Genomic DNA, 57671 nt, shown 5'->3' on the forward strand with positions numbered 1-57671 from the left:
CGCGGCACCCCGGTTTGTTCGTGTTTTTGGTGATGTTGTTCATCCTGACGGTGTTTGTCTGCCAGATGCTCGGTATCCTGCCCGCCGCCACGGCCGGCGGGCAGGATACCGAGCATCTGGCAGACAAACACCGTCAGGATGAACAACATCACCAAAAACACGAACAAACCGGGGTGCCGCGAGATGAAATCATCGGACGGCTCACCGCTCGATTCATACACCGTCGACGGCTCACCCAGCGGATTACCGCCGAGCACTACCAGCATCGCCGCGACGCCGTCGCTGATGCCTTTGCTGAAGTTGCCGGTCTTGAACGCGGGGGTGATGACTTGATGGATGATCACCGAACTCTGCGCATCGGTGAGCCGGTCCTCCAGACCATAACCGACTTCAATGCGCACCTTGCGCTCGTCACGGGCGACGATCAGCAGCGCGCCGTTGTTCTTGTCCTTCTGGCCGATGCCCCAGTGCCGGCCCAGCTGGACGCCATAATCTTCAATGGTGGTGCCTTGCAGATCCGGTACGGTGACCACAACCAATTGCTCGCCGGTCGCCTGCTCGTGGGCCTGCAACTGCTGGCTCAGTTGCGCGCGCACCGACGGCTCGAGCATCTGTGCTTCGTCCACCACCCGCCCGCTCAGCGCCGGGAACGTCAACTCGGCCCGGGCGCTGACGGCGAACAGCCACAGCATCAGCACCAGGCCCATCTTCAACACACGCATCTATTACCCCCACCGTCTGCTGTAGGAGCTGCCGCAGGCTGCGATCTTTTGATCTCGTTTTTACAAACCAACGTCAAAAGATCGCAGCCTTCGGCAGCTCCTACACAGGTTTGTTTTCAGAATTTGACCTGGGGTGCCTTATCGGCATCCGGCGTGGTGGCTTCGAAGGTTTCGCGGATCGGCAGGTCGCTGTACATCACGCTGTGCCAGAGACGACCGGGAAAGGTGCGGATTTCGGTGTTGTATTTCTGCACCGCCAGAATGAAATCGCGGCGCGCCACGGCGATGCGGTTCTCGGTGCCTTCGAGTTGCGATTGCAGGGCGAGGAAGTTCTGGTTGGCCTTCAGGTCCGGGTAACGCTCGGAGACCACCATCAAACGGCTCAACGCGCCGGTCAGTTGATCCTGCGCCTGCTGGAACTGTTTGAGTTTCTCGGGATTGTCGAGGGTGCTGGCATCGACCTGGATCGACGTAGCTTTCGCCCGAGCCTCGATCACCGCGGTCAAGGTTTCCTGCTCATGAGCGGCGTAACCCTTCACCGTTTCCACCAGGTTGGGGATCAGGTCGGCGCGGCGCTGATACTGGTTCTGCACCTGGCCCCATGCGGCTTTGGCCTGTTCGTCGAGGGTCGGGATATTGTTGATGCCGCACGCGGTCAACAGCGTGGCCAGCACCAGCAGTGTGGCGACCTGCAAGCGCGAGCGATTGGTTGGGCTTACATTCATCGCAGTGATGCTCCTTGGCACATTTCATTATAAAAACCGAGCGCGAAACATTCTCCGCCGGCTCTTGGGGCATAATCGGCCGCGCTGCTGGATTACGACGCGCCAATGGGCTAAAAAGTGCCCTGCGCGATCACGCTGCCGCCGTGTCGGCTGCCGTTTCTGGCTCTGCTTTTTTGAGCCTGTACCCGAACAACAATAGTCGCTCCCTAAATTTTGGCTGGCCGGCATTGCATTGCCGTTTGTGCCCTTGAGAAAAATATTCATGAAGAAGCTGTGTTTGCTGGGTCTGTTCGTCAGCCTGGCCAGTCATCAAGTATTGGCCGCCACGACCCCGGTACCCCTGGAAAACAAGGACGCGTTCATCAGCAACCTGATGAATCAAATGACCCTCGATGAAAAGATCGGCCAGTTGCGCCTGATCAGCATCGGCCCGGAAATGCCTCGCGAGCTGATCCGCAAAGAGATCGCGGCCGGCAACATCGGCGGCACCTTCAACTCGATAACCCGCCCGGAAAACCGTCCGATGCAGGACGCTGCCATGCGCAGCCGCCTGAAGATCCCGATGTTTTTTGCCTACGACGTGATCCACGGTCACCGGACGATTTTCCCGATTCCGCTGGCCCTCGCCTCGAGCTGGGACATGGATGCCATCGGCCAGTCCGGCCGTGTTGCCGCGAAAGAAGCCGCCGCCGACAGCCTCGACATCACCTTCGCGCCGATGGTCGACATCTCCCGCGACCCACGCTGGGGCCGCAGCTCCGAAGGTTTCGGTGAAGACACCTACCTGACCTCGCGCATCGCCGGCGTGATGGTTCGTGCCTATCAGGGCGCCACCCCGAGCGCCGCCGACAGCATCATGGCCAGCGTCAAGCACTTCGCCCTGTATGGCGCGGTTGAAGGCGGTCGCGACTACAACACCGTCGACATGAGCCCGGTGAAGATGTACCAGGATTATCTGCCGCCGTACCGCGCCGCGATTGATGCGGGTGCCGGTGGTGTGATGGTCGCGTTGAACTCGATCAACGGCATTCCGGCCACGGCCAACACCTGGCTGATGAACGACCTGTTGCGTCGTGACTGGGGCTTCAAGGGCCTGGCGGTCAGCGACCACGGCGCGATCTTCGAACTGATCAAACACGGCGTCGCCCGCGACGGTCGTGAAGCAGCGAAACTGGCGATCAAGGCCGGTATCGACATGAGCATGAACGACACCCTCTACGGCAAAGAGCTGCCGGGGCTGCTCAAGGCCGGCGAGATCGAACAGAAGGACATCGACAACGCGGTGCGTGAAGTGCTCGCCGCCAAGTACGACATGGGCCTGTTCAAGGATCCGTACCTGCGCATCGGCAAGGCTGAAGATGATCCGGTCGACACCTACGCCGAGAGCCGTCTGCACCGCGCCGAGGCCCGTGAAGTGGCGCGACGCAGCCTGGTATTGCTGAAGAACCAGAACGAAACCCTGCCGCTGAAGAAAGACGCAAAAGTCATGCTGGTCGGCCCATTGGCCAAAGCACCGATCGACATGATGGGCAGCTGGGCCGCAGCGGGTAAGCCGGCGCAATCGGTGACACTGTTCGATGGCATGAGCTCGGTGATCGGCAACAAGTCGAACCTGATCTACGCCCGTGGCGCCAACATCACCAGCGACAAGAAGGTCCTCGACTACCTGAACTTCCTCAACTTCGATGCGCCGGAAGTTGTCGATGACCCGCGCCCGGCCAAGGTGCTGATCGACGAAGCGGTAACAGCCGCCAAGGACGCTGACGTGATCGTCGCCGCCGTGGGCGAATCCCGTGGCATGTCCCACGAATCCTCCAGCCGCACCGATCTGAACATCCCGGAAAACCAGCGCGAGCTGATCCGTGCGTTGAAAGCCACCGGCAAACCGTTGGTGCTGGTGCTGATGAACGGCCGTCCGCTGACCATCCTCGAAGAGAACCAGTCGGCTGACGCGATTCTGGAAACCTGGTTCAGCGGCACCGAGGGCGGCAACGCTATCGCTGACGTGCTGTTCGGCGACTACAACCCGTCGGGCAAACTGCCGGTGACCTTCCCGCGCTCCGTGGGCCAGATCCCGACCTACTACAACCACCTGAGCATTGGCCGGCCGTTCACGCCGGGCAAACCGGGCAACTACACCTCGCAGTATTTCGATGACACCACAGGTCCCCTGTTCCCGTTCGGGTATGGCCTGAGCTACACCCAGTTCACCCTGAGCGACATGGCGCTGTCGTCGACCACCCTGAACGCCACCGGCAAGCTCGACGCCAGCGTCATGCTGAAAAATACCGGCAAGCGTGACGGCGAAACCGTGGTGCAGTTGTACATTCAGGACGTCACCGGTTCGATGATCCGCCCGGTGAAGGAACTGAAGAACTTCCAGAAAATCATGCTCAAGGCCGGCGAACAGAAAGTCGTGCACTTCACCATCACCGAGGATGACCTGAAGTTCTACAACGCCCAGCTCAAATACGCGGCAGAGCCGGGCAAGTTCAACGTGCAGATCGGCCTGGATTCGCAGGACGTGACGCAGCAGAGCTTCGAGTTGCTGTAACCGACAACGCAGTCCCCTTGTAGGAGTGAGCCTGCTCGCGATAGCGGTCATTCAGCTAATTCAATGCTGACTGACACACCGCTATCGCGAGCAGGCTCACTCCTACATTGGTTTTGCAGCGTTAATTTAACCGCGGCGGTCGAGGATATTGACCACCACCCGATCCACCCAGCCCCACACCCGCTGCTTGACCCGCCGCCACAACGGCCGGCGCTGCCACTCTTCCAGACTCACTTGCTGACTCAGCCCGAAGTCCTTCACAAAACTCGCCTCTACCGCTGCCGTCAACGCCGGATCCAGCGCCTCCAGATTCGCCTCCAGATTGAAGCGCAGGTTCCAGTGGTCGAAGTTGCACGAACCGATGCTCACCCAATCGTCCACCAGCACCATTTTCAAATGCAAAAAGCACGGCTGATATTCGAATATCTGCACCCCGGCCTTGAGCAGGCGCGGGTAGTAACGATGCCCGGCGTAGCGCACTGACGGGTGATCGGTGCGCGGCCCGGTCAGCAGCAACCGCACATCAACACCGCGCGCGGCAGCCTTGCGCAGGGAGCGGCGGATTTTCCACGTTGGCAGGAAATACGGCGTGGCCATCCAGATGCGTTTTTGCCCACTGTTCAAGGCGCGGAACAGCGACTGCAGAATGTCGCGGTGCTGGCGGGCGTCGGCATACGCCACGCGGCCCATGCCCTCGCCCTTGTCCGGCACGCGCGGTAACCGTGGCAGACCGAAATGTGCGGCCGGACGCCAGGCGCGGCGGTAGCGGTTAGCGATCCATTGGCGATCAAACAGTAATTGCCAGTCGATCACCAACGGCCCGCTGATCTCGACCATCACTTCGTGCCATTCGCTGCTGTCATGGCCCGGCGTCCAGAACTCATCGGTGACACCGGTGCCACCGACCACCGCCAGACATTGATCGACCAGCAGCAATTTGCGGTGATCGCGATAGAAATTGCCGACCCAGCGCCGCCAGTTCAGCCGATTATAGAAGCGCAGTTCCACCCCGGCGTGGGTCAGGCGCTGACGCAGATTGAAGGTGAACGCGAGGCTGCCGTAATCATCGAACAGACAGCGCACGCGCACGCCGCGCTCGGCCGCCAGCACCAGCGCCTGGACGATGGTTTCGGCACAGGCGCCGGCCTCGACCAGATACAGCTCGAGTTCGATCTGCTCCTTGGCAGCGGCGATCTGCTCAAGCATGCGCGGGAAGAATTGCGGGCCATCGATCAACAGCTCGAACCGATTACCGTCACGCCATGGGAACACTGCGCCGCGCATGTCAGCGCGCCGTGAAGATCAGCACCGCACCCACCGGCACCGACAGGCTGATGGCCGACAGATCGGCGAGTTTGCGCAGGCTTTCCAGCCCTGGCAGCAGATCGAAATCCTCGGCGTTGATCACCAGCGGCTCCAGCGTCACCACCTGAAAGCGGCGATCATCAAGGCGCGTTGCCAAGAGTTCGGCCGGGTATTCATGTTGCTTGCCGTGCAGGTTGACGGTCAGCGGCAGGCGCAATTCCAGTTGCGCGCCGGGGGCCAGATCGTTGATCGGGCGCAGGTCGATCTGGGTGGTAATGGTCGCTTCGGGGAATTGCTCGATCTGGAACAGCTCCTTGCGCATGCGCTCGTCGCGCAGCGGGATGCCGCTGTTGATCGAGTCCAGCTCAACCTCGACTTCGGCGCGACCGTTGGGATCGACCTTGCCGTGCAGCACCAGAAAACGCTGCACTTCGGAAATACTGGCGTTTTTCGTACTGACGAACGACAGCCGCGACGACTCGCCGTCCAGATACCAATTGGCCTGCGCCGGCAGCGCGAGGGTGGCCAGCAGCAGGCTGGACAGGGATGCAATGAGGGAGCGGTTGAACATTGAGGACTCGTGGGGGCGATAAACCTGCACGAACCTTAACTGGCCATGGGGTTATTGCAAACATCCAGAGCAAAAGATCGCAGCCTGCGGCAGCTCCTACAGGGGGAATACATTTCTAATGTGGGGGCGGGCTCGCACGGGGAAACGTACCGCCAGCCAATAGATATGCCTTCTGTCGAATCGTGACACCGCCGTTCTCACAGGGGAACAGTGCTTGATGTAGGAGCTGCCGCAGGCTGCGATCTTTTGGCTGTCAGGCCAATACCTGCTGCACATCGCCAATCGTCGCCGCCAGGCTATTCAAATGCAGGCTCAACACCCGCTCCACCGGCGCCTGATCCATCGGCCAGTGCAGCGCCATGCTGCCCACCAATTTGCCTTGCGCACGGATCGGTAGCGCCACCGCGCGAATCAGAAAGGGCAAACGCACCGGGTATTCCCAATAGCCTTCGGTACGCTGACCAAAGCCTTGATGCAAGGCCTGCTCGGTCACACGAAACAAACCTTCATCGCTCAACTGCTCACGCTCGGCGAGCCGCTCGACCTCATCACTTTCCAACTCGCCAAGACACGCCCGCCCCATCGCCGAATGAAACAGACTGGCGTGATGCCCGACGATCTGGCAGTTGTTCGGATAACGCTTGCGCAACACCTGCGGAATCGCGCTCTCCATCACCTCGACCCGTTCGCCATCGAAGCACGACAGATCCGCGACCAGCCCGGTGCGCTCGCACAGCTCCAGCAACATCGGCGCCGCGCTCTCCACCAAATGTCGCTTGAAGCGCTGCTGACGATCGCCAAACAGGCGCTTGGCACACAAGCGGTAACGGCGGTCACTGAGGCCGCGATAGATCCAGCCCTGTTCCTGCAACGTCGCCAGCATCCGCGACACCGTGGCTTTGGGCAGGCTGGTGAGGTAGTGCAATTCCTCCAGCCCCAGCGCCTGATGCTCGCCGAGCAATTCGACAATGGCCAGCGCCCGTTCCACCGAACGCACGCTGCCGGTATCCGCTTTGCTGCCCATGTGTTCGATCTCCCTGCGCGCAGATGGATGAGCACTTTTTGCAGCAAGATGCGGGCCGCTCAGGCTGATTGCAGGCATGGCGGCGGGCAGCGTTCGACCCAACGGGTCAGTTGTTCGTGGGCATACGCCAGTTGCAGCACCGCCCGGTCAGCCTGCGCCGGGCCGATGATTTGCAGGCCCATCGGCAGCCCCGCCGGGTTGAATCCGACTGGCACGCTGATGCTCGGCAACCCCGCCAACGTCGGCCCGATGACCACTTCCATCCAGCGGTGATAGGTGTCCATGGTCTGCCCGCCGACCACGCGCGGCCATGGCTGTTGTGCATCAAAAGGGAACACTTGCGCGGTCGGCAACAGCAGGAAATCGTAACGCTCGAACAATTCGCTCAGGGCGCGATACCACTCACTGCGATCGACCGAGGCTTTGTAGACATCGGCAGCGCTCAGGCGTAAACCGCCCTCGATTTCCCACTGTGCCTCAGGTTTGAGCATTTCGCGTTTGCGCGGATCGGCATACGCCGCGCCAAGGCTGCCCTGCACCAGAAAATGCCGGTGGGTCAGCCAGGTTTGCCATAAACGCTCCATGGAGAAATCCGGCTGGCACGCCTCGACCTGACAACCCAACGCAGTGAAATCCGCCAGCGCCGATTCGCACAGACTCAACACCCCGTCGTCCATCGGCAGATAGCCGTTGTAGTCGCCGAGCCAGCCAATGCGTACGTCGCTGAAATCCTTTGGCAGGCCTTCAGCAAAATGACCCGGCTCATCTTTCAGCGACAGTGGCACGCGGGGATCGTAGCCGGCCTGCGTCGACAGCAGGCGTGCGACGTCGGTGACGCTGCGGCCCATCGGCCCTTCGGTGGCCAGTTGCTGAACGAACACTTCCGGCGTCGGCCCGTGTGGTACGCGGCCTTGCGACGGGCGAAAACCGAAGACGTTGTTGAACGCCGCCGGGTTGCGCAACGAGCCCATCATGTCGCTGCCATCGGCCACCGGCAGCAGACGCAATGCCAGCGCCACCGCGGCGCCGCCGCTGCTGCCACCGGCAATCCGGCTTGCATCGTAGGCATTGGTAGTGGTGCCGAACACGCGGTTGTAGGTCTGCGAACCGAGGCCGAACTCCGGCACGTTGCTCTTGCCGATGATGATCGCGCCGCAGGCACGTACGCGCGCCACGCTGATCGCATCGTGCTGCGGCACCTGCTCGGCGAACAACGGCGAACCCATAGTAGTGCGCAGACCGTCAGTGGCCGCCAAGTCCTTGATCGCCTGCGGCATGCCGTGCATCCAGCCTTTGGACTGGCCGCGATCGAGTTGCCGGTCGCACTCATCGGCCTCACGTAAAACGTCCTCGGCCGGACGCAGCGAAACCAGCGCATTGACCTGTGGGTTGAAGCGTTCGATATGCGTCAGATAGGCCTGCATCACTTCACGGCACGACACCTGGCGCGCATGGATTGCCCGGGACAGCGCATCGGCGTCGAGGGCGACAATCGGATCAATCGCTAAAGGTTTCACGGTTTCACTCCCACATTCAGCGCAACGGATTTCTTCGCGCGCGGCGCCTCTTGCAGACAGTAAGTACCGAGCAAGGTCAGCAGGCAAGCGAACAACACATAGAAGGACGGCGCCACCGGCGTGTTCAAGACCTTGCTCAGCCAGGTGACGATCAGCGGTGCGAAGCCGCCGAACACCATCACCGCCACGTTGTAGGCGACAGACACGCCGGTGGAGCGCACTTCAATCGGAAACTGCTCGGCGAGTGCCGTCGGCGCCGGGCCGAAGAAACCGCCAATTGCACTGCACAGCAGCAGTTGCATCACCAGCAAGCGCTCGATCGACGGGGCCGCCGCGACCCACACATACAGCGGATAAATCATCACGAAAAACGCTAACGTGAACGCCATCAACACCGGCCGACGGCCAACACGATCCGACAGTGCGCCGGAGAACGGAATTACCACCGTCATCAACGCCACCGCGAGCATCTGCACCAGCAGCACCTGATCCAACGGCAAGCCGAGGTTGGTGTGAGCGAAGGTCGGCATGTTCACCAGCACCACGTAAAACGACACCGTCGCGCCGCTGGCCAAACCCATCGACACCAGCAGGCTGCGGCGGTGCTCGCGGATCACTTGCCACAGGCCCGGCGCTGCGCCTTTGGCTTTTTTACGTGCTTGAAGAAACTCTTCCGGTTCTTCCATGTGCTTGCGAATCCACAAGCCGACCGGGCCGATCAACAGACCGATCACGAATGGAATACGCCAGCCCCAGGTGTCCAGCGCCTCGGGTGAAAACACATGGGTAACCAGCGCCACCATGGCCGCGCCGGCAAACACCGCGAGGCATTGCCCGACCAGTTGCCACGAACCGTACAAACCTTTGCGATGAGCCGGCGCGCTCTCCACCAGAAACGCCGTGGCGCTGGCGTATTCGCCGCCGGTGGCGAAACCTTGCAGCATGCGCGCAACGACGATCAGCAGCGGCGCGCCCATGCCGATGGCGGCGTAGCTTGGCGCAAACGCGATCAGGGCGATCGACACGGTCATCAGGCGGATGATCAGCTGCATCGCCGCTTTGCGGCCTTTGCGGTCGGAATACATGCCGAGCAGGATGCCGCCGACCGGGCGCATGAAGAAACCGACGCCGAAGGTCGCCAGCGCCATCAACAGCGAGGCGTAGCCATCTTCGGAGGGAAAGAACTGCCGAGCGATGATGCTCGCCAGAAAGCCGTAAACGATGAAGTCATACCATTCCAGCGCGTTGCCGATAACCGCAGCGACCACTTGCCGGGTACGCGAAACACCTGTGCTCGAAACCTGCATGGCGGATTCTCCATAAAGCTGTTGGGTGATCACCCGGGCGCACGTGGGCCCGGGGTTCAGCGGCAGCAAAAAGTGAAGAAGTCAGGCCGGCTTGAGCCAGCTCTCGGTCAACGCGCCCCAATACGCTGCGCCCGTCAGCAGGATGTCGTCGTTAAAGTCGTAAGCCGGGTTGTGCACCATCGGCCGCGACACGCCGTTGCCGATGAACAGGTAGGCGCCGGGGCAACGCTGAAGCATCCAGGCGAAGTCTTCGCTGCCCATCAGTTTGGGAGTGTTGCCGTCGACGGCATCGGCGCCCACCAGCTCGACGCCGACCTGGCGGGCGAACTCGGTTTCGGCGGCGTGGTTGACCAGCACCGGATAGGCCGGGCGGTGTTCGATTGTCGAGGTACAGCCGAAGCTTTGCGCCTGGGTTTCGATGATGTTGCGCACGCGATTGAGGGTCTGCTCGCGCACATCGGCATTCAGCGCGCGCAGGCTCAGGCGCAGGATTGCCTGTTGCGGGATAACGTTGGCCGCCTCCCCCGCTTGCAGCGCGCCGACGGTGACCACCGCCGCCTGCTGCGCATCGATGTTGCGCGCGACCACCGTTTGCAATGCCATCACCACACTGGCGGCGGCGACCAGCGGATCGACCGTCAGGTGCGGCATCGAGCCGTGACCGCCGACGCCTTCGATGACCACGTTGAGCAAGTCCTGCGAAGCCATCATCGGCCCTTCGCGAAAACCCAAGTGCCCGGCAGGCAGGCCCGGCATGTTGTGCATACCGAACAATGCATCGCACGGAAAGCGTTCGAGCAGACCGTCGGCGAGCATCGCTTCGGCGCCGCCCTGACCTTCTTCCGCCGGTTGGAAAATCAGCGTGAGGGTGCCGTCGAACTGCCGTGTCGCCGCCAGATAACGCGCGGCACCGAGCAGCATCGCAGTATGCCCGTCGTGACCGCAGGCATGCATGCAGCCCTGATGTTTACTGCTGTAGGCGGCGCCGGTGTTTTCAATGATCGGCAAGGCATCCATGTCGGCGCGCAAGCCGAGTTTGCGCGAACTGCTGCCATTGCGCAGCACACCGACGACGCCGGTTCTGCCGATGCCGGTGTGGACTTCGTAGCCCCAGCTTTCGAGGGATTTGGCGACCAGCGCCGAGGTACGGTTTTCTTCAAAACCCAGTTCGGGGTGGGCGTGGATGTCCTGGCGGGTGGCGTGCAGGTCGCGGGCCACATCGTTGAGCCAGGCCAGAATATGCTGATGTCGGGGCATGACGGTTCTCCTCGCGCGGGTGTTCCCGGTCTTGTTGTTTGCAATGAATTCACGACACGTTGAAAGGCAGGTCGTGCTCACCGCCAGATAACCGCGAGACGCGCGCAAGGACAATCGAATGTGGTTCCACAGAGTGGAACCCCGCTTCCAGGATCAACATATCCCCTTGTAGGAGTGAGCCTGCTCGCGATGGCGGTGTCTCAGATAACAATTATGTTGACTGACACACCGCCATCGCGAGCAGGCTCACTCCTACAGGGACGATTGGGTGTGGTCAGGGATTGAGGCGGCAGCCCCGGCGTTCGCTTTGCCACTGGGCGCTGTTGCTGCGGCCCATGCCGCTGACGGTGATGGTTTTACTGGCGCTGTCATCGCTGAAGTCGCTGGTCGGCAGCCACTGTTTCACGTAGCCACGGCAGTATTCGGCATCGTTGTTCATCACGTAGCGGCACGAACAATACTCCTTGGCGGTGTAGGCACTGATGATGTCCGGGAAGGCCCACAGATCTTCGCGCTCGTAGACGACCCAGCCGAGCAGCAAAACCAGCAGTAACAGCAAAAAGCGCTTCATGGCCGCACCGCCTTCAGCACACGTTTGAGCAATTCGTTGTGGCGGTAGCTGCCTTCGCGATCATCGGCGTAACGCACGATCACCAGTTTCTCGCTGGGAATCACATACAACGCCTGCCCCCAGTGACCGAGAGCAGCGAAGGTGTCGGGCGGTGCGTCGGGCCACGAAGAGTCCGTGCCATCCGGTGCACGATTGAGCCACCACTGTCCGCCGGGCACGGCTTCGTCCTGATGGGCCTTGTAACCGGCGAACGGTTGCAGGTTGAACGCGAGCCAATCCTTGGGTAGCAACTGCTGGTCATCCCAACGCCCGTCGCGGGCCATCAACAGCCCGACTCGCGCCAGATCCCGTGCGGTGAGATAGGCGTAAGACGAAGCGACAAAAGTGCCCATCGCATCGGTTTCCCACACGGCGTGGCGGATGCCCAAAGGCTCAAACAGCGCTGTCCACGGATAGTCGGGATAGCGCTGCGGGCCGACGATGTTTTTCAATGCGGCGGCGAGCAGATTGCTGTCGCCGCTGGAGTAACGGAAGGCCTGCCCCGGCTCAGCGTAGCTGTCTTGCTCGGCAGTGAACGCGGCCATGTCGCGATGACCTCGGGTGTAGAGCATCGCCACCACCGAGGATTTCAGCGGCGCGTATTCGTAGTCTTCCTGCCAGTCGATGCCCGAAGCCCAGTGGAGCAAATCGGCGAATTTTATATCCGGGTGTTTTGCCAGTGGCGGGTAAAACTTTGCGGCCGGGTCTTCGAGTTTGAACAGGCCTTCGCTGTACGCCACACCGAGCACGGTGGCCATCAGGCTCTTGCTGATCGACCAGGTCAGGTGCGGGGTGTGTTCGGTGGTCGGGCCGGCGTAGCGTTCATAGATAATCTGGCCGTCGTGGATGATCAGCAGGGCATCGGTGCGGATGCCTTTGCGGGTTGCATCGTCGCGGGGCGGGAAGAGGTAACTGTCCAACGCCCCGGTATCGGTGATCGTCGTGCCGATTGGCCAATCGTTACCCGGCCATTGTTCGGCGTGGACGGTGAAGCTGATCAGCAGCAGGAACAGCGACAGGCCTTTGCACATGGGGAGGGCTCTGGGAATGAACCTGCTGAGACTAGTCTGGGTTTATGACAAGTATGCGGTGTTATTTAGATTGCTATCGCGAGCGGGCTCACTCCTACAGGGGATCGCATTTCAACTGACGAAACTCAATCAACTGTAGGCCTTCGCCTGCTCGCGATGAGACCCTTCAGCCCGCCGCCAAAGCCTTGGCCAACCGCTTGGCCCTAGCCCCCGCCGCCAACTGCATCACGCCTTGATCGCGTTGCCACATCTGCGCCCATTCTGCCGGCCCGTCAGCCAACGCCTGATCAACCTCAGCCTTGAGCGACTCAAACTGCACAAACAACCCAGCCAACAACACATGCCCGGCCGGATTGTTCGGCGGTTGCCGGCTCGCCTCCGCACACCCGGCCAACAGCGCCAGCAAACGCAATTGCAGCGCTTGCGGCCAGTCGCTGTCCTGTCCGACGCCATACAGCCACGCGGTCATCGCGCTCAGCACATAGACATCTTCCAGCGTGCGAAACGGTTTGACGTAAGCATCCCAACCATCCCCCGCCAACAACTCGCACAACGCGCCATCAAGCAGCAAGCGGCCATGACTGATGTCCGGCATCAACGGCAGCGCCGGCAGTTTTTCCACGGTCACGCCGGGTTCGCCGGGATAGACCACGGCCAGACTCAGGCGCGGCGTTTCACCGGGTTCTTCGCTGCGCGCAGCAATCAGCAGCCAGTCCGCCGCATCGCCGGCCGTGACGAAATCCTTGCGCCCACTCAAGCGTAAATCGGTGAGGCGCGTGTGCATGTCTGCCGGACGCAGACTGCGCTGTTCGGTCGCACACAACGCACCGAGGCTCAGCGGCGCGCTCGGCCAGAGCATGCGCAATGCCGCCTGATAACCGACCAGAAACGCCAGCCCCGGCGTCGCCATCCGCCGCCCGCCGGCGACCGCCAATTCGAACGGCGTGACGTTGCCCAACTGCTGCAACAACGTCGCAAAACCCTCGGCGAGGTCAGCGACGGCGGGCAATCGTTCACGGCTGTGCAGCAGATCTGGCCAGGGCATAGGAGGCTCCTTGTGGGCTGTCATATAAGCATCACCGAACGTTCATGGCGATGACACCGGGGCTACATAGCCTGACTTTGCACAACACGGCTGCATAAAGAAAGTCGATCGGCTGCAACCCACGACGGGTTAAAGGCCCGTACGGAGATTCACATGACTCAGATCGCCCGCATCAGCGACACCGGCAATGAACGCCGCCTGCAAGCCGAACGCCTGATCGGCGCCGAGGCCTTGCAGCAAGCCCAGGCCCTGCGATTCAACGTGTTCAGCGGCGAGTTCAACGCCAAACTGAAAGGCGCGGAACTGGGTCTGGACATGGATGATTATGATGTTCACTGCAGCCACATCGGCGTGCGTGATTTGAACACCGGCCGTCTGGTGGCGACCACGCGTCTGCTCGATCACACCGCCGCCAGCAGCCTCGGCAAGTTCTACAGCGAAGAAGAATTCAGCCTGCACGGCCTCGCGCATCTGCAAGGCCCGATCCTCGAAATCGGCCGCACCTGCGTCGACCCGGCGTACCGCAACGGTGGCACCATCGCGGTGTTGTGGGGCGAGTTGGCCGAAGTGCTGAATCAGGGCGGCTACAGCTATCTGATGGGTTGCGCGAGCATCCCGATGCAGGACGGCGGCATTCAGGCCCACGCGATCATGCAGCGTCTGCGCGAACGGTATCTGTGCACCGAACACTTGCGCGCCGAGCCGAAAAATCCGCTGCCGACGCTGGATATTCCGTCGAACGTGATCGCCGAAATGCCGCCGCTGCTCAAGGCTTACATGCGTCTGGGCGCGAAGATCTGCGGTGAGCCGTGCTGGGACGAAGACTTCCAGGTCGCCGACGTGTTTATCCTGCTCAAACGCGACGAACTCTGCCCGCGCTACGCCAAGCACTTCAAGGCGGCCGTGTGATGAGCCGGTTGCGGGTGTACGCGCGGATCGCGCGGGTGCTGCTGGTGGTGTCGCTGGGGTTGACCATGGCCAGCGTCTTCGGCGTGTTTGAACGCATCGGTCTGGCGCATTCGATGGAGCGGCGTCAGCGTTGGTCGCGCTTCTTCATGGCACGCCTGAGCAATGCCCTGCCCTTTCGCGTGACGGTTCATGGCGAGTTGCCGAAACAGCCGATGCTGTGGGTCAGCAATCATGTGTCGTGGACGGATATTCCGCTGCTCGGGATGCTCACGCCGCTGTCGTTTCTGTCCAAGGCCGAAGTGCGCACCTGGCCGGTGGCCGGTTGGCTCGCGGCGAAGGCCGGCAGCCTGTTCATCCGTCGCGGTTCGGGCGACAGCCAGTTGATCCGCAAGCAGATGACCCGTCACCTGCAAACCGCTCACCCGCTGCTGATGTTCCCGGAAGGCACCACCACCGATGGCCGCTCACTGCGTACCTTTCATGGTCGTTTGCTGGCGGCGGCGATTGATTCCGAGGTGATGCTGCAACCGGTGGCGATCCGTTATCTGCGCGATGGCGAAATCGATGGGCTGGCACCGTTCATTGGTGACGACGATCTGCTGTCGCACCTGATGCGCCTGTTCAGCAACGATTGCGGCGATGTTGAAGTGCACCTGCTCAAGCCGATTGCCTGTCAAGGGCGAGAGCGTGCTGCGCTGGCGTTTGAAGCGCAGCAGGCGGTACAGAAGGCGTTGTTTGGCGAGGTGGCGAAACCGGCCGAACCGCGTCGTGCAGGCGAATTGATTGCCGCCTGAAAACACAAATCCCCTGTAGGAGTGAGCCTGCTCGCGACAGCGGTGGGTCAGTCACATCGATGTTGCCTGATGTACCGCTATCGCGAGCAGGCTCACTCCCACATTAGATCTGCGATGTCTGGGGGGATTGTGCGAAGTCCTGAAGTTGTGGGTAAAACAAAGCGAAATCCTCACTCAACGGCTCATATAACCGCCGCAATTCCTGCATCGCCCCCGCCAGTTCCTCGGGCCGGCTCAACCGCCGCGAGATCCCGCGCAGCACCTGCTCCAGCACTTCAAACTGCTGATACGAACCCAACCAGTCATTGGCCACCATGTGCGGGGCGATCTTCGCCAGGCGGTCGGGCAACTGCCGTTCGTGGGTCAATACCCGATAAACGTCAGCGGTGAAAACCTCCAGCGGCTGCTCGGCATACAGCTTCCAGTCCCGCGCCAGGCAATGATCGAAAAACACATCGAGCACGATCCCGGCATAACGCCGCCGCGTCTCGGTAAACCGCCCCAAGGCGATGTCCACCAACGGATGGCGATCGGTAAATACGTCAATTCGGCGATGCAGTTGAATCGCCGCTTCCACCTCCGGCGCAAACTGCCCTTGCAGCCGGCCTTTGACGAAATCGCCATACAGACTGCCGAGCAGTTGCCCGGGGCGCTGGCCACCAAGGTGTAAATGTGCGAGATAGTTCATGGGCGCAGCTTAGCACTGCGGCCCATAAGCCATACACCCCTGTATCGTTATAACGCGATATACCAATTTATGCTGACGTCAGATCAAAATCATATTGGTGTATCGCGATCTAACGATTTATATTTCGCCACATCGCGATATAGCGTTGTACACATTGTGAGCACCTGCCATGAACCTCGACCTCGACGAAATAATAAAAGCCCTGGCGCACCCAGTACGGCGAGACATCCTCAACTGGCTGAAAGACCCGAAGAACGAATTTCCAGAACAGTTGCACAACCACGAGTACGGCATTTGCGCCGGACAGATCGATCAACGCTGCGGCCTGTCGCAGTCGACTGTTTCTGCGCACCTCGCAACGTTGCAACGCGCCGGTCTGATCAGCAGCCAGAAGGCCGGTCAGTGGCATTTTTTCAAACGTAACGAGGACGTGATCCAGGCGTTCCTCAGCACCCTCAGTAAAGAGCTCTGACCCTTAACGTCAGCCAGCCGACAAGGAAACACGCATGCCCCTCTCGCTACTCATCCTCGCCTTGAGCGCCTTCGCCATCGGCACCACCGAATTCGTCATCATGGGCCTGTTGCCCGATGTGGCGGCCGACCTCGGTGTGTCGATCCCCGGCGCCGGCTGGCTGGTGACCGGTTACGCCCTCGGCGTGGCAATCGGTGCACCGTTCATGGCAATGGCCACCGCCAAGTTGCCGCGTAAAGCAGCACTGGTCGCGTTGATGGGCATTTTTATTGTCGGCAACCTGCTCTGCGCCATCGCCAGCGATTACAACGTGCTGATGTTTGCCCGCGTGATCACCGCGCTGTGCCACGGTGCGTTCTTCGGTATCGGTTCGGTGGTGGCGGCCAATCTGGTGCCGGCCAACAAGCGTGCGTCGGCGGTGGCGTTGATGTTTACCGGCCTGACCTTGGCCAACGTCCTCGGTGTACCGCTGGGCACTGCGCTGGGTCAGCAATACGGCTGGCGCTCGACCTTCTGGGCGGTGACCGTCATTGGTGTGATTGCGCTGATCGGCCTGATCCGCTTCCTGCCGGCCAAGCGTGATGAAGAAAAACTCGACATGCGCGCCGAACTCGCCGCCCTTAAAGGTGCGGGGATCTGGCTGTCGCTGAGCATGACCGCACTGTTCGCCGCATCCGTCTTCACTCTGTTCACCTACGTCGCCCCGCTGCTCGGTGAAGTCACCGGCGTGTCGCCGCGTGGCGTGACCTGGACGCTGATGCTGATCGGCCTGGGCCTGACCGTCGGCAACATCATCGGCGGCAAGCTCGCCGACAAAGGCATGGCCGCCACGCTGATCGGCGTGTTCATTGCGATGGCCGTGGTTTCCACCGTGCTGACCTGGACCAGCGTCGCGCTGATCCCGACCGAAATCACCCTGTTCCTTTGGGCCACCGCGTGTTTTGCCGCCGTGCCGGCGCTGCAAGTCAACGTGGTGACCTTCGGCAAGGCTGCACCCAACCTGGTGTCGACCCTGAACATCGGCGCCTTCAACGTCGGCAATGCTCTTGGCGCCTGGGTTGGTGGCAGCGTCATCGCCCACGGCTACGGTCTGACCAGCGTGCCGCTCGCAGCCGCCGCCCTGGCCGTGCTCGCCCTGCTGGTGACCCTGATCACTTTCCGTCAGAACGGCAACGCCGATCTGGCCCCCGCTACTCACTGATTAACTTTTCACTTAAGAGGGTTGTAGACATGGCAACTATTTTTGATCCGATCAAACTCGGCGACGTCGAGCTGGCCAACCGCATCATCATGGCCCCACTGACCCGCTGCCGCGCCGACGAAGGCCGCGTACCGAACGCGCTGATGGCTGAATACTACGTACAGCGCGCGTCCGCTGGCCTGATCCTCAGCGAAGCCACTTCGGTAACGCCGATGGGCGTTGGCTACCCGGACACCCCGGGCATCTGGTCCAACGACCAAGTGCGCGGCTGGGCCAACGTGACCAAAGCGATTCACGGCGCGGGCGGCAAGATCTTCCTGCAACTGTGGCACGTCGGCCGGGTTTCCCACCCTTCGTACCTCAACGGTGAAGCACCGGTGGCACCGAGCGCCATCCAGCCGAAAGGTCACGTCAGCCTGGTGCGTCCACTGGCCGACTACCCGACTCCGCGTGCACTGGAAACCGCTGAAATCGCCGACATCGTCGATGCCTACCGCACCGGCGCCGAGAACGCCAAGGCCGCTGGTTTCGACGGCGTGGAAATCCACGGCGCCAACGGTTATCTGCTCGACCAGTTCCTGCAAAGCAGCACCAACCAGCGCACCGACAACTATGGTGGCTCGCTGGAAAACCGTGCGCGTCTGCTGCTGGAAGTGACTGACGCTGCGATCGAAGTCTGGGGCGCCGGCCGTGTCGGTGTGCACCTGGCACCGCGCGCTGACTCCCACGACATGGGTGACGACAACCTGGCGGAAACCTTCACTTACGTCGCACGTGAACTGGGCAAACGCGGCATCGCGTTCATCTGCTCCCGTGAGAAAGAAGGCGCCGACAGCCTCGGCCCGCAATTGAAAGAAGCGTTCGGTGGCCCGTACATTGCCAACGAAAAGTTCACCAAAGACAGCGCCAATGAATGGCTGGCCAGTGGCAAGGCTGACGCTGTGGCGTTTGGTGTGCCGTTTATTGCCAACCCGGATCTGCCGGCGCGCTTGAAGGCGGATGCGCCTTTGAATGATGCGCGTCCGGAGTTGTTCTACGGTAAAGGGCCGGTCGGTTATATCGACTACCCGGCGCTGTAATAGGCAACACACAGAAACGCAAAAGCCCCCGACTTGTGAGAGTTGGGGGCTTTTTTGTGTTCGCCTGAGAGTGATTGCGCGGCTTGTTACGTAGCCCCTCATCGGAACGCCGCCCGCCCAACCCTCTCCCGAGGGAGAGGGAGCTGATCTGTGTGCTATTCAAATCTGGAGTTTGGCCCTGATATCTCACGTCGGTGTAACTCGCAAGAACACCTCGCTCAGTCCCCTCTCCCTCTGGGAGAGGGCTAGGGTGAGGGCAAGCGGCTCACACTCATTCACACAGACGACACAAATTCCCTACAAAATGCCTAGCTCGCTACGTTTAAACTCCCCGCCGCAAACGTATGTAAAGGCAGGCCAATTGACATAAGCTGTGCCAATTACGCATTTTGTTTCATTTGCGCAGGCTGGGGCTCAGGCGCAGCATATCCAACCCTGTATCGACCCAACGCTCAGCCTCGGCATGCAGCTCAAAGCTGTCCGGCGCCAGAAGCCATCCATACAGCAGGCCATCGATGTAAGCGTGAATGCTGATGGCCGCGCGGGCAGTGTCGAGATCTTCCGGCAACTGGCCGCGATTCACCGCATTACGCAGGGTCAGCCCGATGCGCTCGTTGCAGTCGAGACTGGCCACCCGGCGCTGCTGGCGCAAATCGCACATTTCATCGGTGAACTCGCACTTATGAAACAGAATTTCGTTGATGCGGCGGGTCTTCGGGTCCAGCGCAACTTGATGAAACAAATGAATCAGCAATTTGCGCATGCAGCCCAGCGGGTCCAGTTCGTCTTCGCTCTCGCTGGCCTTGGCCAATTCATCCAGTGGCTCATGCAGGCTGTCGAGCATCGCCTGGACCAGGTCCGCTTTATTGCTGAAATGCCAGTAGATGGCACCACGGGTGACACCGGCCATTGTCGCGATATCGGCCAGCGTCGTACGAGCGACGCCCCTTTCATAAAAGGCTTTCTCCGCCGCTTCCAGAATCTGGCTACGGGTTTCTTGAGCTTCCTCTTTGGTACGACGGACCATGACAGTAAAACCTCAAACAGGATGTTTCAGGGATGGCTGAATATCCGCTGAATAAAGAGGGGGCGATCTCTCGCGGATCGGCTCCCCGGCCTACAATTTCAAACCTTGCAACGACTTTTGTAACGGGCTGGGTACGCGGCAAAGGTATTTACAAACAACCATGAACGTAAGTATATTACTTAGCAAGCTACTTATCCACCCGGTATCCTTTTTTTACCCTTACACACTTCTTGTGCGCTCTTTGCGCGCCTGACCCGAGGATCTTCATGCAATTCAAGCCAGCTGTTACCGCTCTGGTCACTGCCGTCGCCCTGGCATCGCTGCTCAGCGGATGTAAAAAGGAAGAAGCGGCACCGGCCGCTCCGCCCCCTCAGGTCGGCGTCGTCACCCTGCAACCACAAGCGTTTACCCTCACCTCCGAGCTGCCAGGTCGCACCAGTGCGTTCCGCATTGCTGAAGTGCGTCCGCAGGTCAACGGCATCATCCTCAAGCGTCTGTTCAAGGAAGGCGGCGATGTCAAAGCCGGCCAGCAGCTGTACCAGATCGATCCGTCGGTCTATGAAGCGACCCTGAAAAGCGCCGAAGCCAACCTGCGTTCGACCAAGTCGATCTCCGATCGCTACAAGCAACTGGTCGACGAGCAGGCCGTGAGCCGTCAGGAATACGACACCGCAGTGGCCAACCGCATGGAATCGGAAGCGTCGTTGCAGACCGCACAGATCAACGTGCGTTACACCAAGGTGTACGCGCCGATCTCCGGCCGCATCGGTCGTTCTTCGGTCACCGAAGGTGCACTGGTCAGCAATGGCCAGACCGACGCGATGGCAACGATCCAGCAACTGGACCCGATCTACGTCGACGTCACCCAGTCCTCGGTTGAATTGCTGGAACTGCGTCGTGAGCTGGAAAGCGGTCGCCTGCAGAAGTCCGGCGATACCGCCGCAGCGGTCAAACTGACGCTGGAAGACGGCAGCCAGTACAAGCTCGACGGTAAGCTGGAATTCTCCGAAGTCACGGTCGACCCGACTACCGGTTCCGTGACCTTGCGCGCGGTGTTCCCGAACCCGGATCACACCCTGCTGCCAGGCATGTTCGTCCGCGCCCAGTTGCAGGCCGGTGTCAACGCCGCCGCCATTCTGGCGCCGCAACAAGGCGTGACCCGTGACCTCAAAGGCACCCCGACCGCACTGGTCGTCGGCGCCGACAACAAGGTCGAACTGCGTCAGCTAAAGGCCAGCCGCACCGTTGGCAGCCAGTGGCTGATCGAAGACGGCTTGAAAGCGGGCGATCGCTTGATCACCGAAGGGCTGCAGTACGTGCGCCCGGGTGTTCAGGTCAACCCGTCCGAAGCCACCAATGTCGGCAACAAGAACCCGGCCCCCGCTCAGGCAGCTGACAAAGCCGCCGGCGGCAAAGGGGAGTAATTCATGTCAAAATTCTTCATCGACCGTCCGATTTTCGCCTGGGTAATTGCCCTGGTGATCATGTTGGTCGGGGCACTTTCGATCCTGAAACTGCCGATCAACCAGTACCCGAGCATTGCGCCGCCGGCCATTGCGATCTCCGTGACCTACCCGGGCGCTTCGGCGCAAACCGTGCAGGACACCGTGGTCCAGGTGATCGAGCAGCAGCTCAACGGTATCGACAACCTGCGTTATGTGTCCTCGGAAAGTAACTCCGACGGCAGCATGACCATCACCGCGACCTTCGAGCAAGGCACCAACTCCGACACCGCGCAGGTACAGGTTCAGAACAAACTGAACCTCGCTACCCCGCTGTTGCCGCAGGAAGTGCAGCAACAAGGTATCCGCGTGACCAAGGCAGTGAAAAACTTCCTCCTGGTTATCGGTGTGGTATCGCGTGACGGCAGCATGACCAAGGACGACCTGTCCAACTACATCGTGTCGAACATGCAGGATCCGATCTCGCGGACCGCCGGTGTCGGTGACTTCCAGGTCTTCGGTGCCCAGTACGCGATGCGCATCTGGCTCGACCCGGCCAAGTTGAACAAGTACAACTTGACCCCGGGCGATGTCAGCACCGCGATCTCGGCACAGAACGTCCAGGTGTCTTCCGGTCAACTCGGCGGCTTGCCGGCATTGCCGGGCCAGCAACTGAACGCGACGATCATCGGCAAGACCCGTCTGCAGACTGCCGAGCAGTTCAAGGCGATTCTGCTGAAGGTTAACCAGGACGGCTCGCAAGTGCGTGTCGGCGACGTCGCTGACGTCGGTCTGGGCGGTGAAAACTCGAGCATTTCTGCGCAGTTCAACGGCAGCCCGGCTTCTGGTCTGGCGGTAAAACTGGCCAACGGTGCCAACGCCCTCGACACCGCCAAAGCGCTGCGCAAGACGATTGACGACCTCAAGCCGTTCTTCCCGGAAGGCATGGAAGTGGTATTCCCGTACGACACCACCCCGGTGGTGACCGAGTCGATCAAAGGTGTGGTTGAAACCCTGGTCGAAGCGATCGTGCTGGTGTTCCTGGTGATGTTCCTGTTCCTGCAGAACTTCCGCGCCACCGTCATCACTACGATGACCGTGCCGGTGGTATTGCTCGGTACATTCGGCATCCTCGCGGCGTTCGGTTTCAGCATCAACACGCTGACCATGTTCGGTATGGTGCTGGCCATCGGTTTGCTGGTGGACGACGCCATCGTTGTGGTGGAAAACGTCGAGCGGGTGATGAGCGAAGAAGGCTTGTCACCGAAGGAAGCGACCAAGAAATCCATGGGCCAGATCCAGGGCGCACTGGTCGGTATCGCGCTGGTGCTGTCGGCGGTATTGCTGCCGATGGCGTTCTTCAGCGGTTCCACCGGTGTGATCTACAAGCAGTTCTCGATCACCATCGTGTCGGCCATGGCCCTGTCGGTACTGGTCGCGCTGATCTTCACCCCGGCGCTGTGCGCGACCATGCTCAAGGCGATTCCGAAAGGCGAGCATGGCACGCCGAAGAAGGGTTTCTTCGGCTGGTTCAACCGCAATTTCGACCGTGGTGTGCAGAGCTACGAGCGCGGTGTCGGCAACATGCTGTCGCGCAAAGCGCCGTACCTGCTGGCTTATCTGCTGATCGTGGTCGGCATGATCTGGCTGTTCACCCGCATCCCAACCGCGTTCCTGCCGGAAGAAGACCAAGGCGTACTGTTCGCCCAGGTGCAGACCCCGGCCGGTTCGAGTGCCGAGCGTACTCAGGTGGTGATCGACGAAATGCGCAGCTACCTGCTGGATAAAGAAGCAGGCGCAGTGTCCTCGGTGTTCACCGTGAACGGCTTCAACTTCGCCGGTCGCGGTCAGAGCTCTGGCCTGGCGTTCATCATGCTCAAGCCGTGGGACGAGCGTAACGCGGACAACAGCGTGTTTGCCCTGGCCCAACGTGCCCAGCAACACTTCTTCACTTTCCGCGATGCCATGGTGTTCGCGTTCGCCCCGCCTGCGGTACTGGAGTTGGGTAACGCCACCGGTTTCGACGTGTTCCTGCAAGACCGCGCCGGTATCGGTCACGACAAACTGATGGAAGCGCGTAACCAGTTCCTCGGCCTCGCCGCGCAGAGCAAGGTGCTCTATCAGGTGCGTCCGAACGGCCTGAACGATGAACCGCAATACCACCTGGAAATCGACGACGAGAAAGCCCAGGCCCTTGGCTTGAGCCTCACCGACATCAACAGCACGCTGTCGATCTCCTTTGGTAGTAGCTACGTCAACGACTTCATCGACCGTGGTCGCGTGAAGAAGGTTTACGTGCAAGGTCAGGCGGGTGCTCGCATGAGCCCTGAAGACTTGAAGAAATGGTACGTGCGCAACAACGCCGGGACCATGGTGCCGTTCTCCGCCTTCGCCAAAGGCGAGTGGATCTACGGTTCGCCGAAGCTGGCCCGTTACAACGGTGTAGAAGCAATGGAGATCCTCGGTTCTCCGGCGCCGGGTTACTCCACCGGTGATGCGATGGCCGAAGTCGAAGCGATTGCCAAGAAGCTGCCGGCGGGTGTCGGTATCTCCTGGACCGGTCTGTCCTATGAGGAACGTCTGTCGGGTTCGCAAGCGCCAGCGCTGTACGCCTTGTCGCTGCTGATGGTGTTCCTGTGTCTGGCGGCGCTGTACGAGAGCTGGTCGATTCCGATCGCGGTTATGCTCGTGGTGCCGCTGGGGATCATCGGTGCGCTGCTGGCCACCAGCCTGCGCGGTCTGTCCAACGACGTGTACTTCCAGGTGGGCCTGTTGACGACCATTGGTCTGGCGGCTAAAAACGCCATTCTGATCGTCGAGTTCGCCAAAGAATTGCATGAACAAGGGCGTAGCCTGCGTGATGCGGCGATCGAAGCCTGCCGCATGCGTCTGCGCCCGATCATCATGACCTCGCTGGCCTTCGTCCTCGGTGTTGTACCGCTGGCGATCTCCACTGGCGCCGGTTCAGGCAGTCAACATGCGATCGGTACGGGTGTGATTGGCGGTATGCTCACGGCCACGATCCTGGCGATCTTCTGGGTCCCACTGTTCTTCGTTACGGTTTCGTCCATCGGCCAGCGTAAGATCGCTGACGAGGATGAGACTACTGAAACTCCTAAAGAGGCTGGCCAATGAGCAAGTCGCTACTCTCCATCGCAGTCGCCGCCTTCGTGCTGAGCGGTTGCTCGCTGATACCTGACTATCAGCAGCCTGAGGCTCCGGTCGCAGGTCAGTACCCACAGGGGCCGGCGTATTCGCCGGCCCAGGCTCCGGCGCAGGCCGCTGCCGAGCAGGGCTGGAAGCAGTTTTTCCATGACCCGGCGCTGCAACAGCTGATCCAGGTTTCGCTGGAAAACAACCGTGACCTGCGTGTCGCGGCGCTGAACATCGATGCTTACGCGGCTCAATACCGCATCCAGCGTGCCGACCTGTTCCCGGCCGTTTCGGCCAATGCCAGCGGCAGCCGTCAACGTCTGCCGGCTCGCGCGTCGACGACGGGCGACTCGATGATCAGCAGTTCGTATTCCGCCACCGTCGGCATCAGCGCCTACGAACTCGACCTGTTCGGTCGGGTGCGCAGCCTGAGCGAGCAGGCCCTGCAACAATACTTCGCCACAGAAGAAGCACGCCGCAGCACCCAGATCAGTCTGGTCGCCAGCGTCGCCAATGCTTACCTGACCTGGCAAGCGGACAAGGAACTGCTCAAGCTGACGCAAGACACCCTCGGTGCCTTCGAAGAAAGCTACAAGCTGACCAGCCGCAGCAACGAAGTCGGTGTGGCTTCGGCGCTGGATCTGGCGCAATCGCGCACCTCGGTCGAGAACGCCCGTGCACAACTGGCGCGTTACACCCGTCAGGTCGCACAGGACGAAAACAGCCTGACGCTGCTGCTCGGCACCGGTATCCCGGCCAATCTGCAAGCGGCCAAACCGCTGTCGGATGACCTGCTCAGCGATGTACCGCCGGGTCTGCCTTCGGACTTGCTGCAACGTCGTCCGGACATCCTGCAAGCCGAGTACAACCTGAAAGCGGCCAATGCCAACATCGGCGCGGCCCGTGCGGCGTTCTTCCCGAGCATCAGCCTGACCGCCAACGCGGGCAGCCTGAGCCCGGACCTGTCCGGTCTGTTCAAGGGTGGTTCGGGGACGTGGCTGTTCCAGCCGCAGATCAACCTGCCGATCTTCAACGCCGGCAGCCTGCGCGCCAGCCTCGACGCCGCCAAGATCCAGAAGGACATTGGCGTGGCGAACTACGAGAAGTCCATTCAGACGGCCTTCCAGGAAGTCGCCGACGGCCTGGCCGCACGCCAGACCTACACCGAACAGCTGCAAGCGCAGCGTGACTTCGTTCAGGCCAACCAGGATTACTACCGTTTGGCCGAACGTCGCTACCGCATCGGCGTCGACAGCAACCTGACCTTCCTCGATGCCCAGCGTCAGCTGTTCAGCGCGCAACAAGCGCTGATCACCGACCGCCTCGCGCAGCTGACCAGTGCGGTCAACCTGTACAAGGCCCTGGGTGGTGGCTGGAATGCGCAGACCGCGCAGAACGAACCGCTGAAAGAAGAAGCGCCGAAGATGAAGTTGTTCTGATCATCATCGGCTGAATACAAGGAGCCCACCGATTGGTGGGCTTTTTGTTGCCTGAGACTCAAAAGATCGCAGCCTTCGGCAGCTCCTACACTTGGAATGCATATCCCTGTAGGAGCTGCCGAAGGCTGCGATCTTTTGATCTTCAATGCTGTTCGATAATCGCCCAAAACCCGCTTTACCCAATTGAATCCGAACATCCGCCCCCCGCACCATTCGAGCCACAAAACCAATAACAACAGGTTCGCCACATGCTCCCGCGCCCTGCTCCATCCGGCTGATCGCCGCCGCTTCACCCCCTGAATTCATCGCATTTCTGCACCGTAAAAAACGGCCGCAGCGCCCCCGTTCGCCCTAAAAAAACAAGAGAGACCCGAGCCCATGACCACCTCCCCTGCGCCTTATGCATTTCCTGGCCTGATCGCCCTGGCCCTGGCCGGTGCAGCCCTTCCCGCTGCGGCTGAAGAAGCCGGTTTCGTCGAAGGCGCCAAGGTCAACCTCAACCTGCGCAACTTCTACATCAACCGCAACTTCACCAACCCGACCAAGGCTCAGGGCAAGGCTGAAGAATGGACGCAGAGCTTCATCCTCGACGCCAAATCCGGATTCACCCAAGGCACCATCGGTTTCGGCATGGACGTGCTCGGCCTGTATTCGGTGAAACTCGATGGCGGTAAAGGCACCGGCGGCACGGCGTTGCTGCCGCTGGATCACGACGGCCGTCCGGCGGACAACTTCGGCCGCACCAACGTCGCCTTCAAAGCCAAGCTTTCCCAGACCGAAGTGAAAGTCGGCGAGTGGGTGCCGGTGCTGCCGATCCTGCGTTCAGACGATGGTCGCTCGCTGCCGCAAACCTTCCGTGGCGGGCAGATCACCTCGAAGGAAATCGACGGCCTGACCCTCTACGGCGGTCAGTTTCGCGCCAACAGCCCGCGCGACGACAGCAGCATGAGCGACATGTCGATGACCGGCAAAGCGGCGTTCACCTCTGATCGATTCAACTTTCAGGGCGGTGAGTATGTTTTCAACGAAAAACGCACGCAGATCGGTTTGTGGAACGCTGAACTCAAAGACATCTACAGCCAGCAATACGTCAACCTGATCCACAGCCAGCCACTGGGCGACTGGACCCTCGGCGCCAACCTTGGCTTCTTCTACGGCAAGGACGATGGCAGCGCCCGCGCCGGCGACCTCGACAACAAGACCTGGTCCGGCATGTTCTCGGCCAAATACGGCGGCAACACCTTCTACGTCGGCCTGCAAAAACTTACCGGCGACAGCGCATGGATGCGCGTCAATGGCACCAGCGGCGGCACGCTGGCCAACGACAGTTACAACGCCAGCTACGACAATGCGCAGGAGCGCTCCTGGCAAGTGCGCCACGACTACAACTTCGCCGCCATGGGCGTGCCCGGCCTGACCCTGATGAACCGCTACATCAGCGGCGACAATGTACACACCGGGACGATCACCAACGGCAAGGAGTGGGGCCGCGAATCGGAACTGGGTTATACCGTGCAGAGCGGCGCGCTCAAGGATCTGAACGTCAGATGGCGCAACTCGACCATGCGCCGCGACTTCAGCAACAACGAGTTCGACGAAAACCGCCTGATCGTCAGCTACCCGATCAGCCTCCTGTAAACACCGATCAAAACTGTAGGAGCTGCCGAAGGCTGCGATCTCTTGATCTTGTTTTTAAGATCAACAGATCGCAGCCTTCGGCAGCTCCTACATTGGATTGGTGCCATTGGTCAGGAGAAGTGGCACTTCGCCGGTCGGCAGGTAAAGTGACAAAACCTGAAGGACTCAGGTGCTTCACCTTTCCGCTTCCGTCGTCGTAGTCGGTCCTCAAGCTGGGAGCCAGGTTGTCATCGGAAGACACCAACGATCACCGGAGGACCACCTCAATGATCTCTCGTCTTGCAACACCCGACTGGGACGCCAAGGCGTACCAGCAGTTTTCCCGTCTCAGACAGCGACCGGTCACTGAACTGCTCGAAAGAGTCGACCTGCCGAACCCGCAACGCATTTACGATCTCGGCTGCGGCACCGGCATTGCCACGCAGTTGTTGGCCAAACGCTGGCCGCGCGCGCAGTTGCAGGGGATCGACAGCTCGGCACAGATGCTCGATGAAGCACGCTGCCTGCCGATCAGGGCATCGTGGAAACACTGCGATCTGCTCGATTGGCAAGCGGAGCAGCCGGCAGACCTGCTGCTCGCCGCCGCCGTGCTGCACTTTATCGATGGCCATGAAACGTTGCTGCCGCAGCTGCTGGGTTATCTGAATCCTGGCGGTTGTCTGGCGGCGCATATGCCGGACTGGCGCGATGCGCTGTGGTATCGGCTGATGCTCGACACCCTCGAAAACGGCGGCCCCGGTGGCACGCCGATGGGCACCCCTGAGCTGCGTCAGCGCATGGCGGCGCGGCCGTTGTTGGCGCTGGAGGATTACTACCGGTTGCTCGCGCCGCTGACCTCGTCGCTGGATATCTGGGAGACCGAGCAATTGCAGGTAGTCGACGGCAAATCACCGGTGTACGACTGGGTGAAGGTTTCGGCGCTGCGGCCGGTGATGCAGGCGCTGGATTCTGCGGAACAGGCGCGGTTTATTTATCACTATCTGATGCGGGTGCATAAGCATTATCCGCAGGAGAGCGATGGGCATACGTTGTTTGCGTTCAAGCGGATATTTATTGTGGCCACCGTCTGATTTGTCGCGGCCACTACCGCTTTCGCGAGCAGGCTCGCTCCCACAGGGAAATGCATTCCAATGTGGGAGCGAGCCTGCTCGCGAATACGTCAGCTCAGGCGCCATCAATCCCGGGATTCAACACCCAGCTCATCCCAAACCGATTCAGCCAAATGAAACGTCGCATTCGCCGCCGGTATCCCGCAATAAATCGCACTCTGCATGATCACTTCCTTGATCTCGCCCCGGCTCACACCATTATTGGCCGCCGCACGCAGGTGCAGTTTCAGCTCACCTTCGCGGTTCATGCCAATCAGCATCGCGATAGTGATCAGGCTGCGCGTGTGCCGAGGCAAGCCCGGACGCGTCCAGATATCGCCCCAGGCATGCCGGGTGATCATTTCCTGAAACTCCGAGTTGAACTCGGTCAGCGTGGTCAGGCTGCGATCGACATGCGCATCACCGAGCACCGCGCGGCGCACTTGCATGCCGTCGTCGTAACGTTGTTTCTCGTCCACGAAAATCCCCTTGTCAGGCGTTTAGAAACGCCAATACGCGATCACTGAAATCAGCACCGGCCTGCACGTTGGACAGGTGCGCCGCATAGAACTCGGCGTACTCGGCACCGCGTACGTTCTCTTGGATGAAATGCCCTCCGGACGGCGGCGTCACCGCATCTTCGGTGCCGGCAATCACCAGCAACGGCACGTTGATAGACGCTAGTTGCTCACGGAAATCGGCATCCCGCACCGCCGCGCAATTGGCCGCGTAACCCTCAGGCGAAGTGGCCGCGAGCATGTCGGTGATCTGCTTGGCTGCGGCCGGATGTGCAGCGGAAAAATCAGGGGTAAACCAGCGGGCGATCGACGCATCACGCAGGGCAACCATCGCCGCCGCACCGTCACGCAGTACGGTTTCGATGCGTGGATTCCACACCGACGGATCGCCGATTTTTGCTGCCGTGTTGCAGACGATCAGCTTGTGCAGACGATGCCCGGCGTTGATCCCCAGCCATTGGCCGATCAAGCCGCCCATCGACAACCCGCAGAAGTGCGCTTGCTCGATGTGCAGCGCATCCAGCAAGCCGAGCACGTCATGCCCCAGCTGTTCGATGCTGTACGGCCCCGGCGTCACCAGCGACTTGCCATGGCCACGAGTATCGAAACGCAGCACGCGAAAATGCTCGGTGAACGCTGGCATCTGCGCGTCCCACATGTGCAGATCAGTGCCCAGCGAGTTGGACAGTACCAGCACCGGCGCATCGACCGGGCCCTCGATTTGATAGTGCAGTTCGCCATCGGCGAGTTGAACGAAAGCCACAGCCCTCTCCTTTCAGTCAGACAATGCGTTGTGTTCGGCCACCGCGCGCTCGACCCAGGTTTTCGCCTGACCGAGGTAATGAGCGGGGTTCAAAAGATGATCCAGTTCAGCGCTGCTCAGCTCAGCGTTGACCTTCGGTTCGTCACCGAGTACGGCGCGCAAATGGCGCTGTTCGGCCACCGCGCGTTTGCAGCATTGCTCAAGCAAGTGATGCGCGGTGTCGCGACCGACACGCTGGGCGAGGACGATGCTCACCGCTTCAGCCAACACCAGCCCCTGAGTCAATTCGAGGTTTCGGCCCATGCGCTCGGCATCGACTTCCAGGCCATCGGCGAGCAAGCGCGCCTGTTGCAGCGAACCCGACACCAGGCAGCAAATCTCCGGCAAGGTTTCCCATTCGGCATGCCACAGGCCGAGGCTGCGTTCGTGCTCTTGCGGCATCGCGCTAAACAACGTCGAGACCAGACCTGGCACCCGCGTCGCTGCGCCGATCAACACCGCTGCACCGACCGGATTGCGTTTGTGCGGCATGGTCGACGAACCGCCCTTGCCCGGCGCCGATGGCTCGAACACCTCGGCCGCTTCAGTCTGCATCAACAGACTGATGTCGCGGCCGAACTTGCCGAGGCTGCCGGCGATCAAACCGAGCACCGCGCCGAACTCCACCACGCGATCGCGCTGGGTGTGCCACGGCTGTTCCGGCAAGGTCAGTTGCAGTTCTTCAGCCAGCGCTTCGGCAATCGGCAGCGCCTGTTCGCCCAGCGCCGCGAGGGTGCCGGAGGCGCCGCCGAATTGCAGCACCAGCAGACGCGGCTTGAGTTCGCGCAAGCGCTGACGGCTGCGAGTCACAGCGCCCAGCCATCCGGCGATTTTCATGCCGAGGGTCACGGGCGTCGCGTGTTGCAGCCAAGTGCGTCCGGCCAGCGGTGTCGCTGCATGGCGTTGTGCTTGAACAGCGAGAGAGTCAGCCAGTTGCGCCAGATCGCTTTCAATCAATTCCAGCGCCTGACGCAATTGCAGCACCAGCCCGGAATCCATCACGTCCTGACTGGTCGCGCCCAAATGCACATAACGCTCAGCTTGCGCATCGGTCGCGGCAATCTGCTTGCCCAACGCCTTGACCAGCGGAATCGCCGAATTGCCGGCCGTGGCAATCGCCTCGCCCAGTGCCGCGAAGTCATACAGACCAGCGCTGCACGCCGCCGCAATCGGTGCCACCGCAGAGGCAGGAATCAACCCGACCCGCGCTTCGGCCCGAGCCAGCGCCGCTTCGAAGTCGAGCATCGCCTGCACGCGGCCCTGATCGCAGAACACCTCGCGCATATCGCGGGCAGTGAAGTAGGCATCGAACAATTGATTGCCCGGTCGCTGAGTCATAAAAGTCCTTGCCGGCGCGGGCCATCACGGCCCGCGCGCATCGGGTTAGAGATCGTGGTGCAAATACGCCGCCTGTTTCGGCAGGCGCAGGCTGAACAGGAAGGCGATCGCCATCATCGCCGTCACGTACCAGTAGAAGGAGTTTTCCATGCCGATGTTCTTCAGGCTCAGGGCGACGAATTCCGCCGAACCACCGAAGATCGCATTCGCCACCGCATAGGCCAGACCGACGCCGAGGGCGCGGACTTCCGGCGGGAACATTTCGGCTTTCACCAGGCCGCTGATCGAGGTGTAGAAACTGACAATCGCCAGCGCCACGGTGATCAACACAAAGGCCAGAAACGGACTGCTGACACTTTTCAGGCTCAGCAGAATCGGCACGGTAAACAGCGTGCCGAGCGCGCCGAACCAGAGCATCGAGTTACGTCGACCGATCTTGTCGGCGAGCATGCCGAACAGTGGCTGCATGCACATATACAGGAACAGCGCACCGGTCATGATGTAGCTGGCGGTCTTGGCGTGCATGCCGGCGGTGTTCACCAGGTACTTCTGCATGTACGTGGTGAAGGTGTAGAAAATCAGCGAGCCACCGGCGGTATAACCGAGCACGGTGATGAAGGCGGCTTTGTGATCGCGGAACAGCGCGGCGATGCTGCCGGCGTCCTTGTGCGCGCGGGTTTCCTTGTTGGTGGTTTCTTTCAGCGAACGGCGCAGGAACAGCGAAATCAGCGCCGCCACCGCACCGACCACAAACGGAATCCGCCAGCCGTAGGCACGCAGGTCTTCTTCGCTGAGGAACTGCTGCAGGACCACTACCAGCGACACCGCCAGCAGTTGCCCGCCGATCAGGGTCACGTACTGGAACGAGGCGAAAAATCCACGCTGGCCCTTGAGCGCGACTTCGCTCATGTAGGTCGCGGTGGTGCCGTACTCACCGCCGACCGACAGGCCTTGCAGCAAACGGGCGAACAACAGCAGGACCGGCGCCCAGACGCCGATGTCTTTATAGGTCGGCAGGCAGGCGATCAGCAACGAGCCGAAGCACATCATCAGAATCGAGATGAGCATCGAGTTCTTGCGCCCGTGCTTGTCGGCGACACGGCCGAAAATCCAGCCGCCGATTGGACGCATCAGAAAGCCGGCAGCGAACACGCCAGCGGTGTTGACCAGTTGCACCGTGGGATTGTCGGAGGGGAAAAACGCCGGGGCGAAATAGATCGCGCAAAAGGCGTAGACGTAGAAGTCGAACCATTCGACGAGGTTGCCGGACGAGGCGCCGACAATGGCAAAGATGCGCTTGCTGCGCTCTTCACCGGTGTAATGGGAGGTGGTGGTTGTCATTGTTTTTCACTCGATAGGGACAGTGAGAGTCTAGACATACTTTGCAACAGTCCCGTTCCTCAAGGCGAAACATCAAAAGATCGCAGCCTTCGGCAGCTCCTACATGGGTCTGCATTCTCCTGTTGATCGTTCCCACGCTCCGCGTGGTAACGCATCCTGTGACGCTCCGCGTCACGGTGGACGCGGAGCGTCCATGGCGGCATTCCCACGCAGAGCGTGGGAACGATCATGTAGGAGCTGCCGCAGGCTGCGATCTTTTGATCTTAATAATCGAAGAACACCGTCTCGGCATCAGTGCCCTGCAGGATCACATTCCACTGGTAAACACCCGATTCATCCTTCTTCGCCAGCAAGGTCGGGCGACGTTCAGCCGGTACGCATTCGAGCAACGGATCATCAACATTCGCCGGCTCGCCTTCAAAGTAGATCCGCGTCAGCAAGTGCTTGACCAAGCCACGGGCAAACACCAGCACCACCAGATGCGGTGCCTGAGTCGAACCTTTCAGCCCTTCAACCGTACCCGGTTTGATCGTGGTGAAACGGAAACGCCCTTCAGCGTCCACCGGCACCCGACCGAAACCTTCAAAATTAGGATCGAGCGGTTTTTCCTGCTCGTCTTCCGGGTGGTCGTATTTACCGGCGGCGTTGGCCTGCCAGACTTCAAGCATGGCGTCGTTGACGACATCGCCGTTGCCATCCACCACCTGCCCGGTGATCGCCACGCGCTCGCCGAGGGTCTGCTCGACGGTGAGGTCTTCACGGTTCAGCCAGGTCAGGCCGATGTGGTAGTACGGCCCGACGGTGTGGGACGTGGTCGCAGTCAGCGTCATCTTATTTCTCCATCGGCGTGGCTTCACGCCCGCGCAGCACGATGTCCCAGCGATAACCGAGGGCGTAGGACGGAATGGTTTTTTCCAGATCGAAACTGGCGATCAGGCGTTCCTTGGCCGAAGTGTCCGGCACGCAGTTGTAGATCGGGTCGTAAGCCAGCAGCGGGTCGCCCGGGAAATACATTTGCGTGACCAGGCGGGTGAGAATGCTCGGCCCGAACAGCGAAAAGTGAATGTGCGCCGGACGCCAGGCGTTGTGGTGATTGCCCCACGGGTAGGCGCCGGGCTTGATGGTCTGGAACTGATACCAACCATCGGCGTCGGTGACGGTGCGGCCAGTACCGGTGAAATTCGGGTCCAGCGGCGCGTCATGCAGGTCGCGTTTGTGGTTGTAGCGACCGGCGGCGTTGGCCTGCCAGATCTCCACCAGAATCCCCGGCACCGGCAGACCGTTTTCGTCGAGCACGCGGCCGTGAATGATGATGCGTTCGCCCTGCGGCTCACCCTCATGCTGGGCGGTCAGGTCGTTATCGGTATCGCCTACACGTTCGGCGCCGATGGTCGGGCCGGTGATTTCCGACAGCGAGTGCGGCAGAAACACCAACGGCTTCGACGGCGGGCGCAGGTTGGTGGATTGATACGTCGGGTGCAGGTAATCAGGCTGAGTGCCTTCCTGCGGACGACGGTAACCAGGCTTGTCAGACATGTCGCTTTCCTCTGTTCTTTTTCGTCACGGCTGGCGTCAGACGCGTTCGATGGCCAGGGCCAGACCTTGGCCGACACCGACGCACATGGTCGCCAGACCTTTCTTGCCGCCGGTCTTTTCCAACTGATGCAGCGCGGTCAGCACCAGACGTGCACCGCTCATGCCCAACGGGTGACCAAGAGCAATCGCCCCGCCGTTCGGGTTGACCTGCGCGGCGTCGTCCGCCAGCCCCAGTTCACGCAGCACTGCCAAGCCTTGGCTGGCAAACGCTTCGTTGAGTTCGATCACGTCGAAATCGCTGACCGCGACGCCCAGGCGCTCGATCAGTTTGCGCACCGCCGGCACCGGGCCGATGCCCATCACGCGCGGCGCTACACCGGCGCTGGCCATGCCGAGCACTTTGGCGCGGGCGGTCAGACCATGTTTTTTGACCGCTTCGGCGGACGCCAGAATCAGTGCGGCAGCACCGTCGTTGACCCCGGAGGCATTGCCGGCGGTGACGGTTTTATCCGGACCGTTGACCGGTTTCAACTTGGTCAACGCTTCAATCGTGGTATCGGCACGCGGATGTTCGTCCTGGCTGACCACGGTTTCGCCCTTTTTGTGGGCAATCCGCACTTCAATAATTTCTTCGGCGAAGTAGCCGGCGGCCTGCGCGGCGGCGGTACGTTGCTGACTGCGCAAGGCAAACGCGTCTTGGTCTTCGCGCGAGACTTTATAGTCGTCGGCGACGTTGTCGGCAGTCTGCGGCATCGCGTCGACGCCGTACTGCGCCTTCATCAACGGGTTGATGAAACGCCAGCCGATGGTGGTGTCTTCCAGCTTCATGTTGCGCGAAAACGCCGCGTCAGCCTTGCCCATCACGAACGGTGCGCGGGACATCGACTCGACGCCGCCGGCAATCGCCAGCTCCATCTCGCCGCTGGCAATCGCACGGAATGCAGTGCCGATCGCGTCCATGCCCGAAGCGCAGAGGCGATTGAGGGTCACACCTGGCACGGTTTCCGGAAGGCCCGCGAGCAACAGCGCCATGCGCGCGACGTTGCGGTTGTCTTCGCCGGCCTGGTTGGCGCAGCCGAGGAACACTTCGTCGATGGCGTTCCAGTCCACCGATGGATTGCGCTCCATCAGGGCCTTGATCGGCACCGCGGCCAGGTCATCGGCGCGAACGGCGGACAATCCGCCGCCGAAACGGCCGATCGGCGTGCGAATCGCGTCGCAAATATAAACCTCACGCATCATGCTTCTCCCGGTGCCTGGCCGTGGGCCGCGGCGGTGCGCGCTTCAAGATCGCGCAGTGCAGTCAGTTCGACTTCAGTCGGTTCAGCGGTGTTTTCAACATGTTCGGCAAAACGGATCGCCCAACCGGTGGCCGCGACCACTTGCTCGCGGGTTACGCCCGGATGCAAAGCGGTGACGACGAATTCGTGGGTACCTTCTTCCGGTTCCATGATGCACAGGTCGGTGATGATGCCAACCGGCCCGGCGCCCGGCAGGCCCAGACGTTTGCGCGAATCGCCGCCCTCGCCATGACCGACCGAAGTGATGAAATCGAGCTTGTCGACAAACGAACGCGCCGACTGTTTAAGGATGATCAACACGCTTTTCGCCGAACCGGCAATCTCCGGCGCGCCACCGGCACCCGGCAGGCGCACTTTCGGCGAGAAATAATCGCCGACCACGGTGGTGTTGATGTTACCGAAACGGTCGACCTGCGCGGCGCCGAGAAAACCGACGTCGATGCGCCCGCCCTGCAACCAGTAGCGAAAAATCTCACCGGTCGGCACGACGGTGTCAGCGGTTTCCGCCAGCTCACCGTCACCGATCGACAGCGGCAGCACGCTTGGCTTGGCGCCAATCGGGCCCGACTCATAGATCAGCACCACGTCCGGCGACGAGGTCAGACGCGCAAGGTTGGCGGCTTTCGACGGCAAGCCGATGCCGACGAAGCACACCGAGCCGTTCTTCAGGCGACGGGCCGCCGCGACGGTCATCATTTCATTGGTGGTGTAAGTCATTACTTGGCCTCCGAAGCAGCGGCCAACTTGGCCTGGAACGCACTGAAGTCAGCGCAGCCATGGATGTATTCGTTGATCCACGCGGTAAACGTCTCACGGTCGCGGGCGATCGGATCCCACGCCTGATAGAAACGATTGTCGCGCTCGGTGTAACCGTGGGCGTAGGACGGGTGTGCACCGCCGGGTACGTGGCAGACCGCGCTCAAGGCCCAGGTCGGCAGTACACAGGCGTTCATCGGTGCCTTGAGGTCATCGACGATTTCTTCGACGGTGACGATGCAGCGCTTGGCGGCCAGTGCGGCTTCTTTCTGCACACCGAGAATGCCCCACAGCAGCACGTTGCCCTGGCGGTCGGCTTTCTGTGCGTGGATCACGGTCACGTCCGGGCGCACCGACGGCACCGCCGCCAGCACTTCACCGGTGAACGGGCAGGTCACGGTTTTGATCAGTGGATTGACCTTCGGCAGGTCGGAACCGGCGTAGGCACGCAGCACCGCGAATGGCAGCCCGGAAGCGCCGGCGACGTAGGCATTGGCCAGGTCAGCGTGGCTGTGTTCTTCGATTTCCAGCGCGTGCGGCCATTGCTTCTCGACCGCGTCACGCAGACGATGCAGCGAACCGACGCCCGGGTTGCCGCCCCAGGAGAAAATCAGTTTGCGTGCGCAACCGGCACCGATCAGTTGGTCGTAGATCAGGTCAGGCGTCATCCGCACCAGCGTCAGATCTTTCTTGCCCTGACGAATGATTTCATGACCCGCAGCCGTAGGGATCAAGTGAGTAAAGCCTTCGAGCGCGACGGTGTCGCCGTCGTTGACGAATTGCTTCACCGCGTCGTGCAGCGAAAGGATCTCAGCCATGGAGCGGGCTCCTGTTTTTGTAATGAATCGCCAGTGATAAAAAGGCGCGAGGTTCAGCGCCGGAGTCACTGAAGATTAAGCCTGAGAAATTGGTCAAACAATCCGATAATCGACTGAGTGTTCGTTTATCGAACGGATTGTTGTCAGCCTATCGGTTCGTGTTGCCTGCAAAAGATCGCAGCCTTCGGCAGCTCCTACAGGGTTACGCGTTCACATGTAGGAGCTGCCGAAGGCTGCGATCTTTTCGCTTTACATCGAAATATCAGGTCGCATCCGCATGACTGACCATGCCTTTGATCACCACCGCCGTGGTGGCCAATGCCGCCGGAATCACCAACGCCGTCAGCACCTGCTCGAAATTCCAGCCCAGGCCCAACAACGTGGCGCCCATCCATGCCCCGAGAATCGCGCCAAAGCGGCCAATCCCCAGCATCCACGACACACCAGTCGCCCGCCCTTGGGTCGGATAGAACCGCGCCGCCAGTGACGGCATCGCCGATTGCGCACCGTTCACGCACATCCCCGCCACCAACACCAAGGTTGCCAGCAAGGTGATATTTCCAAGGCTCTGCCCTACCGCGTAGGCAAATACCCCGGCCAACAGGTAGAAAATGCCGATGACCTTGTGCGGATTGAAGCGGTCCATTGCCCATCCCACAGCCACCGCGCTCAAAACCCCGCCGAACTGGAACAATGCGCCAATGAAAGCGGCTTGCTCCATGCTCGCGCCGCTGTCACGCATCAGCGTCGGCAGCCAACTGGTCAGCAGGTAGACGATCACCAGGCCCATGAAATAGGTCAGCCACAGCAGCAAGGTGCCGGTGCTGTAAGTGCCGGAGAAGATCACCGCAAACACGTTGCGCGCCTTGACGGTCTTCTGTTCAGGCACGCTGAAACTGGAGGCTTGAGCGACGGTGACCGGATCAATCGGCGCCAGGGTCTTGCGCACCTTGTCGGTGCCACGGTTACGCACGACCAGGTAGCGCGCCGATCCCGGCAGCCAGAACAGCAGCACCACCGCGAGGATCAGCGGCAGAATCCCACCGATCATCAGCAAGCTGTGCCAGCCGAATGCCGGAATCAACTTGGCGGAAATGAACCCGCCGCCGGCCATGCCGAGGTTGAAACCGCAGAACATGCTGGTCACCAGCAGCGACTTTTTGCGCTCCGGGGTGTATTCCGAAAGCAGCGTGGTTGCGTTCGGCATCCCTGCGCCCAAGCCAAGGCCGGTCAAGAAGCGCAGCACCAGCAGTTGTTCGACGTTGGTGCTGTACGCCGACGCGAGACTGAAGGCCCCGAACAGAACCACGGCGCCGACGAGTACGACTTTTCGCCCGAAGCGGTCAGCCAACGGGCCGGAACCCAGTGCGCCGAAGACCATGCCGATCAACGCGGCACTCATCACCGGGCCGAGGCTGGCGCGGTCGATGCCCCAATCCTGCGACAGCGCCGGGGCAATGAAGCCCATCGCGGCGGTGTCGAGGCCATCGAGGAAGACAATCAGGAAACACAGAATCACCACCCGCCACTGATAGCGCGAGATCGGTTGGGCATTGATGAAGGTCTGCACGTCGAGGCAGTTACCCACAGCGGACTGAGGCTGGTTCATTATTTTTATTCCACGCAAAAAACGCAGTCGAACGGCGGCCGGCCAAGGAGCGGCACGGTCACAAGAATAGAAGAGCTGGATCAGGCGTTGCGGCGAACCCGGCAACAGCGGTTGGAGCGGAGACAGTCGGGGAGCATGCACATGGTGAGTTGCCTCTTGTCATTATTATGGGGGTCGACAGTCCGGCGGGCTCATTCACATCAGCGCCGGATGACGCTGCCGCGACATTAATGATCCGGGGGTTTTAGCGTCAATTCGATAAACGCAACACTGTGCGTTTATCGAACAGCTTAATCAGGCAAATAATTGCGCACTGAGGTCGCGGCTGGCGCTGAGCAGGCCCGGCAGGAAGCGCTGCTCCAGCTCGGTACGACTGACGCGACCGGCATGAGTGCTGACGTTGAGCGCCGCGACGACTTGGCCCGAGGCGTCGTAAACCGGCACAGCAATCGAGCGCAAACCTTGCTCCAATTCCTGATCGACGATGCACCAGCCCTGCTGCCGCACTTCCTGCAGGCATTCGAGCAACGCGTCAGGGGTGTGAATCGTGCGGCTGGTCTTGGCAACCAGTTCGGCATGATCGAGGTATTCACGCAGCGACGTGTCGTCCAGCGCCGCCAGCAGAATCCGCCCCATCGACGTGCAATAAGCCGGCAGACGCCCGCCCACCGACAGGTCCACCGAAATCAGCCGCTGCGTGGTTGCCGAACGCGCGATGTAGAGAATGTCGTCGCCCTCGAGCGTGGCCATGTTGCAGGCTTCGTGCAATTGCTCGCTCATGCGGTCGAGGTAGGGTTGCGCCGACACCGCCAGAGGCGTTGACGATAAGTAGGCGTGACCGAGGGTCAGCACTTTCGGCAGCAATGAATAGGTGCGGCCGTCGGTGGTGGCGTAGCCGAGTTTTATCAGGGTGTGCAGGCAACGGCGCACGGCGGCGCGGGGAATTTCCGTGCGGTGGCTGATCTGCGCGATGGTCAGATGACGTTTGCGTTCCTGGAAGGCCTGGACCACGGCCAGACCACGGGCCAGCGAGGTCATGAAATCCGGGTCGCCAGTCAGCGCCTGAATCCGCTTGGCTGGCGAGGCGACAATCGGTGGCGCCACGGAGGTGAAGGAGTTGCGCATTTGATCGTTCATTTCCTGTCCTTATTTCCGGATACCGCACGGATCAATGGCTATACAAGCGACTGGCCAACAGATGCACAAGGGCTGGGACGCCAAGATTGGGCGATTATCGAACGGCAGACCGATAATCGCAATGCAACCTACGCCGTAATCCGCACAACCGAGACGCTTGTGCAACTTCAGCAGCAAACTGAACCTTCTTAGTTGATCGACTAAATGGCGCCAAAAACAGATCGGTCAGTAAATAACGCTCGGCTTGCAGTTCAACTAGTAATAAAAGTTGCGAGTAACAAAACGATCACACATCCGGAACCGTTTTTAAGTTGGCAAAGATAGTCATTCCCGAATCGACCGCTATAATGCACTCAGTGACAGCCTGTTTTAATCACCGAGGTTGCCACCCGCTGACGCGATGCCATCGCTGTCGGACCCGGCCAGCGCCTGACGTTCATTACTCATGCAACGCCAACGCTCGCTGAAACAGGAAACTGATGCTGCGTCAGTTTTAATCTGGTGCCGTAGCCGCCTGTAACACGGAAGTCTTGATCGCCCTGTCGATGACACCAATGCCTGCACAGGCGTTGCGCACTCGACGGGGTCGCTCAATCGATCTGTTGCAGTGCGTTTCACCAGACATTCAACTCAAATCAAACAGGTAGCACTGTGACGAAAGACGAACTGCGCGCGGAACTTGAGCGCCAGGAACAACGTTACAAGGAAGTTTACGGCGGGGAAGTCACCACCTACGCCGCCCAGCCCGAACCGGAACGCAAAGCGTGGCGTAAACGCCCCACCGTTCAGGATCAGGTGTTCAAGCAGGAAATAGAAAAGATCGAAAAGGAACTCAAAGCCGAAGAGCCATGAGCCCCGCTGCTTGAATTCTTCGGGGGCAAGCGTGCGCACCGGTTACAAGCGCGGTGTATAGACCTTGCCTTGCGCGCCCGCTACCCGCGGGCAGCGGCTATCTCCCCGTCCTACAGGGTGAAGGGGAGCTTCCTACAGGTTTCACAGATATTTCAGACAAGCGTTTGAGCCTCCAATGCGCCGGCAAAAGCGACCTGAAAAAAAGCACTTTCCCAATAAAATCAACAGGTTGAAAAACCCTGTGTGACGCTTGGTTTTAACGCGCTGCAACAAATTAAATCGAAGAAGATTGTTACCGACCAGCAGGTAGGGCATCGATTTCCAGTCTTTTCTGGCATAATCGCGCCCCCTTACGACCGGGTCAGAAAACCTTCATGATCGATTTATTCAGCGGACTGGATGCTTGGGTGCTTGTGAGCCTCTTGCTCGCCCTGACGTTTGTCCTCGCCTTCGAGTTCATCAATGGATTTCATGACACCGCTAACGCGGTAGCCACTGTTATCTACACCAAAGCCATGCCGCCTCACCTGGCGGTGTTCTTCTCCGGTGTGTTCAATTTCCTCGGCGTGCTGCTGGGTGGCGTTGGCGTGGCGTATGCCATTGTCCACTTGCTGCCGGTTGAGCTGCTGATCAATGTGAACACCGGCCATGGTCTGGCGATGGTGTTCTCGTTGCTCGCCGCGGCAATCGCCTGGAACCTTGGCACGTGGTACTTCGGTATCCCGGCGTCCAGCTCGCATACGCTGATCGGTTCGATCCTCGGTGTCGGCCTGGCCAACGCCCTGATCAACGACATTCCGTTGGCAGATGGCGTGAACTGGCAGAAAGCGATTGATATCGGCGCCTCGCTGGTGTTCTCGCCGATGGCCGGCTTCCTGATCGCCGCGCTGATCCTGATCGGCCTGAAATGGTGGCGCCCGCTGTCGAAGATGCACAAGACACCGGAACAGCGTCGCAAGATCGACGACAAGAAGCACCCACCGTTCTGGAACCGTCTGGTCCTGGTGATCTCGGCCATGGCCGTGAGCTTCGTACACGGTTCCAACGATGGCCAGAAAGGCATCGGCCTGATCATGCTGGTGCTGATCGGTATCGTTCCGGCGCAGTTCGTGCTCGACCTGAACAGCACCACCTATCAGATCGAACGCACCCGCGACGCGACCCTGCACCTGAGCCAGTTCTACCAGCGCAACGCCGATTCGCTGGGTGAATTCCTGGCCCTGGGCAAGAGCGTGGAAGGCGACCTGCCGGAGAAATTCCGCTGCAACCCGCAGCAGACCGAACCGACCATTTCCGCCCTGCTGCATACGCTCAAAGGTGTCGCGGACTACCACTCGCTGTCGTCGGAAAGCCGTATCGAAGTGCGTCGTTACCTGCTCTGCTTGGACGACACCGCGAAGAAGGTGGGCAAGCTGCCTGGCCTGGAACCGCGTGAAAAGGCTGACCTCGACAAGCTGCGCAAAGACCTGACCACCACCACCGAATACGCGCCGTTCTGGGTGATTCTGGCGGTTGCACTGGCTCTGGGCCTGGGCACCATGGTCGGCTGGAAACGCGTTGTTCTGACCATTGGCGAGAAGATCGGCAAGCAGGGCATGACCTATTCCCAGGGCATGTCGGCGCAGATCACTACTGCCAGTCTGATCGGTATGGCCAACATCTTCAGCCTGCCGGTGTCGACCACTCACGTGCTGTCTTCGGGCGTGGCTGGCACCATGGTCGCCAACAAGAGCGGCCTGCAGGGTGGCACGGTGCGGACCATTCTGTTGGCTTGGGTGTTGACCTTGCCGGCGACGGTTGCGCTGTCGGCCGGGTTGTTCTGGCTGGCGTCGAAGGCGCTGGGTAGTTGATAGATAGCGGGACATGAGAAAGGCGCGATTCGAGAGGATCGCGCCTTTTTTTGTGTTTGGGGTTTTGGGGTTGGGATTGGGGGCATATCCGTTGCTGCGGGTTCCGCCCTTACGGCGAGTCACCTTTTCCAAACGCCGGAGTGCCGGCCCAGCGAAAAGGTAACCCAAAAGGCTTTGCCCCGGCGTACGGCACTTCGCTGAGGCTCAGTGTTGCCTCGCTACGGTGTCCATCCGGGGGCATCGCCTACGGTTTGCTTCGCTGCACCTCCTCTCGATGTATGCGGCTACGCCGCACGGCGCTGCGCGCCTACCCCCGGATGAACACCTACGCTCGGCCTGCCGATGGGGCAAAAGATCAAAAACCAAAGCCAAAGCAAGATCACAAGCCAAATCAAAAGCCCCTCACCCTAGCCCTCTCCCAGAGGGAGAGGGGACTGACCGAGGTGTTTGGGGAAGGTACGCCGACGTGCGATACCGCGTTGAACTCAGATCTTGAAAAGCCCAGAAATCGGCCCCCTCTCCCTCCGGGAGAGGGCTGGGGTGAGGGGCAGCAACAACGCAAATCAAAAGCCCAACACCCGTGCTCTTCACCACTCAATAGGCCGAGTGTCAGCTCGCCTGCTCTTGATCTTGATCCACGGGCGACGTCGGAAGGCTGAGTGGAGGGATTGATCCGGGCGTGGGAGCGTAGCGACCGTTTGGCGCAGCCAAACACAGCGAGAGGAGGTGCAGCGAAGCAAACCGTAGGCGCTGCGCCCGGATCGATCCCGGAGCGAAGGAACCCCGAGCCCCAGCGAGCGGGCCGCACGTAGGAGCAAGCCTTTTTGGTTACTTTTCGCTGGGCCGGCATTCCGGCGTCTGGAAAAAGTGACCCGCCGTAAGGGCGGAACCAAAATCAGCAACACCCGAAGCAACGGATATTCACACAAAACAACCCCAAACCTGGTCGGCCCAAAGGCCGCCAAGACACAAAAAAAAAGGGGCAACCGAAGTCGCCCCAAAATGCCTTGCGTGCTCATCAATCCAGAAGAATCACTTCTTGCGCTTATTCGCATCCTTCCAGATAAAAAATCCAAATCCTGCAAAAAACAGAACCATCAGCCCTACAGTCAGGACCCCGGCAAACACCACGTTATCGAAAAACATGACTGGCCTCCTGGCCCCTGCTCTGCTGCGATGGACCTAAGTTACCAAACACACAGACGCACAAATTGACCGGGATCAATACCAGCAAGGAAGGGAGATAAAGGAGGGAAAATAACTGACCTGCATCAACGGATGCAGGGGAGATCAACGCTTTTTCGGCTTGTTCTTCGACTTTTTCTTTGCTTTGCCCAACGGCATCGCCTGCTCGAAAGCCTGGCGCACCTCGTTCAGGCGCTTCTCTTTAATGTCATGCACGCGCTTGGCGCGTTCAGTGCTGAGGTCAATCAGTTTGTCGTCTTGGCTCATGGCGTTCGGAACATCGCTTGAAAGAATCACAACTGCCAAAATCACCGGCAGGACTGCGCCAATAATGCAGCTTCAGGCCGGCGCTGACCAGCCGGCTAGCCACACGCGGTAAAACGCCTCAGATCTCGATATCGACCCACAAGCCCTGACGCGGCTGATCTTCCATCAGCGGCACCACCGGCACAGTGTTGTCGGCATTCAACTCGGTACCCGGCACGGCCAGATGTTCTTCCGGGTCTTCATCGGCTTCGCGACGGCGACGATCACGCTCTTGCTGACGGCGCTGTTCCTCACGCGCCAGCAGTCGATCCTCTTCCGGATCGCGCTTTTGCAGATCGATCGTACTTTCGTTGGAGCTTTCCTGCACCGGCACCACCGGAGGAATGTCCGGCCGCTGGCGGATCGGATCCTGCTGGGAAGTGATCGGCACAGCGCTCAGGGGGAGCATCGGTGGCAACATATAAAAGGTCTCCTGTCTGCAGGCTATCGGCTGCGGCAAAGGCGCCTTGAGCCATCCGTCGTAAATCTGTGACGCACTTGGCACCTGTAGGAGCTGCCGCAGGCTGCGATCTTTATCAGACAGCTCAAACCTCAAGGGTTCTCAAAGATCAAAAGATCGCAGCCTTCGGCAGCTCCTACCCAGTAATCTTTGGCCCTGAAGCCCTGATTCCGTTAAGATAGCCCGCTTTTTCAAGGTGGGAGTCAGGCAGCATGGCGCAGCAGTATCAACCGGGGCAACGCTGGATCAGTGACAGCGAAGCAGAGCTTGGTTTAGGCACCGTTCTGGCACAGGACGGCCGCTTGTTGACCGTGCTTTACCCGGCCACTGGCGAAACCCGCCAGTACGCGCTACGGAATGCGCCCCTGACCCGCGTGCGATTCTCGCCGGGTGACAGCATCACCCACTTCGAAGGCTGGAAGATGACCGTGCAGCAAGTCGACGATGTCGACGGGCTGATGGTCTATCACGGTCTCAACGGGCAGAACGAAGCCGTCACCCTGCCGGAAACCCAGCTGTCGAACTTCATTCAGTTCCGTCTGGCCAGCGACCGTCTGTTCGCCGGTCAGATCGATCCGTTGGCGTGGTTCTCGCTGCGTTACAACACGCTCGAACACACCAGCCGCCAGTTGCAATCTTCGCTCTGGGGCCTGGGTGGCGTGCGTGCGCAACCGATCGCGCACCAATTGCACATCGCCCGTGAAGTCGCCGACCGTATCGCGCCACGCGTATTGCTGGCGGACGAAGTAGGACTGGGGAAAACCATCGAGGCCGGTCTGGTGATCCATCGCCAACTGCTCTCGGGCCGCGCCAACCGCGTGCTGATCCTCGTTCCGGAAAACCTCCAGCACCAGTGGCTGGTGGAGATGCGTCGTCGCTTCAACCTGCAGGTCGCGCTGTTCGACGAAGAACGCTTCATCGAGAGCGATGCCAGCAACCCGTTCGAAGACACCCAGCTTGCACTGGTGGCCTTGGAATGGCTGGTCGACGACGAGAAGGCGCAAGACGCGCTGTTCGCTGCCGGCTGGGATCTGCTGGTGGTCGACGAAGCGCACCACCTGGTCTGGCACGAAGAAAAAGCCAGCCCGGAATACACCTTGGTCGAGCAACTGGCTGAAACCATCCCGGGCGTGCTGCTGCTCACCGCCACCCCGGAACAACTCGGTCAGGACAGCCACTTCGCCCGTCTGCGCCTGCTCGATCCAAACCGTTTCCACGACCTGGCCGCCTTCCGCGCCGAGAGCGACAACTATCGCCCGGTGGCCGAAGCCGTTCAGGAACTGCTCGACAAGGGCCGTCTCTCGGCCAAGGCACACAAAACCATTCAGGGTTTCCTCGGCAACGAAGGCGAAGCGCTGCTGACTGCGGTCAACGATGGCGACACAGAAGCCAGCGCCCGCCTCGTGCGCGAATTGCTTGACCGTCACGGCACCGGCCGTGTGCTGTTCCGTAACACCCGCGCCGCCGTGCAGGGGTTCCCGGAGCGCAAACTGCACCCGTACCCGCTGCCATGCCCGGACGAATACCTCGAACTGCCGCTGGGTGAACATGCCGAGCTGTACCCGGAAGTCAGCTTCCAGGCCCAGCCGGACGCCAGCGAAGAAGAGCGCTGGTGGAAATTCGACCCGCGCGTCGAATGGCTGATCGATCAGCTGAAAATGCTCAAACGCACCAAAGTGCTGGTGATCTGCGCCCACGCCGAAACCGCGATGGACCTGGAAGACGCCCTGCGCGTGCGTTCCGGCATCCCGGCCACGGTGTTCCACGAAGGCATGAACATCCTTGAGCGTGACCGCGCCGCGGCTTACTTCGCCGACGAAGAGTTCGGCGCGCAAGTGCTGATCTGCTCGGAAATCGGCAGTGAAGGTCGCAACTTCCAGTTCGCTCACCACCTGGTACTGTTCGATCTGCCGTCGCACCCGGATTTGCTCGAGCAGCGTATCGGTCGTCTCGACCGGATCGGCCAGAAGCACATCATCGAACTGCACGTGCCGTACCTGGAAACCAGCCCGCAAGAGCGCCTGTTCCAGTGGTACCACGAAGCGCTGAACGCGTTCCTCAATACCTGCCCGACCGGCAACGCCTTGCAGCACCAGTTCGGCCCACGCCTGCTGCCGCTGCTCGAAGAAGCCGACGACAGTGAGTGGCAAGCGCTGATCGACGAGGCGCGCAGCGAGCGCGAGCGTCTGGAAGCCGAGTTGCACACTGGTCGCGACCGTCTGCTGGAGCTCAACTCCGGCGGCGCCGGCGAAGGTGAAGCGCTGGTCGAGGACATCCTTGAGCAAGACGATCAGTTCGCCCTGCCGATCTACATGGAAACTCTGTTCGACGCGTTCGGCATCGACAGCGAAGACCATTCGGAAAACGCCCTGATCCTCAAGCCGAGCGAGAAGATGCTCGACGCCAGTTTCCCGCTGGGCGACGACGAAGGCGTGACCATCACCTACGACCGTAACCAGGCGCTGTCGCGCGAGGACATGCAGTTCATCACCTGGGAACACCCGATGGTGCAGGGCGGCATGGACCTGGTGCTGTCCGGTTCGATGGGCAACACCGCCGTCGCGCTGATCAAGAACAAGGCGTTGAAGCCGGGCACCGTGCTGCTCGAATTGCTCTACGTCAGCGAAGTGGTTGCCCCGCGCTCGCTGCAACTGGGCCGTTACCTGCCGCCGGCCGCCCTGCGCTGCCTGCTTGATGCCAATGGTAACGACCTGTCGCCACGCGTCTCGTTTGAAACACTGAACGATCAACTGGAAAGCGTGCCGCGTGCCAGCGCCAACAAGTTCATCCAGGCGCAGCGCGATCAGCTGACGCCACGGATCAACGCCGGCGAGGACAAGATTGCCCCGCGTCACGCCGAACGCGTGGCCGAGGCCCGTCGCCGTCTGGCGGCCGACACCGACGAAGAACTGGCGCGCCTGACCGCGTTGCAAGCGGTCAACCCGACTGTACGTGACAGCGAACTGGTGGCGTTGCGTGAACAGCGCGAGCAGGGTCTGGCGATGCTGGATAAAGCGGCGTTGCGTCTGGAAGCGATTCGGGTGTTGGTGGCGGGCTAAACCGCCCCGCTCCAGCGCTGAAAACAACAAGGCCCGCAGTGATGCGGGCCTTGTTGTTTGCCTGTTATTTACTTGCCGATGCTAAGGGCCCTATCGCGAGCAGGCTCACTCCTACAGTTGGAATGCGTTCCCCTGTAGGAGTGAGCCTGCTCGCGATAGCGGTTATGCAGTCGCCGCAGCCACTTCTGGCTCAACCACAGCAACCAGCCCCTCCTTCATCCGCTGCGCATCCCGGACAAAACACCGCGCCGCCAGAAACAGAAACACCATGGTCAAAAACAGCGCCACCGGAATCAGGTACATCGCATCATGCAGCCCGACTGCCTTGAACGCCTCGGTCATCTGCTCAGCCCCCGCCGCCAGCATCGCCGTGTGCGCGAAATGATCCGACAAGCCACCGACCACCACCGGCCCCAAACCACCACCCAGCAAATACAACCCGGCAAAGAACAACGCCATCGCCGTCGCCCGCAAACGCGGTTCGACCACATCCTGAATCGCCGTATAAACACAGGTATAAAAGTTGTAGGCAAACAGCCATCCAACACTGAACACCGCGACAAACACACCAATCTCAATGCGCCCGGAATGCAGGGCCCACGCCGTGCACAACGTCGAAATAATCAGACTGAACGCAGCGAACAACAACCGACCATTGGCCACACGCTGGTGAATCTTGTCGGCGATCCAGCCACCGAGCGTCAAACCGACCAGCCCGGTTACCCCGACAATTACCCCCGTAGCCACGGCCGCTTCCTGCAATGGCATGAGGAAATAGCGTTGCAGCATCGGCACCAGAAACGAGTTGCAGGCATAGGTGGCGAAGTTGAAGCACAACCCGGCCATCACCAGCCACAGAAAGGTCGGCACCGCCAGAATCCGCCGGATCGGCCTGTCCACTTTCTCTTGCGAAACCTGCACGGTCTCCGCTGCGCCGCGCTTCGGCTCTTTGATAAAGAACATGAAAATCGCCAGAAGCAGACCCGGCACCGCTGCAATAAAGAACGGCGCACGCCAGCTGTCGAACGCCTTGACCATCGCGCCGATGGTGAAGAACGCCAGCAACAGGCCCAGCGGCAGACCGAGCATGAAAATGCCCATGGCCCGCGCCCGACGGTGCGCCGGAAACAGGTCACCGATCAGCGAGTTGGCCGCCGGCGCATAACTGGCCTCGCCGATGCCGATGCCCATGCGCACGATCAGAAAGCTCCAGAAACTGCCGACCAGGCCGTTGACCGCCGTCAGTGCACTCCACGTCGCCAGACCCCAGCCCATCAGTTTGCTGCGCGAACCGGTGTCGGCCATGCGCCCCAGCGGCAGGCCGGCGATGGCATAAACGATGGTGAACGCGGTGCCGACGATCCCCAGCTGGAAATCGCTGAGGTGCCATTCCATGCGGATCGGCTCGATGATGATCGCCGGAATGGTGCGGTCGAAGAAATTGAACAGGTTGGCGAGGAACAGCAGGAACAGAATGCGCCAGGCATTCGCCGCTTGGGTCGAGTTCTGCATGGGTCCGTCTCTTTATTGTTATGGGGCTTCACTGCCAACGCATCCGAGCCCGGAACCTGCAATCTAGTCAGCCCGTCGGGACCTGTCTGTGATCATTCGTCTGCCTGATATCGGGCCATGGCACTGTAACGAAACGTAAGCCTTTGATAAGTCAGCGATCCCCCGAAAACCGGGGCTTTTGCGGCAAAACCTTGCCACAAAAAAATAGTTTCGCGCCCCCCTCCCCAAGTCTGCGGCAAAGCCTAGAATGGCCGCCGGATCCGTCCGGATCTTTCGATCAATCCCTTTGATACCCTCGCCCATGTCCGACGTCAGTCCGTGTCTGAATTGCGGTGCCTGCTGTTCCCATTTTCGCGTGTCTTTTTTCTGGGGTGAATGCGCTTCCTCCGGTGGTACGGTGCCTGATGAACTGGTCACGCAGATCAGCCCGAGCCGGGTGGCGATGAACGGTACCGACTGCAAATCGCCGCGTTGCACGGCATTGGTCGGTGAAGTCGGCAGCGAGGTGAAGTGCTCGATTTACGAACAACGCTCCAGCCCGTGTCGTGAATTCGAATCGTCTTGGGAAAACGGCGAACAGAATGTCGATTGCGACAAGGCTCGTGCACGCTTCGGCTTGCCGCCGCTGCAACCGGACTGGGCGCAAATCCCTTTCGAACAGAGCGCTTGAGTCTTTAGCGCCAATCGCTATGAGGCTAATGACGAAATCATTAGCGCCAATGTGCCACTACCGCTTGCTCTCTGAAAACCGCCTCTATACTCCAGACATTCGCCTGCGTTCATCACGCAGTCAGGACGACTTCAGAGACGGGGCATGCTATGGAGTGGCTTGGTTTGCAGTTTGTTACCGAGCTGCCGGAGAGCGGGCAGGTCATTCTCAATTGCACTCATAATCCCTTGCTGGTGCTGGTGGCCTATCTGGTCGCTTGCGCGGCAAGCTTTGCCACCCTCGACATGGCCGAACGGGTGGGCCACGCGGAAGATCCCGGCTCGCAGCGCGTCTGGCGCTGGATCGGCGCAACCTGCCTGGCCGGCGGCATCTGGGCGATGCATTTCATCGGCATGCTGGCATTCCAGGCGCCGATCGAAATCCAGTACGACCTCGCCATTACCCTGTTCTCCCTGCTGATCGCCCTCCTCGCCTCCTGGCTGGCAATGCACACGTTGAGCGAGCCGCAACCGAGCCTGACTCAATACCTGAAAACCGCCATTGTCATCGGCCTCGGCATTGCCGGCATGCACTATGTCGGCATGGCAGCAATGCAATCGGCCGCAACCGCTTATTACCAACCGCTGCTGTTCTGCCTGTCGGTGGTGATTGCCATCGGCGCCAGTTTCGCCGCATTGTCGGTGGCCGGTTACTTGCGCGAAGGCAGCGGTTTGTCTCATCAGATGCTCAAGTACACCGCCGCGCTGATTCTCGGTGCCGGGATCATCAGCATGCATTTCACCGGGATGGCGGCGCTGAACCTGGTCTTGCCGGCAAACAGTCTGCCGTCGATTGCCACCGGAACCAGCCACCTGCAATTAGGCCTCACGGTCGCGCTGATTACCTTGCTGATCCTTGGCAGCGCGATCAGCGCGGCACTGGCCGACAAGAAACTGCAAAACAAGGAGCACGACCTGCGCCGGGTCAATGCCCTGCTCAGCCAGCTCGATCAAGCGCGCATGTCGCTGCAACAAGTGGCCAACTACGATGCCCTGACCAACCTGATCAACCGACGCGGGTTCAACCAGATCTTCGCCGAGAAACTCAGCCAGAAAACCAGCGAAGGCGGCATGCTCGCGGTGATGTTTCTCGACATCGACCACTTCAAGCGGATCAACGACAGCCTCGGCCATGACGCCGGTGACGAACTGCTCAAAGTCATCGCCCAGCACATCAAAGGCTCGGTGCGCAGCCATGAAGACGTGGTCGCGCGTTTCGGCGGCGACGAGTTCTGCATCCTCATCAACCTGCATGACCGCGAAGAAGCCCGCAATATGGCCCAACGCATCATGCTCAAAATGAAGGAGCCGATCGAGTTGGCCGGACGCCGCATGGTGATGACCACCAGCATCGGCATCAGTCTGTTTCCGGAAGATGGCAGCACCTGCGAAGAACTGCTCAAGCACGCCGATCTGGCGTTGTATCAATCCAAAGGCGCGGGACGTAATGGCCTGCACTTTTTCAGTTCCAACCTCAAGACCCGCGCCAGCTTCGAGCTGCAACTGGAAGAAGAACTGCGCCATGCCCTGCGCGAAGAAAACGGCCTGACACTGTATTACCAACCGATCTTCGAACTGAAAACCGGCCGTGTCACCAAACTGGAAGCACTGATCCGCTGGCAGCATCCGCTGCACGGCTTGCTGACCCCGGATCGTTTTATCACCATCGCCGAAAACAACGGCCTGATCGCCGAACTGGACAACTGGGTGCTGCGCCGGGCCTGCAAGGATCTGGGTGAATTGTCGCGCCATGGCTGCGATGAACTGAAAATCGCCTGGAACTGCTCACCGCTGAATCTTGGCCGCGAAGAGCTGGCCATCGAGATCGAAAACGCTTTGCGCACTGCCGGAGTGGCACCGGAACGGCTGGAACTGGAAGTCACCGAGAATGCGCTGATGGGCAATATCGCCAACACCCTGGTGTTGCTGCGGCAGATCCGCGCGCTCGGCGTATCGCTGTCGATCGACGACTTCGGCACCGGCTATTCGTCGCTGGCTTACCTCAAGCGCCTGCCGCTCAACACCTTGAAGATCGACCGCTCGTTCATCCTCGACATTCCCACGGCGACCGCCGACATGGAGATCGTCCAGGCGATCATCGTCATGGCGCACACCCTGCATTTGCAGGTGGTCACCGAAGGCGTGGAAAGCCTGGAACAGTACGAATTCCTTGAACGCTCGGGCTGCGACTTCATTCAGGGTTACCTGCTCAGCCGTCCGGTGCCGCTGGACGAACTGCGCCCGGTACTGGAAGAAATCAATCAGCGCAAACACTCACACGCGGTCAATCCGTTGATTCTGGCGCGCGGTACATTTGCACCAGTGTCGCTGGATCCTGCGCCAAAAAGCCCTGCGCCCCATGCAGGCGCATCAATTGTGCGGCCAATCCGCTGATCGGCGTCGCCGAGCCTTGTTCGCGGGAAAATTTCACGGCGGTATCGAGATCCTTGAGCAGCGTGCGCACGTGCCACTTGATCGGTTCGAAACGGCTTTCGGCCATTTGCGGCGCAAGAATCTGCAACGGTTTCGAATCGGCGAAACCGCCAGCCAAGGCTTCGGCGATCAGGCTGGCATCGACACCGGCCTGCTCGGCCAGCGCCACCACTTCGGCGATCACTAGCGCATTGCAGGCGACGATCATCTGGTTGCAGGCCTTGGTCACTTGCCCGGCGCCGATGCCGCCCATGTGCGTGACGCGCTGACCGAGGTTGAGCAACACCGGGCGCACGCGCTCAAGGTCTGCCACCTCGCCACCGACCATGATTGCCAGGCTGCCCGCCTCGGCACCGACTACACCGCCGGACACCGGGGAGTCCAGCCAGCTCATCCCCGTTTTCTGCGCCAGCGCGGTCGCCATCTCCCGAGTAGCAGTCGGCTCAAGGCTGGAAAAATCCACCAGCAACTGGCCGCGCTTTGCCCCGGCAGCAATGCCATCGGCGCCAAACACCACTTCGCGCACGACCGCCGTATCGGCCAGACACAACATCACCACGTCGGCGTGTGCGCACAATTCAGCGGCCGTCGCCACCTGCCGGGCACCGGCCTCGACCAGTGGCGCGCACTTGGCCGGGTTGCGATTCCACACGGTCAGCGGGTAACCCGCGGCCAACAGACGCCGACACATGGGCAGCCCCATCAGACCGATTCCGGCGAACCCCAACGAAGGTAGCGTTGACATCATTTTGCCTCTTTTCGATTAAAGATCGCCGAATAATGGCCGATTCATCAACGATCAGGAAAGGATTCCCCCCAGCGACAGTCAGGCCAAAACCCTGATGCTCGGGCTCAATTCGCGCAAAAAAGACGCGAGATCTTATTCCGTGAGGTTCCCAGGCACTTGGCCTGCGAGCCGACCCAGTCCAGGTATATGGCGCACAATGACTTCTAAAAACAATCCCGCCCCAGCGGTATCCGATCTGACGTTGAGCCCCGCCGCGAACAGCCCGTCATCGTCGAAGCCATCGGTCCCGTCGCGCCCGCTGTCGACCCAGCAATACCTGTACTTCACCGAAACCAACACCGACCGCATCCTCGACAACCTCGACGGCCTGCGTGATCTGGTGTTCCCGCGCCCACCGCACCTGGAAGGCGACAACGAACAGCACAACGACCAGGAATTCCCCTCGGTGTGCCTGATCGGCCTCGGTCGTTGCGGCTCCAACATCGCCCTCGATGTCGCGGAACTGGTGTACAACGCGCGCAAGTTCTACCTCAACGAATTCAACAACGAAGATCGCCCGGCGGATCGCCGACTGGCCGACAAGGGCTACAGCCCGGCCCAGTGGATCAAGAACAACCTGCGCATCGGCCCGAACAAATCGACCAAACCGGTGTTTCTGGTCGAACCGCTGGTGATGCTCGGCGACCTCGACAAGGACATCGCCGGGCGCATTCGCTTCTCGCGCAAGGGCGAAAAAAGCGGCTTCCTGCGCGACTACAGCAAAATGAAGATCATGGACTTGTCCGAAGTCCACGCTGGTGGCGCCGGTAACGCGCCGATCCTCGGCCAGTATCTGGCGAAGATCATCCTCAACAAGGACACCCAGCGCTTCTCCAGCCCAGACTGGAAAATGATCCACTCGTACCTGATCGACAGCTGTGGCATCAAGGCCAACCAGTCGCGCCTGTACTTCTCGATCTTCAGTGCCGGCGGCGGTACCGGTTCCGGCATGGCCTCGGAATTCGGTCTGGCCCAGCAGCACTCGTACATGAACAAGACGTTCGACACCAAGCCGATGGACGAACATGACGGCAAGAGCGGCCACTCGTTCGTGTTCGAGCCGATCTTCACCAGCGGTATCTGCGTGCTGCCGAACATTTCCGATCATCGCAGCGAAATGTCCGAGGCGCTGCACATCAACGCCGGTCGCCTGTTGTGCAAATATCTGTCGGAAGAATGGGATTTCTCCTACAACTTCGCCAACGAAGACAGCAGCGAAGCCAGCGTCATGGGGCGTATCCGCCCATGGAACGCGATGATGCTGATCTCCAACGACATCATGCGTTACGCCGAAGAGAGCGATGACGGCAACATCCAGAACATTGATGTCAATGCGATGGAAAAGCACGCCAACCAGTACATCTCGCAGCAGATCTTCAACATTCTGACGGCGCAGGCAGTCACCACTGACTACGACCAGAACTACTTCCGCCGCGCCGGCATCGACATCGGCGAAACCATTCGCCTCGACGCCAACGACCTGTTCATGAGTCTGGCCGGCCCGGTGGCGATTGCCTACGCCGAATCGGTGGTGCCGGAAACGCCACCGCCGAGCAGCGACAAGTTCAAGGTGTTCGATAAAGAGCCGCAGCGTCTGAACATCGATGATCTGTTCTTCCGCTCGATCGACCTGCCGCACTTCAACAAGGTCACGCAGGCGATCGAAGGCATCAGCCTGTTGCCGATCGAGTCCAAGCGTTATCGCGCCTCGCTTGAGCAGTACAAGAATTCCGGCTACGACGCCGCCGCCCTGCACGACCTGCACTTCTTCAAGAACTGCTCGTCGGTGGTCTCGATCGTCTCGCTGCCGAAAGACTACAAACTGTCGTACATGGACCTGAACCGGTTGAAGACCCACCTCAACAGCCTGTTCCCCAACACCACGCTCAAGCGCTATGCGCTGGTGATCGGCGCCTCGGCCAACCTGTCGTTGACTACATTGATCGCCAAAAGCCCGTGCCTGTCGGATGACTTCCTGACTTTGATCGTCGCGTTCATCAAGCGTTGCTTCGCGAAGAATCCTTACCGTTTTGACGAGACCTTGGACAACTCAATCCTCGATTTCATCATCAACGAGGAGTTCGACGAAGACCGCATCGACGACCTGCTCAACGAGTTCGAGAACCCGGCGAAGATCCTCGATACCAACTGGTACGCGATCAAGCCGATGTACGAGAAGAAGTACCGTGAGCTGATCAACGACAAAGAGAAGTTTGTCTCGATCAATGACATTCGCCTGTCGCGCGATTGTGTGAAGAAATCGATCAAGTATTTGCGCGAGATTTACCGTCACCGGATTGGCAAGACCAAGGTTATTTCCCTCAATAACCATACCGGCAAGTCGTTCTCGGTCTGATCCAGGATCGAGTCGCGGCAATCGCGAGCAGGCTCGCTCCCACGATCGTTCCCACGCTCTGCGTGGGAATGCAGCCCGGGACGCTCTGCGTCCCAATGCGGACGCAGAGCGTCCATTGATGCATTCCCACGCGGAGCGTGGGAACGATCATATCCAGAAACAATTAAGCAGCCGTTAGGCTGCTTACTAAACTGTTCCCGTTACGTTTACGTCACCGTGATGCCACCCGCGCTTGTGGTGTTTCTCTACGGCAACGTGCCATCACGCTACTCCGCTACACACTTTTCGCTGACGACCGGCCGCACCATCAAGGTGCGGCGTCAGAAGCGACTGCCCTTTCCTGGATCAGAATCCACGGTGAAACCACCACCGCCCACAACGCCGGATCACGCTCGAAAAGATCCAGCGCCCGCGTTTCAGACAGCTTGGCGACTTTGTCTTGGGCCAGCCAGGCAGCCACTTTCTCGCCATCATCCGATGCCACGGCCTCGGCGGCAGCGATCAGATCCAGCGCAGGGTCGACCCACAATAGGGCACCCTTGGCGAAGAACGGCTCCAACTCCTTCCAGGTAATAGATGCGGTTTCACCAAGCAGCTTGGCATAGAGGGTGCTAGGTTCTTGATTCATGGGCGCTGTCCGGAAAAGAAATCGACGCGAATGATAACGTTGGTGGTCCGCCAGCAAAACCCGGTTGCAAATGGCTGTACCGAACGAAAAGAGCAGGAACGCCAAGGAATGCTGCTGATTGGGATATATGCCCACGAACGCCCCGCCGCAATTCTGTCTTTTTCATTCAAAAACGCGACACCCCCAAGTTTTGCCCCTCGGCGCCCGCTTCCCAGGCTGACAACCGGCGCTCTACACTGTACCGGTACAGTTGCCGGGGGCATTTCCGGAGGGTATCGCAAAGATATCTGACCCGGTTCTGCTGCTACGGCGCCAGAACTCAAAAAAATTACAACAGTAAGAGTGGAGCACTATGACTAAGGCTACTAAGCAGATTTCCAAACTGTTTGCCGCTATGGTTCTGGCCGGGGTTGCCAGCCATTCGTTCGCAGCTGACACCATCAAAATCGGTATCGCCGGCCCTAAAACCGGTCCAGTAGCCCAGTACGGCGACATGCAGTTCAGTGGCGCAAAAATGGCCATTGAGCAAATCAACGCCAAGGGCGGCGTCGACGGCAAGAAACTCGAAGCCGTTGAATACGACGATGCCTGCGATCCGAAACAAGCGGTAGCCGTTGCGAACAAGGTCGTCAACGACGGCGTCAAGTTCGTGGTCGGTCACCTGTGCTCCAGCTCCACTCAGCCAGCTTCGGACATCTACGAAGACGAAGGCGTGATCATGATCACCCCGGCTGCCACCAGCCCGGACATCACCGCCCGTGGTTACAAAATGGTCTTCCGCACCATCGGTCTGGACAGCGCCCAGGGCCCTGCCGCCGGTAACTACATTGCCGACCACGTGAAACCGAAAATTGTCGGCGTGCTGCACGACAAGCAGCAATACGGTGAAGGCATCGCCACCGCGGTGAAATCGACCCTCGAGAAGAAAGGCACCAAGGTTGCCGTGTTCGAAGGCGTCAACGCCGGCGACAAAGACTTCTCGGCGATCATCGCCAAGCTCAAGCAAGCCAACGTCGACTTCGTTTACTACGGCGGCTACCACCCGGAGCTGGGTCTGATCCTGCGTCAAGCCCAGGAAAAAGGCCTGAAAGCCAAGTTCATGGGTCCGGAAGGCGTGGGTAACGACTCGATCACCCAGATCGCCAAGGACGCGTCCGAAGGCCTGCTGGTGACCCTGCCGAAATCCTTCGACCAGGATCCAGCCAACATCGCCCTGGCCGATGCTTTCAAAGCGAAGAAAGAAGACCCGAGCGGTCCGTTCGTGTTCCCGTCCTACTCGGCGGTTGAAGTGATTGCCGAAGGCATCAAGGCAGCCAAGTCCGAAGACGCGACCAAAGTGGCTGAAGCCATTCACGCCGGTACCTTCAAGACCCCGACTGGCGACCTGAGCTTCGATGCCAAGGGCGACCTCAAAGACTTCAAATTCGTGGTCTACGAGTGGCACAACGGCAAGCCTAAAACTGAAGTATCGCCTCAGTAAGGCGCTGCCTGACTGACTGCCAATAAAGCCCACGGCGTGCCGTGGGCTTTGTTTTACGAATGTAATGGGCCGCGCTGGCGTGATCCGCCAGTCTCCCCACCTGAAAATCTCAAAACCGTCATCAGCGGTTCGCTGGCAAAACCCGGATTCGAAGTGGATAAAGATCCACGGGGCCGGGCGGGAAAATGACTCCACCAGTGAAATGCGTATCAGGTTTTTAGGAGCGCTGTAATGCCTGACATCTATCACTTCTTCCAACAGCTGGTTAACGGCCTGAACGTTGGCAGCATGTATGCCTTGA

50 protein-coding genes (1 of these 50 running past the window's edge) are annotated in these 57671 nt (G+C 60.2%); 20 read left to right on the forward strand and 30 right to left on the reverse strand.

Annotated elements, in window-relative coordinates:
• Together AK821_RS27300 and AK821_RS27305 are read right to left on the reverse strand one after the other, a co-directional pair.
• Positions 1–722 (reverse strand): TPM domain-containing protein (locus tag AK821_RS27300; RefSeq protein ID WP_236708344.1); only part of this gene is annotated, 722 nt, incomplete at its 3' end.
• A gap of 116 nt (positions 723–838) precedes the next feature.
• Positions 839–1447 carry a LemA family protein gene (locus AK821_RS27305; RefSeq protein WP_064393025.1) on the reverse strand — a complete coding sequence of 203 codons (609 nt, stop codon included), beginning with the start codon at positions 1445–1447 and terminating at the stop codon, positions 839–841.
• A gap of 262 nt (positions 1448–1709) precedes the next feature.
• Here AK821_RS27305 and bglX point away from each other — a divergent pair, with 262 nt between their 5' ends.
• Complete coding sequence (bglX, locus tag AK821_RS27310) at positions 1710–4001, forward strand: beta-glucosidase BglX (protein ID WP_064393026.1); 2292 nt, start codon at positions 1710–1712, stop codon at positions 3999–4001.
• A gap of 126 nt (positions 4002–4127) precedes the next feature.
• Here the strand turns inward: bglX and AK821_RS27315 are convergent, their stop codons facing one another.
• The 9 genes from AK821_RS27315 to AK821_RS27355 form a co-directional block, all read right to left on the reverse strand.
• Positions 4128–5285, reverse strand: a complete 1158-nt coding sequence (locus AK821_RS27315) for a phospholipase D-like domain-containing protein (protein WP_064393027.1) — start codon at positions 5283–5285, stop codon at positions 4128–4130.
• Between the two features lies 1 nt (position 5286).
• Positions 5287–5877: a YceI family protein gene (locus AK821_RS27320; RefSeq protein WP_064393028.1), complete on the reverse strand. Its 591-nt coding sequence runs from the start codon at positions 5875–5877 to the stop codon at positions 5287–5289.
• A gap of 253 nt (positions 5878–6130) precedes the next feature.
• On the reverse strand, positions 6131–6901 hold the full coding sequence (locus tag AK821_RS27325) for an IclR family transcriptional regulator (RefSeq protein ID WP_064393029.1): 771 nt from the start codon (positions 6899–6901) through the stop codon (positions 6131–6133).
• 59 nt (positions 6902–6960) lie between these two features.
• Entirely contained in the window at positions 6961–8418 is a 1458-nt protein-coding gene (locus AK821_RS27330; protein WP_064393030.1) for an amidase, read from the reverse strand.
• Complete coding sequence (locus AK821_RS27335) at positions 8415–9725, reverse strand: citrate-proton symporter (protein ID WP_064393031.1); 1311 nt, start codon at positions 9723–9725, stop codon at positions 8415–8417. The genes AK821_RS27330 and AK821_RS27335 overlap by 4 nt, the downstream gene beginning before the upstream one ends.
• Positions 9726–9806: 81 nt before the next feature.
• Entirely contained in the window at positions 9807–10982 is a 1176-nt protein-coding gene (locus tag AK821_RS27340) for a M20 aminoacylase family protein (RefSeq protein ID WP_064393032.1), read from the reverse strand.
• Positions 10983–11256: 274 nt separating this feature from the next.
• Complete coding sequence (locus tag AK821_RS27345; RefSeq protein ID WP_064393033.1) at positions 11257–11553, reverse strand: hypothetical protein; 297 nt, start codon at positions 11551–11553, stop codon at positions 11257–11259.
• On the reverse strand, positions 11550–12623 hold the full coding sequence (locus AK821_RS27350; protein WP_064393034.1) for a serine hydrolase domain-containing protein: 1074 nt from the start codon (positions 12621–12623) through the stop codon (positions 11550–11552). The genes AK821_RS27345 and AK821_RS27350 overlap by 4 nt, the downstream gene beginning before the upstream one ends.
• 166 nt (positions 12624–12789) lie before the next feature.
• Complete coding sequence (locus AK821_RS27355; protein WP_064393035.1) at positions 12790–13668, reverse strand: acyl-CoA dehydrogenase family protein; 879 nt, start codon at positions 13666–13668, stop codon at positions 12790–12792.
• A gap of 153 nt (positions 13669–13821) precedes the next feature.
• On the opposite strand from AK821_RS27355, the gene olsB reads away from it, so the two are divergent.
• Both olsB and AK821_RS27365 read left to right on the forward strand, forming a co-directional pair.
• The gene (olsB, locus tag AK821_RS27360; protein ID WP_007916280.1) at positions 13822–14577 is read left to right on the forward strand and encodes an L-ornithine N(alpha)-acyltransferase; all 756 of its coding nucleotides are present in this window, start codon (positions 13822–13824) and stop codon (positions 14575–14577) included.
• Complete coding sequence (locus AK821_RS27365) at positions 14577–15371, forward strand: lysophospholipid acyltransferase family protein (protein WP_064393036.1); 795 nt, start codon at positions 14577–14579, stop codon at positions 15369–15371. Before olsB ends, AK821_RS27365 begins: the two co-directional genes overlap by 1 nt.
• A gap of 103 nt (positions 15372–15474) precedes the next feature.
• On the opposite strand, the gene AK821_RS27370 is transcribed toward AK821_RS27365, so the two are convergent.
• Positions 15475–16059 carry an acyl carrier protein phosphodiesterase gene (locus AK821_RS27370; RefSeq protein WP_064393037.1) on the reverse strand — a complete coding sequence of 195 codons (585 nt, stop codon included), beginning with the start codon at positions 16057–16059 and terminating at the stop codon, positions 15475–15477.
• A gap of 169 nt (positions 16060–16228) precedes the next feature.
• Between AK821_RS27370 and AK821_RS27375 the strand changes: the two genes are divergently transcribed.
• Genes AK821_RS27375 through AK821_RS27385 form a run of 3 tightly spaced genes read left to right on the forward strand, consistent with a single transcriptional unit; the run spans position 16229 to position 18811 of the window.
• Positions 16229–16531, forward strand: a complete 303-nt coding sequence (locus AK821_RS27375) for an ArsR/SmtB family transcription factor (RefSeq protein ID WP_007917068.1) — start codon at positions 16229–16231, stop codon at positions 16529–16531.
• Positions 16532–16565: 34 nt separating this feature from the next.
• On the forward strand, positions 16566–17732 hold the full coding sequence (locus AK821_RS27380) for an MFS transporter (RefSeq protein ID WP_064119748.1): 1167 nt from the start codon (positions 16566–16568) through the stop codon (positions 17730–17732).
• A 29-nt stretch (positions 17733–17761) separates the two neighbouring features.
• Positions 17762–18811 carry an alkene reductase gene (locus tag AK821_RS27385; RefSeq protein WP_064393038.1) on the forward strand — a complete coding sequence of 350 codons (1050 nt, stop codon included), beginning with the start codon at positions 17762–17764 and terminating at the stop codon, positions 18809–18811.
• Positions 18812–19205: 394 nt separating this feature from the next.
• Here the strand turns inward: AK821_RS27385 and emhR are convergent, their stop codons facing one another.
• On the reverse strand, positions 19206–19838 hold the full coding sequence (gene emhR / locus AK821_RS27390; RefSeq protein ID WP_064393039.1) for an efflux system transcriptional repressor EmhR: 633 nt from the start codon (positions 19836–19838) through the stop codon (positions 19206–19208).
• A gap of 266 nt (positions 19839–20104) precedes the next feature.
• Between emhR and emhA the strand changes: the two genes are divergently transcribed.
• The 5 genes from emhA to AK821_RS27415 all read left to right on the forward strand — a co-directional run bounded on the left by emhA (position 20105) and on the right by AK821_RS27415 (position 28580).
• Complete coding sequence (emhA, locus tag AK821_RS27395) at positions 20105–21262, forward strand: efflux RND transporter periplasmic adaptor subunit EmhA (protein WP_064393040.1); 1158 nt, start codon at positions 20105–20107, stop codon at positions 21260–21262.
• Positions 21263–21265: 3 nt separating this feature from the next.
• Positions 21266–24415 carry an efflux RND transporter permease subunit EmhB gene (emhB, locus tag AK821_RS27400; RefSeq protein WP_064393041.1) on the forward strand — a complete coding sequence of 1050 codons (3150 nt, stop codon included), beginning with the start codon at positions 21266–21268 and terminating at the stop codon, positions 24413–24415.
• Positions 24412–25872: an efflux RND transporter outer membrane subunit EmhC gene (gene emhC, locus AK821_RS27405; protein ID WP_064393042.1), complete on the forward strand. Its 1461-nt coding sequence runs from the start codon at positions 24412–24414 to the stop codon at positions 25870–25872. The genes emhB and emhC overlap by 4 nt, the downstream gene beginning before the upstream one ends.
• A 378-nt stretch (positions 25873–26250) precedes the next feature.
• The gene (locus AK821_RS27410; protein WP_064393043.1) at positions 26251–27510 is read left to right on the forward strand and encodes an OprD family porin; all 1260 of its coding nucleotides are present in this window, start codon (positions 26251–26253) and stop codon (positions 27508–27510) included.
• 266 nt (positions 27511–27776) lie between these two features.
• On the forward strand, positions 27777–28580 hold the full coding sequence (locus tag AK821_RS27415; protein WP_064393044.1) for a methyltransferase domain-containing protein: 804 nt from the start codon (positions 27777–27779) through the stop codon (positions 28578–28580).
• A gap of 104 nt (positions 28581–28684) precedes the next feature.
• Here AK821_RS27415 and pcaC read toward each other — a convergent pair whose 3' ends face one another.
• The 11 genes from pcaC to pcaR form a co-directional block, all read right to left on the reverse strand.
• On the reverse strand, positions 28685–29077 hold the full coding sequence (gene pcaC, locus AK821_RS27420) for a 4-carboxymuconolactone decarboxylase (protein WP_007957838.1): 393 nt from the start codon (positions 29075–29077) through the stop codon (positions 28685–28687).
• Positions 29078–29090: 13 nt separating this feature from the next.
• Positions 29091–29879, reverse strand: a complete 789-nt coding sequence (pcaD, locus tag AK821_RS27425) for a 3-oxoadipate enol-lactonase (protein ID WP_064393045.1) — start codon at positions 29877–29879, stop codon at positions 29091–29093.
• Between the two features lie 12 nt (positions 29880–29891).
• Entirely contained in the window at positions 29892–31256 is a 1365-nt protein-coding gene (locus AK821_RS27430; RefSeq protein WP_064393046.1) for a 3-carboxy-cis,cis-muconate cycloisomerase, read from the reverse strand.
• A gap of 45 nt (positions 31257–31301) precedes the next feature.
• Positions 31302–32597 carry an MFS family transporter gene (locus AK821_RS27435; protein ID WP_064393047.1) on the reverse strand — a complete coding sequence of 432 codons (1296 nt, stop codon included), beginning with the start codon at positions 32595–32597 and terminating at the stop codon, positions 31302–31304.
• A gap of 263 nt (positions 32598–32860) precedes the next feature.
• Positions 32861–33427, reverse strand: coding sequence for a protocatechuate 3,4-dioxygenase subunit alpha (gene pcaG / locus AK821_RS27440; RefSeq protein ID WP_064393048.1), 567 nt, complete (start codon positions 33425–33427; stop codon positions 32861–32863).
• 1 nt (position 33428) lies between these two features.
• Positions 33429–34133 (reverse strand): protocatechuate 3,4-dioxygenase subunit beta, encoded by a 705-nt coding sequence (gene pcaH, locus AK821_RS27445; protein ID WP_064393049.1) that lies wholly within the window; start codon positions 34131–34133, stop codon positions 33429–33431.
• A gap of 36 nt (positions 34134–34169) precedes the next feature.
• Complete coding sequence (gene pcaF, locus AK821_RS27450) at positions 34170–35375, reverse strand: 3-oxoadipyl-CoA thiolase (protein ID WP_177330989.1); 1206 nt, start codon at positions 35373–35375, stop codon at positions 34170–34172.
• Positions 35372–36151, reverse strand: a complete 780-nt coding sequence (locus AK821_RS27455) for a CoA-transferase subunit beta (protein WP_064393051.1) — start codon at positions 36149–36151, stop codon at positions 35372–35374. Before AK821_RS27455 ends, pcaF begins: the two co-directional genes overlap by 4 nt.
• A complete protein-coding gene (locus AK821_RS27460) occupies positions 36151–37008 on the reverse strand; it encodes a CoA transferase subunit A (RefSeq protein WP_064393052.1) in 858 nt (285 codons plus the stop codon). Before AK821_RS27460 ends, AK821_RS27455 begins: the two co-directional genes overlap by 1 nt.
• A 262-nt stretch (positions 37009–37270) precedes the next feature.
• Positions 37271–38617, reverse strand: coding sequence for an MFS transporter (locus AK821_RS27465; protein WP_064393053.1), 1347 nt, complete (start codon positions 38615–38617; stop codon positions 37271–37273).
• Between the two features lie 294 nt (positions 38618–38911).
• The gene (gene pcaR / locus AK821_RS27470; protein WP_007917109.1) at positions 38912–39754 is read right to left on the reverse strand and encodes a pca regulon transcriptional regulator PcaR; all 843 of its coding nucleotides are present in this window, start codon (positions 39752–39754) and stop codon (positions 38912–38914) included.
• Here pcaR and AK821_RS30690 point away from each other — a divergent pair.
• The 3 genes from AK821_RS30690 (at position 39743) to AK821_RS27480 (ending at position 42456) form a co-directional block, all read left to right on the forward strand.
• Positions 39743–39946, forward strand: coding sequence for a hypothetical protein (locus tag AK821_RS30690; RefSeq protein ID WP_152974199.1), 204 nt, complete (start codon positions 39743–39745; stop codon positions 39944–39946). The two genes, pcaR and AK821_RS30690, sit on opposite strands and share 12 nt — an antisense overlap.
• A 459-nt stretch (positions 39947–40405) precedes the next feature.
• Complete coding sequence (locus AK821_RS27475) at positions 40406–40606, forward strand: hypothetical protein (RefSeq protein WP_008080067.1); 201 nt, start codon at positions 40406–40408, stop codon at positions 40604–40606.
• A gap of 374 nt (positions 40607–40980) precedes the next feature.
• Positions 40981–42456 (forward strand): inorganic phosphate transporter, encoded by a 1476-nt coding sequence (locus AK821_RS27480; protein ID WP_034153067.1) that lies wholly within the window; start codon positions 40981–40983, stop codon positions 42454–42456.
• A 1032-nt stretch (positions 42457–43488) separates the two neighbouring features.
• On the opposite strand, the gene ccoM is transcribed toward AK821_RS27480, so the two are convergent.
• The 3 genes from ccoM to AK821_RS27490 all read right to left on the reverse strand — a co-directional run bounded on the left by ccoM (position 43489) and on the right by AK821_RS27490 (position 44368).
• Positions 43489–43602 carry a cytochrome c oxidase subunit CcoM gene (gene ccoM / locus AK821_RS31210; protein ID WP_003222396.1) on the reverse strand — a complete coding sequence of 38 codons (114 nt, stop codon included), beginning with the start codon at positions 43600–43602 and terminating at the stop codon, positions 43489–43491.
• A gap of 144 nt (positions 43603–43746) precedes the next feature.
• Positions 43747–43908: a hypothetical protein gene (locus AK821_RS30975; protein ID WP_007918490.1), complete on the reverse strand. Its 162-nt coding sequence runs from the start codon at positions 43906–43908 to the stop codon at positions 43747–43749.
• Positions 43909–44026: 118 nt separating this feature from the next.
• Positions 44027–44368: a hypothetical protein gene (locus tag AK821_RS27490; RefSeq protein ID WP_003222394.1), complete on the reverse strand. Its 342-nt coding sequence runs from the start codon at positions 44366–44368 to the stop codon at positions 44027–44029.
• A gap of 251 nt (positions 44369–44619) precedes the next feature.
• On the opposite strand from AK821_RS27490, the gene rapA reads away from it, so the two are divergent.
• Complete coding sequence (rapA, locus tag AK821_RS27495) at positions 44620–47466, forward strand: RNA polymerase-associated protein RapA (protein ID WP_064393054.1); 2847 nt, start codon at positions 44620–44622, stop codon at positions 47464–47466.
• A 162-nt stretch (positions 47467–47628) separates the two neighbouring features.
• On the opposite strand, the gene AK821_RS27500 is transcribed toward rapA, so the two are convergent.
• Entirely contained in the window at positions 47629–48978 is a 1350-nt protein-coding gene (locus AK821_RS27500; protein ID WP_064393055.1) for a spinster family MFS transporter, read from the reverse strand.
• A 301-nt stretch (positions 48979–49279) separates the two neighbouring features.
• On the opposite strand from AK821_RS27500, the gene AK821_RS27505 reads away from it, so the two are divergent.
• Together AK821_RS27505 and AK821_RS27510 are read left to right on the forward strand one after the other, a co-directional pair.
• The gene (locus tag AK821_RS27505) at positions 49280–49648 is read left to right on the forward strand and encodes a YkgJ family cysteine cluster protein (RefSeq protein WP_064393056.1); all 369 of its coding nucleotides are present in this window, start codon (positions 49280–49282) and stop codon (positions 49646–49648) included.
• Between the two features lie 149 nt (positions 49649–49797).
• A complete protein-coding gene (locus tag AK821_RS27510) occupies positions 49798–52080 on the forward strand; it encodes a putative bifunctional diguanylate cyclase/phosphodiesterase (protein ID WP_064393057.1) in 2283 nt (760 codons plus the stop codon).
• Here the strand turns inward: AK821_RS27510 and AK821_RS29730 are convergent.
• The gene (locus AK821_RS29730) at positions 51971–52867 is read right to left on the reverse strand and encodes an NAD(P)-dependent oxidoreductase (protein WP_161806679.1); all 897 of its coding nucleotides are present in this window, start codon (positions 52865–52867) and stop codon (positions 51971–51973) included. The genes AK821_RS27510 and AK821_RS29730 overlap by 110 nt on opposite strands.
• A gap of 196 nt (positions 52868–53063) precedes the next feature.
• Between AK821_RS29730 and AK821_RS27525 the strand changes: the two genes are divergently transcribed.
• Positions 53064–55262 (forward strand): hypothetical protein, encoded by a 2199-nt coding sequence (locus tag AK821_RS27525; protein WP_064393059.1) that lies wholly within the window; start codon positions 53064–53066, stop codon positions 55260–55262.
• A 307-nt stretch (positions 55263–55569) separates the two neighbouring features.
• Here AK821_RS27525 and AK821_RS27530 read toward each other — a convergent pair whose 3' ends face one another.
• On the reverse strand, positions 55570–55890 hold the full coding sequence (locus AK821_RS27530; RefSeq protein ID WP_064393060.1) for a DUF2288 domain-containing protein: 321 nt from the start codon (positions 55888–55890) through the stop codon (positions 55570–55572).
• A 352-nt stretch (positions 55891–56242) separates the two neighbouring features.
• On the opposite strand from AK821_RS27530, the gene AK821_RS27535 reads away from it, so the two are divergent.
• Complete coding sequence (locus AK821_RS27535; RefSeq protein WP_007918518.1) at positions 56243–57370, forward strand: branched-chain amino acid ABC transporter substrate-binding protein; 1128 nt, start codon at positions 56243–56245, stop codon at positions 57368–57370.
• A gap of 231 nt (positions 57371–57601) precedes the next feature.
• On the forward strand, positions 57602–57671 hold the beginning of the coding sequence (gene livH / locus AK821_RS27540; protein ID WP_016986597.1) for a high-affinity branched-chain amino acid ABC transporter permease LivH. It continues 854 nt past the right edge of the window; only the first 70 of its 924 coding nucleotides appear in the window; the start codon lies at positions 57602–57604; the stop codon falls past the right edge of the window.

It is taken from the genome of Pseudomonas sp. RIT-PI-r (assembly GCF_001297015.1).
Classification (GTDB): Bacteria; Pseudomonadota; Gammaproteobacteria; order Pseudomonadales; family Pseudomonadaceae; genus Aquipseudomonas.

Coding starts and splice junctions, on each gene's coding strand:
- pcaR (WP_007917109.1), bottom strand. CDS start 39,754: ATGAACGATCAAATGCGCAACTCCTTCACCTCCGTGGCGCCACCGATT.
- AK821_RS27525 (WP_064393059.1), top strand. CDS start 53,064: ATGACTTCTAAAAACAATCCCGCCCCAGCGGTATCCGATCTGACGTTG.
- emhC (WP_064393042.1), top strand. CDS start 24,412: ATGAGCAAGTCGCTACTCTCCATCGCAGTCGCCGCCTTCGTGCTGAGC.
- AK821_RS27365 (WP_064393036.1), top strand. CDS start 14,577: ATGAGCCGGTTGCGGGTGTACGCGCGGATCGCGCGGGTGCTGCTGGTG.
- AK821_RS27345 (WP_064393033.1), bottom strand. CDS start 11,553: ATGAAGCGCTTTTTGCTGTTACTGCTGGTTTTGCTGCTCGGCTGGGTC.
- AK821_RS27375 (WP_007917068.1), top strand. CDS start 16,229: ATGAACCTCGACCTCGACGAAATAATAAAAGCCCTGGCGCACCCAGTA.
- AK821_RS27325 (WP_064393029.1), bottom strand. CDS start 6,901: ATGGGCAGCAAAGCGGATACCGGCAGCGTGCGTTCGGTGGAACGGGCG.
- AK821_RS27315 (WP_064393027.1), bottom strand. CDS start 5,285: ATGCGCGGCGCAGTGTTCCCATGGCGTGACGGTAATCGGTTCGAGCTG.
- AK821_RS27500 (WP_064393055.1), bottom strand. CDS start 48,978: ATGCAGAACTCGACCCAAGCGGCGAATGCCTGGCGCATTCTGTTCCTG.
- ccoM (WP_003222396.1), bottom strand. CDS start 43,602: ATGTTTTTCGATAACGTGGTGTTTGCCGGGGTCCTGACTGTAGGGCTG.
- AK821_RS27410 (WP_064393043.1), top strand. CDS start 26,251: ATGACCACCTCCCCTGCGCCTTATGCATTTCCTGGCCTGATCGCCCTG.
- AK821_RS27340 (WP_064393032.1), bottom strand. CDS start 10,982: ATGCCCCGACATCAGCATATTCTGGCCTGGCTCAACGATGTGGCCCGC.
- pcaH (WP_064393049.1), bottom strand. CDS start 34,133: ATGTCTGACAAGCCTGGTTACCGTCGTCCGCAGGAAGGCACTCAGCCT.
- AK821_RS29730 (WP_161806679.1), bottom strand. CDS start 52,867: ATGATGTCAACGCTACCTTCGTTGGGGTTCGCCGGAATCGGTCTGATG.
- AK821_RS27355 (WP_064393035.1), bottom strand. CDS start 13,668: ATGCCCTGGCCAGATCTGCTGCACAGCCGTGAACGATTGCCCGCCGTC.
- AK821_RS27350 (WP_064393034.1), bottom strand. CDS start 12,623: ATGTGCAAAGGCCTGTCGCTGTTCCTGCTGCTGATCAGCTTCACCGTC.
- rapA (WP_064393054.1), top strand. CDS start 44,620: ATGGCGCAGCAGTATCAACCGGGGCAACGCTGGATCAGTGACAGCGAA.
- AK821_RS27380 (WP_064119748.1), top strand. CDS start 16,566: ATGCCCCTCTCGCTACTCATCCTCGCCTTGAGCGCCTTCGCCATCGGC.
- AK821_RS27385 (WP_064393038.1), top strand. CDS start 17,762: ATGGCAACTATTTTTGATCCGATCAAACTCGGCGACGTCGAGCTGGCC.
- AK821_RS27505 (WP_064393056.1), top strand. CDS start 49,280: ATGTCCGACGTCAGTCCGTGTCTGAATTGCGGTGCCTGCTGTTCCCAT.
- AK821_RS30975 (WP_007918490.1), bottom strand. CDS start 43,908: ATGAGCCAAGACGACAAACTGATTGACCTCAGCACTGAACGCGCCAAG.
- AK821_RS27455 (WP_064393051.1), bottom strand. CDS start 36,151: ATGACTTACACCACCAATGAAATGATGACCGTCGCGGCGGCCCGTCGC.
- emhA (WP_064393040.1), top strand. CDS start 20,105: ATGCAATTCAAGCCAGCTGTTACCGCTCTGGTCACTGCCGTCGCCCTG.
- AK821_RS27335 (WP_064393031.1), bottom strand. CDS start 9,725: ATGCAGGTTTCGAGCACAGGTGTTTCGCGTACCCGGCAAGTGGTCGCT.
- emhB (WP_064393041.1), top strand. CDS start 21,266: ATGTCAAAATTCTTCATCGACCGTCCGATTTTCGCCTGGGTAATTGCC.
- AK821_RS27535 (WP_007918518.1), top strand. CDS start 56,243: ATGACTAAGGCTACTAAGCAGATTTCCAAACTGTTTGCCGCTATGGTT.
- AK821_RS27460 (WP_064393052.1), bottom strand. CDS start 37,008: ATGGCTGAGATCCTTTCGCTGCACGACGCGGTGAAGCAATTCGTCAAC.
- bglX (WP_064393026.1), top strand. CDS start 1,710: ATGAAGAAGCTGTGTTTGCTGGGTCTGTTCGTCAGCCTGGCCAGTCAT.
- AK821_RS27415 (WP_064393044.1), top strand. CDS start 27,777: ATGATCTCTCGTCTTGCAACACCCGACTGGGACGCCAAGGCGTACCAG.
- AK821_RS27530 (WP_064393060.1), bottom strand. CDS start 55,890: ATGAATCAAGAACCTAGCACCCTCTATGCCAAGCTGCTTGGTGAAACC.
- AK821_RS27480 (WP_034153067.1), top strand. CDS start 40,981: ATGATCGATTTATTCAGCGGACTGGATGCTTGGGTGCTTGTGAGCCTC.
- AK821_RS27320 (WP_064393028.1), bottom strand. CDS start 5,877: ATGTTCAACCGCTCCCTCATTGCATCCCTGTCCAGCCTGCTGCTGGCC.
- pcaF (WP_177330989.1), bottom strand. CDS start 35,375: ATGATGCGTGAGGTTTATATTTGCGACGCGATTCGCACGCCGATCGGC.
- AK821_RS27305 (WP_064393025.1), bottom strand. CDS start 1,447: ATGAATGTAAGCCCAACCAATCGCTCGCGCTTGCAGGTCGCCACACTG.
- AK821_RS27430 (WP_064393046.1), bottom strand. CDS start 31,256: ATGACTCAGCGACCGGGCAATCAATTGTTCGATGCCTACTTCACTGCC.
- emhR (WP_064393039.1), bottom strand. CDS start 19,838: ATGGTCCGTCGTACCAAAGAGGAAGCTCAAGAAACCCGTAGCCAGATT.
- AK821_RS27435 (WP_064393047.1), bottom strand. CDS start 32,597: ATGACAACCACCACCTCCCATTACACCGGTGAAGAGCGCAGCAAGCGC.
- pcaG (WP_064393048.1), bottom strand. CDS start 33,427: ATGACGCTGACTGCGACCACGTCCCACACCGTCGGGCCGTACTACCAC.
- AK821_RS27370 (WP_064393037.1), bottom strand. CDS start 16,059: ATGAACTATCTCGCACATTTACACCTTGGTGGCCAGCGCCCCGGGCAA.
- AK821_RS27510 (WP_064393057.1), top strand. CDS start 49,798: ATGGAGTGGCTTGGTTTGCAGTTTGTTACCGAGCTGCCGGAGAGCGGG.
- AK821_RS27465 (WP_064393053.1), bottom strand. CDS start 38,617: ATGAACCAGCCTCAGTCCGCTGTGGGTAACTGCCTCGACGTGCAGACC.
- olsB (WP_007916280.1), top strand. CDS start 13,822: ATGACTCAGATCGCCCGCATCAGCGACACCGGCAATGAACGCCGCCTG.
- AK821_RS27490 (WP_003222394.1), bottom strand. CDS start 44,368: ATGTTGCCACCGATGCTCCCCCTGAGCGCTGTGCCGATCACTTCCCAG.